Origin of the sequence: Plantibacter sp. ME-Dv--P-095, assembly GCF_030209365.1 — a bacterium.
In the GTDB taxonomy this organism is placed as follows: domain Bacteria; phylum Actinomycetota; class Actinomycetes; order Actinomycetales; family Microbacteriaceae; genus Plantibacter.
In genome coordinates, this window is record NZ_JARVSB010000004.1 from 228,350 (window position 1) to 284,196 (window position 55,847).

The following is a 55,847-nucleotide window of genomic DNA, read 5'->3' on the forward strand; positions in this document are numbered from 1 at the left end:
GGCCGGGCGGGTCACCGAGACGGGTCCTGGCGGCGGATCCCCGAGCTACGACATCACCGACGCGACGACGGTCGCCCGAGCCGTCGCAGCGGTCCGCCGCGCCGCCGTCGCGGTGTGACGGTCGCCGGCCGTCCGCCGGCAGCAGGTTGATCGGTCCGGGTCGTCAGATCGCCACGGCGACGAGTGCTGCGATCAGCACGAGCTGGCCGATCAGCCGCGGCACGAGGGGGACCGCGAGGCGACCGAACCGGGCGGGCTGCCGGGCGGCGGCGGCGTTGGCCGGGAAGACGACGATGAGGAACACGATCAGGCAGCAGACCGCGGCGATCCTCGTCGCCGGGATCAGCAGGCCGAGACCGCCGGCGATCTCGCAGACGCCGGTGAAGAGGACCAGCATCCGTGGGGTGACAGTCGTGCCGCGGAGCCGGTCGGGGATCATCGCGGCCATGGTCCTCCCCGGGCCGGGGAGGAAGTGGAGGAGGCCCATCCCGACGAACATGAGCGCGAGGACGATCGTCAGGATGGACTGCAGGATGGAGAACGGGTTCACCGTGCCATTGTGCTCCGTCGCGGGCCGGCCGTCGCACCTGAGGACGCTTCAGCGACGATAGGCTGGCGGCATGACGGAGCAGCGGGACGACGACGCGCTGAGCTGGGCCGGAGACGACGATCCGACGCTCGACCCTTCAGCGTCAGGCGAGCGAAGCCGAGGAGGAGCGCCCTCGAGTGAGGCGCTCGAGACCCCCGCTCCGGCCGCGCGGCTCGACAAATCGGTCCCCTCGGCCCCCATTCCCTCGGCCTCCGTTCCGGCGACCCCCGTGGAGGCCGAGCAGCAGTCCGAGCCGGACGAGGTGGCTGCAGCCGATCGGGTGCCGGCCGGGCCTGCCGTCGCGGAGCGTGAGCAGATGAGCTCGGTGATGCTCGTGACCCTCGGCATCTTCGGCGGCGTGTTCCTGCTCTACAGCGTCGGCTGGCTCATCTCGGCGTTCCGGCCGGACGCCGCACCCCCGAGCGACGCGGTCGGCCGCTTCATGTTCGACCTCGGGCAGGGTTTGGCGGTCGCCGCCGGACCCGTCTGGATGGCCGCGACCCTCTGGCTGACGCGTGGCGGCAGGCCACTCGTCCGGATCGCCATGCTCCTCCTCGGCGTCCTGCTCATCCTGCCCTGGCCGTTCCTCCGAGGAGTGTGATCGCGATGCCCTCGACCCGTGCGGACACCGCTCCGAAGCCCACCACCCCTCGCCCCTCCTGGCTCAGCTGGTGCATCGCCGTCCTGTTCGGCCTGTTCTTCGCGTACGACGTCTTCGAAGGCGTCGGCAACCTCGTCGGCATCCTCGGAACGGCGGACGGCCTCGGCGTCCCGGTCCTCCCGCTCGGCTGGGTGGTCCTCATCGGTGGCCTCCTCCTCCCGATCGTGGCCTTCGCGATCGCGTACAGGACGGGTCGCGGGCGCTCACTGGGGGAGCAGGCGGTCAGATACCTCGTCGCGCTCTGCGTGGTCGCGGCCGTCTCACTGTCGATCCTCGCGATGTTCGGCGCCCAGCAGCTCATCGACCTCTCCGCCTGAACCACCGGCGGCGGCGTCACACGACGAACCGCCGAGTGCGCCTCCGATAGGCTTGCGACGGCCGCCGGACACCGACGCGCTGCCCACCCCACTGCTACTGCGAAGGAACCGTTCCGTGTCGAAACCGGTCGTACTGATCGCCGAAGAACTCTCACCAGCCACCGTCGACGCCCTCGGGCCCGACTTCGAGGTGCGCTCCGTCGACGGGACGGACCGCCCTGCGCTGCTCGACGCCATCGCCGATGCGGACGCGATCCTCGTGCGTTCCGCCACCAAGGTGGACGAGGAGGCGATCCAGGCGGCGACCCGTCTCAAGGTGATCGCCCGCGCCGGGGTCGGCCTCGACAACGTCGACATCAAGGCCGCGACGACGGCGGGTGTCATGGTCGTCAACGCGCCGACGTCGAACATCATCTCCGCGGCCGAACTCACCGTCGGCCACATCCTGAGCCTCGCTCGCCACATCCCGGCAGCCCACGCCGCGCTCGCCCAGGGGCAGTGGAAGCGTTCCAAGTACACCGGCACGGAGCTGTACGAGAAGACCATCGGCATCATCGGTCTCGGTCGGATCGGCGCGCTCATCACCGCCCGCCTCCAGGCGTTCGGCACGAACGTCATCGCCTACGACCCCTACGTCACGTCGGCGCGTGCGCAGCAGCTCGGCGTGCAGCTCGTCACGTTGGACGAACTGCTCGCTCAGTCCGACTTCATCACGATCCACATGCCGAAGACGCCGGAGACGACGGGCATGATCGCCGGCCCGCAGTTCGCACTCATGAAGCCGACGGCCTACGTGGTGAACGTCGCCCGCGGTGGTCTGATCGACGAGGACGCCCTCTACGAGGCGCTCTCGAACGGTGTGATCGCCGGCGCCGGTCTCGACGTCTTCGTCACCGAGCCGCCCACGGACACGAAGCTGCTCGGCCTCGAGAACGTCATCGTCACGCCGCACCTCGGTGCCTCGACGGACGAAGCACAGGAGAAGGCCGGCGTGTCCGTAGCCAAATCCGTGCGACTCGCCCTCGGTGGCGAACTCGTCCCCGACGCGGTCAACGTCGCCGGTGGCGTCATCGACCCGTACGTCCGTCCCGGTATCCCGCTCGTGGAGAAGCTCGGACAGGTGTTCGCCTCGCTGTCGACCTCGTCGCTGACGAGCGTCGACGTCGAGGTGCACGGCGAGCTCAGTGGCTACGACGTCAGCGTTCTGAAGCTCGCCGCACTCAAGGGGATCTTCACGAACATCGTCAGCGAGACGGTGTCCTACGTGAACGCGCCGCTGTTGGCCGAGCAGCGCGGCGTCGTCGCCCGACTCCTCACCGATGAGGTGAGCGAGGAGTACCGGAACGTCATCACGCTGCGCGGCGCCTTGAGCGACGGATCGCAGATCTCCGTCTCCGGCACCCTGACCGGGACGAAGCAGATCGAGAAGATCGTCGAGATCAACGGGTACGACGTCGAGGTGCCGTTCGCCAAGCACCACATCGTCATGGTCTACACGGACCGTCCCGGAATCGTGGCGGTCTACGGCCAGCGGTTCGGCGAGGCCGGCATCAACATCGCCGGCATGCAGATCGCCCGGCACGAGGCCGGCGGACCGGCGCTCAGCGTGCTGACGGTCGACTCACCCGTCGCCGACGACGTGCTCGAGGTCATCCGCGAGACGATCGACGCCACGCTCCTGCGCGAGATCGACATCACCGAGCAGTAGCACCCATCGACGACGCCCCACCCCGGTCGGTGCCGGGGTGGGGCGTCGTTGTCTCCGGACGGTCAGTGGGAGGGTGTGGGCAGGAGCCGCGCGATGACGGCGAGCAGCCGTTCGATCGACTCGTCACTGCCCTCGTCGGGGTCGCTGACCCCCATGCCGAGTTGTGCGGTGTTGGCGTAGAGGCCGTCCGACATCAGCACGATCGCGCGGGCGGTGTCGGGATCGCCGACGGCGTCCTCCACGGTGCGCAGCCAGCTGCGCCGGATGTGGGACATGGCCTCGCTCGCCTGCGCGTGCTGTCCCTGCGCCAGCCGCGCGACGGCGATGATCGTCCGGTCGAACGGGGTGCCGCAGTCGACGGAGGTCCGCACGAAGTACTCGACGACGCCCTCCGGGGCCGCGAGCATCCGCGCCGTGTCGGCCTCGCTCATCTCCGCGAGTCGCTCGATGAGGCCGTCGACGAGGGCGTCCTTGCTGCCGAAGTGGTAGAGCAGTCCACCTTTGGAGACCCCGGCCGCGGCGGCGACGGCATCGAGGGTCGCAGCGCGTTCGCCCTGTTCGATGAGCAGGTCGGCGAAGGCGTCGAGGACGCGTTCTCGGGCTGCGGTCTGCTTCGCCATGGCTCCATCGTATTCGGCTGGTCGGGTTCGGATTGATACTATACCGGCTGGACGGTATAGTCGAGCAGGCGGCGCCCGACCGGCGCCGTTCTCCACGCTCCGAAAGAGGTCATCGTGTCCACCGCAACCGAACCCACCGCCGTCCTCGCTCCGCGCGCCGGTCGACGAGCCTGGTTCGCGCTCGCCGTCCTCATGCTCCCCGTGCTCCTGGTGTCGGTGGACAACACGGTCCTGAACTTCGCGTTGCCCGCCATCTCGAGCGCACTCACGCCGTCCGGAACCCAGCTGCTCTGGATCGTCGACGTCTACCCGCTCGTCCTCGCCGGCCTGCTCGTGTCGATGGGCAGCCTCGGCGACCGCATCGGTCGCCGTCGGCTCCTCCTCATCGGGTCCATCGGCTTCGGTGTCGTCTCCGTCGCTGCCGCCTTCGCGCCCAGTGCGGAGCTCCTGATCGCGGCCCGGGCTGCCCTCGGGTTCTTCGGCGCGATGCTGATGCCGTCCACGCTCTCGCTCCTGCGGAACATCTTCCTCGACCGCGACCAGCGACGGTTCGCGATCGCCGTGTGGGCCAGTGGGTTCGCCGCCGGCAGTGCGCTCGGACCGATCGTCGGTGGTGTCATCCTCGAGCACTTCGCCTGGGGCGCGGTGTTCCTGCTGGCGGTGCCGGTACTGTTGCCGCTCGTCGTGCTCGCACCGTTCCTCATCCCCGAGTCCAAGGACCCGGATCCGGGTCGCATCGACGTTCCGAGCATCGTGCTCATCCTCGTGACGATGACTCCGCTCGTGTTCGGCGTCAAGCACCTGGCCGAGGCCGGCTTCGACGTCGTCACCGTCGTCTCGATCGTCGTCGGCGTCGCGAGCGGCATCCTGTTCATCCGGCGACAGCTCCGGCTCGAGCACCCGCTGTTGGATCTCAGTCTCTTCCGGCGAGCCTCGTTCAGTGGCGCCGTGGTCATCAACCTGCTCAGCGTGACCGCGCTCGTCGGTGGTCTGTTCTTCGTGTCGCAGCACCTGCAGCTGGTCCTCGGTCTGGCGCCACTCGACGCCGGCCTCGTCCTGCTGCCAGGTCTCATCGTGATGATCGTCGCCGGTCTCGTGATCGTGCCCATCTCGAAGCGGGTCCGTCCGGGGATCGTCGTGCCCGTCGCCCTCGTCGTCTCGGCCGTCGGGTACGCGTCCATTGCGATCACCGGTGGCGACGTCTCGGCCTTCGGGATCGGACTCGCGTTCGTCGCGCTCGGCCTCGGCATCGGATCCGCCGAGACGGTGTCGAACGAACTCGTGATCGCGAGCGCACCGCCGGAGAAGGCCGGTGCCGCGTCCGGCGTGTCCGAGACCGCCTACGAACTCGGTGCGGTCCTCGGCACGGCGACCCTCGGGACGGTGCTCACCGCGTCCTACCGCTCCTCGGTGGTGTTGCCGGACGGGCTCACCGCCGTCCAGCAGCAGGCGGCGGGGGAGACCCTCGGTGGAGCGGCGACCGTCGCGGAGCAGCTCCCGGGCGACCTGGCCGGTGCGCTGATGGAGTCGGCACGGCACGCCTTCGACAGCGGCGTCGGCGTCGCGGCGTGGATCGGGGTCGGCCTCATCGTCGCCGCCATGCTCGTCGCGGCGATCGGTCTGCGCCGCGTCCGGTAAGGCGCTCGTCGGTCGTGCCACCCGGGCTCGGGTGGCACGACCGCGTCGTGGTGCCAGGCGTTAAGCTGGGCGCACACCGTCGTCGCACCCTCAGGAGTCCCATGTCCCGCACCGTCAAGCTCGCAGTCATCCCCGGCGACGGGATCGGTCCCGAGGTCGTGGGCGAGGCGCTCAAGGTGCTGGACGCCGCGATCGAGGGCGGCGAGGCGCGATTCGAGCAGACCCCGTTCTCCCTCGGTGCCGCCCGATTCCTCGAGACGGGCGAGGTGCTGACCGAAGCCGACCTCGCCGCGATCGCCTCGCACGACGCCATCATCCTCGGCGCCGTCGGCGGCGTGCCCGGCGACCCCCGGCTCGCGAACGCGAACATCGAACGCGGCCTGCTCCTGAAGCTCCGCTTCAGCCTCGACCACTACGTCAACCTGCGACCGACCGTCGTGTACCCGGGGGTGCCCAGCCCGCTGCGCGAGCCCGGGGCGGTCGACTTCGTCGTCGTCCGCGAGGGGACCGAGGGGCCCTACGTCGGCAACGGCGGGGCGATCCGCCAAGGAACGCCGCACGAGGTCGCGAACGAGGTCTCGGTGAACACGGCCTACGGCGTGGAGCGCGTGGTCCGTTACGCGTTCGCCGCCGCGGCCGCTCGCCGGGGCAAGCTGACCCTCGTGCACAAGACCAACGTCCTGGTCTTCGCCGGATCGCTCTGGAAGCGCGTCGTCGACGCCGTGTCCGCCGAGTTCCCCGACGTGGCGGTCGACTACCTCCACGTCGACGCCGCCACGATCTTCCTCGTCACCGATCCTGCTAGATTTGACGTCATCGTCACGGACAACCTCTTCGGCGACATCCTCACCGATCTGGCCGGCGCGATCAGCGGCGGCATCGGTCTCGCGGCCTCGGGAAACATCAACCCGGACGGCACGTACCCGAGCATGTTCGAGCCCGTCCACGGATCGGCGCCCGACATCGCCGGGAAGCAGCTGGCCGATCCGACCGCCGCCATCCTCTCCGTCTCCCTGATGCTGTCGCATCTCGGCTTCGCGACCGAGGCGGCACGAGTGGCCACTGCCGTCACCGCCGACATCGCCGCCCGCACGGGCGCAGCGCGTTCGACGACCGAGGTCGGCGATGCGATCGCGGCCCTCGCGGCGAAGCGGTAGACGACGCCCACCTGACACGCAGATCCAGACGGAAGACACCATCATGACGATCAACCTCCCCATGGCACGGCGCGAACTCGCCTTCACCGTGACCCCGAACGAGCAGCCCGTGCCGGCGGCCGAGCGCGACGCGATCCTCGCCGCCCCCGGGTTCGGCCAGCACTTCACCGACCACATGGTCGACATCTGCTGGTCGGAGCACGGCGGTTGGCACCGGCCCCGTGTCCAGCCCTACGGCCCGATCTCACTCGATCCGGCCGCCGCGGTCCTGCACTACGCCCAGGAGATCTTCGAGGGGCTGAAGGCCTACCGCCATGCCGACGGGTCCATCTGGTCGTTCCGGCCGGACGCGAACGGCCGACGCCTGCAGCGCTCGGCCAAGCGACTCGCCTTGCCGGAGCTCCCCGTCGAGTACTTCGTCGAGTCGATCAAGCAGCTCATCGCGGTCGACGGCTCGTGGGTGCCGTCCGCGCCGGAGACCAGCCTGTACCTCCGGCCCTTCATGTTCGCCAAGGAGGCCTTCCTCGGCGTCCGCCCCGCCAAGAAGGTGAACTACTACGTCATCGCCAGCCCGGCCGGCGCCTACTTCACCGGAGGCGTGACGCCCGTGTCGATCTGGCTGTCGACCGACTACAGCCGCGCCGGCAAGGGCGGCACCGGTGCGGCGAAGACGGGTGGGAACTACGCGTCGTCGTTGCTGCCGCAGGCTGAGGCCTACGAACAGGGCTGCGCTCAGGTCCTCTTCCTCGACGCGCAGGAGGCGACCTACATCGAGGAGCTCGGCGGGATGAACGTCGTGCTCGTCAAGAAGGACGGCACCCTCGTCACGCCCGAGTCCGACTCGATCCTCGAAGGAATCACCCGCGACAGCATCCTCCAGCTCGCTGCGGACCGCGGTCACCCGGTCGAGCGTCGTCGGGTCACGATCGACGAATGGCGTGAGGGCGTCGAGAGCGGCGACATCGTCGAGGTGTTCGCCTGTGGCACCGCCGCGGTCGTCACCCCGATCGCGCAGCTGAAGGCACGGGACTTCACCGTCGGAGACGCAGACGCACCCGCCGGAGAACTGACGATGTCCCTGCGGCAGGAGCTGACGGACATCCAGTACGGACGTCTGCCGGACCGCCACGGGTGGATGACCCGACTCGACGCTGAGACGTCCTCGAGCGCCGAATAGGCTCCGAGCACCCTGGGAAGCCCCGCACCTCGTGCGGGGCTTCCGTGTCCTCCGCGTCCCTCGGGATAGGCTGGCCTGGTGAAAATCGCTCGCTTCAGTCACGATCAGGCCATCCGCTACGGCATCATCGACGATGCGGATCTCGTCGTCCTCGACGGCGATCCGCTCTACTCGGGCTTCGAACCGACGGGGGAGCGCGTCCCGCTCGCGGATGCGGTCCTGCTCGCGCCGGTCATCCCTCGTTCCAAGGTCGTCGCCGTCGGCAAGAACTACCGCGACCACGCGGCCGAGATGGGCGGGGAGGCTCCCTCCGAGCCGCTCCTCTTCCTGAAGCCCAACACCTCGGTGGTCGGTCCTGGCGACGCGGTCGTGTTCCCCAAGCAGTCCGAGCGCATCGACTTCGAGGGTGAGCTCGCCATCGTCATCGGCGGCGTCGCGAAGAACGTGAGCGCAGAGCGCGCAGACGAGGTCATCTTCGGCTACACGATCGCCAACGACGTCACGGCACGCGATCTGCAGGAGGCCGACGGCCAGTGGGCACGGGCCAAGGGCTTCGACACGTTCTGCCCGCTCGGCCCGTACATCGAGACGGAGTTCTCCTTCGACGGTGCGACCATCGAGACGCGCGTCGACGGCGAGGTCCGCCAGCACGCGCCGCTGTCGGACATGGTCCACTCGATCGGTGCGATCGTCGAGTACGCCTCGTCCGTCTGGACGCTCCTCCCGGGCGACGTCATCCTGACCGGGACACCGGCCGGCGTCGGAGAGTTCACCGACGGTCAGGTCGTGGAGGTCGAGGTCTCCGGTATCGGGATCCTGCGCAACACCGGTCGCCGCCCTTAGAGCATCCGGGCCGGCCGGGTCTCGAGGACGTCGAGCACCGCAGCGGCGTCGTCGTCGGTGTTCCAGAGATGGAACGCCACCCTGGCCCGACCCGCCCGGCCGGAGGCGGTGATCCCGGCCGACTGCATGGCGCGGAGGTCCTCGCCGTCCGGGTCCAGCCAGGTCACGATGGCCGAGGGGGCACCGGTGAGGAGGGATCGGCGGTCGCCGATGCCCGCCCGGAGTGCCGCTGCCAGCCCGGTGTCGTGGGTGTACACAGCCGACGCGTCGAGCTCCGCGAAGAGGGCGATGGCCGGTGCGGCACCGACCCAGGCCTGCCAGGCGGGGGAGACGTCGAAGCGCCGTGCGCTGTCGGCGAGATGCAGCGACGGGCCGTAACACGAGGACCAGACGTCCTCGCCCGAATACCAGCCGGCCTGACTCGGTCGCAGGCGGTCGAGGACGGCTTCGCGCACCGTCAGGAACGCCACCCCTCGGGGAGCGCAGAGCCATTTGTAGGCGTGGCACACCGTGATGTCGTCGGCGGCGGCGTCGACGGGGAGCCAGCCGGCCGCCTGCGTGAGGTCGTTGAGCGTCAGTGCGCCGTGTGCCCGCGCAGCCGCCCGGATCGCCGTCGCATCCGCGACCGCCCCGGTCGCCGACTGGACCGCGGAGTAGGCGACGAGCCAGGTCGACGCGTCGACGTGGTCGGCGAGCTCGGCGAGGGGCGCGTGACGCACCCTGACGCCTCGGTGTGCCTGCATGAGGAACGGCGCGACGAGCGAGCTGAAATCACCCTCGACACAGAGGACCTCGGCTCCGTCGGGGACGGACGCCGCGATCATCGCGACCATGGCAGAGGTCTGAGACCCGATCGCGACGTCGCGCACGGAGACGCCGACCAGATCCGCGTACGAACGGCGTACGTCCTCGACGACCCGTCCGTAGGACGCGGCGTCCGTTCGGGTCTCCTGCCAGGCCGAGAGGTCGGCGGTCAAGGCGTCGACCGTCCCGATCGTCGGCAGCCCGAGCGTGCATGCGGCCAGATAGCCGGACCCCTCGGGGAAGGAGGTCCGCGCTTCGTCGAAGGTCGTGGGGGCCATGGCTCCAGTGTCTTCGTCGACGATCCATAGGACAAGGACAGGCTCACGATGCGATTCATAACGCTGCATTATGCTTCTTCCATGTCGGCCCTCACCCCCCTCCCCGCCTCGACGTCGCTCGACGCGGGGTCCCTGCTCGTCGTCGGGGCCATCGCAGCGACCGGCTCGATCACTGCCGCCGCCCACCAGCTCGGATCGAGCCAACCGGCCGTGAGTCAGCACCTCAGACGCCTCGAGCAACGTCTCGGCATGCCGGTCGTCGAGCGCGTCGGCCGTGGGGTCCGCCTGACCGACGCGGGCCGGATCCTCGCCGAGCACGCCGAAGCGGTGGACCGCGCGCTCCGGGCGGCCACGGAGGAGGTGGCGGCGCTCGCCGGGCTGCGGAGCGGACGGGTGCGGCTCGTGGCCTTCCCCTCGGCCTCCTCCATGCTCGTCCCGCGGTTGCTCGCGCGCGTGTCGGACGAGGTTCCGGGTTTGGGCGTCTCCTTCGTCGAGGCCGAACCGCCGGAAGCCGTGGCGGCGGTCCGAGCCGGTGAGGCCGACGTGGCGATCACCTTCAGCTATCCGGGCGATCCCGACGATCCGCACCGTGCGAGCGCCGCCGGGCTGCAGGTGCACCGCCTCGGCTCCGATCCGATGCGTCTCGTGCTGCCGATCGACCATCCGCGGGCGGCCGACGAGCAGGTCGACCTCGCGGCGCTCGCCGGCGAGCGGTGGATCGCCGGTTGCCCGCGGTGTCGTGGTCACCTCCTGGGACTCTGTCGGTCCAGCGGCTTCGAGCCGGACATCGCCCACGAGACCGACAACGCGATCGCCGTCACCGCGCTCGTCGCGGCAGGCCTCGGCGTCGCACTCCTCCCGTCGCTCGCACTTTCGGCGGCCCGGCTCCCCGAAGGCGTCGTCGTCCGGCCGACGCGGAACGGAGACGATCGCGCGCTGCACCTCGTGAGCGCGGCGCATGCGGACCGCATCCCGGCGGTCGCGGCACTCCTGCGCATCGCCGCGTCCGTGGGTGGCCCGAGTAGGATGACAGTCGATGTCTGACACGATTACGCACCCCTTCTCCACGGCTTCCGGTTCCGACGTCCGCGTCCGGTTCTGCCCGTCACCGACCGGCACGCCGCACGTCGGCCTCGTCCGCACGGCCCTGTTCAACTGGGCCTACGCCCGCCACACGGGCGGCAAGCTCGTCTTCCGTATCGAGGACACCGACGCGGCCCGCGACAGCGAGGAGAGCTACGAACAGCTCGTCGACGCGCTGACCTGGCTGCGGCTCGACTGGGACGAGGGTGTCGGCGTCGGCGGACCCCACGCGCCGTACCGGCAGTCCGAGCGCAGCGACATCTACGCCGACGTCATCGCGCGACTGACCGCGGCCGGGCACCTCTACGAGAGCTTCTCGACCGCCGAGGAGATCGACGCGCGCAACGAGGCGGCGGGGCGACCGAAGCAGTTCGGCTACGACAACTTCGACCGCGACCTCACCGACGAGCAGCGTGCAGCCTTCCGAGCTGAAGGTCGTGAGCCGGCGCTCCGCCTCCGGGTCCCGGACGACGACCTCAGCTTCGACGACCTCGTCCGCGGCGAGATCACCTTCCCGGCCGGCTCGTTCACCGACTTCGTCCTCGTGCGTCCGAACGGCAAGCCGCTCTACACCCTCGTGAACCCCGTCGACGACGCCATCATGCAGATCACCCACGTGCTCCGCGGCGAGGACCTGCTGCCGTCGACGCCTCGTCAGATCGCGCTGTACCACGCGCTCATCGACATCGGCCTCACCACCTTCGTCCCGAGGTTCGGTCACCTGCCCTACGTGATGGGGGAGGGCAACAAGAAGCTCTCGAAGCGCGATCCCGAGGCGAACCTCTTCCACCACCGGGACCGCGGCTTCGTGCCGGAGGGGCTCATCAACTACCTCGCGCTTCTGGGGTGGTCGCTCAGCGGCGACCGGGACGTGTTCTCGATCGAAGAGATGATCGCGGCCTTCGACGTCGTCGACGTGAATCCGAACCCGGCCCGGTTCGACCTCAAGAAGGCGGAATCGATCAACGGGGACCACATCCGGTTGCTGGAGCCCGCGGACTTCCTCGGCCGCATCGTCCCGTATCTCGTGGATGCCGGCGTGGTGAGCGAGCCCGTTCCCGACGTCCAGCAGGCGATCCTCGAGCAGGCCGCACCGCTCGTGCAGGAGCGCATCGCGCTGTTGGGCGAGGTCCCGGCGCTCCTCGGGTTCCTGTTCGTCGGCGCCGCCGAGCTCGACTACCAGGACGACGCGCTGCGGGGGCTCCCCGCCAACGCGGGTGAGGTCCTCGCGGCCTCCATCGGTGCGCTCGAGCTCATCCCCGAGGCCGAGTGGACCGCGGCCTCGATCCAGGAGGCGCTCGCCGGCGCGCTCATCGAGGGGCTCGGCCTGAAGCCCCGGATCGCCTACGGTCCGCTCCGCGTCGCGGCATCCGGTCGCCGGATCTCGCCGCCGCTCTTCGAATCCCTCGAGATCCTCGGGAAGACGGAATCGATCGCGCGACTGGATCGGCTCTCCGCGCACCTCGCGTCATGAGCGACGCCTACGACGTCGTCGTGATCGGTGGAGGCCCGGCGGGGCTCTCTGCCGCGCTGAACCTCGCTCGGGCGCGGCGTCGAGTCCTCGTGCTCGACGGCAACCGTCCACGCCATGCCGCGACGCTCCGCTCCCACGGCTTCCTCACGCGCGACGGTGTCCCACCGCTCGATCTGCGGCGGCTGGGGCGCGAGGAGGTCGCTGCCTACGGGAACGCCGAGATCCAGTTCGCGGCGGTCCAGACGGTCGAGGCGACTCCTGACGGATTCCGGGTCGTCGCCCAAGGCGTCCGTGGCGAGCCGGACCGCGACGTCGTGACCCGCACCGTCGTCGTGGCCAGCGGGCTCACGGAGACCCTGCCGAAGGTCGGCAACATGCGGGCGTTCTACGGGACGGACCTGCACAGCTGCGTCGAGTGCGACGGGTTCGAGAAGGCTGACGCACCGCTCGCCCTCATCGGCGAGTCGGCGGACCTGGCCGAGTGGGCGATCCTCATCGCGCAGTGGTCGTCCGATCTGATCGTCTTCACCAACGGGTCCGACACCGTCACCGAGCCGGAGGAGGCCGCGCTGGCGTCTGCGGGCATCCGGGTCGAGCGCGGTGCGGTCGCCGAGCTGGCCGGCGGTCGCGACGGGTTCTCCGGGGTGATGCTCGCCGACGGGACGCTCATCGAGCGGTCTGGCGGGTTCGTGCGGCCGGAATGGTCCGCTCCGCTCGAGTACCTGCTGCCGCTCGCGCTCGACCGCGACACCGACGGCTATGTGGTCGTCGATGCTTGGGGCCGCACGACCGTGCCCGGCGTGTACGCCGCCGGCGACATCACACCACCCGGCCCGCAACAGCTCATCGTGGCCGCCGGAAACGGTGCGCGGGTGGCTCGAGCGCTCAACCGGGACCTCGCCGGCGTCCCCAGCTGAACCTGCCGCGACGCGCCCGGAACGCACCGATTTGAGACGATCGGCTCCGTAGGCTAGTGTTGTTCTTCGGTCGGGGCTTCGGTTCAGACAGTGGGGTATGGTGTAATTGGCAACACGACTGATTCTGGTTCAGTTGTTCTTGGTTCGAGTCCAGGTACCCCAGCAAGACAGCAGCATCACGACGAAGGCCCGCGAACATCGCGGGCCTTCGTCGTTGGATCAAGGGTCGCGTCGGACGGGTCAGGCCTCCTCGACCGGCTCCGGGCGTTGCTGCTGATCCACGGACTCCTCATCCGGAGCGCTCGCTCCCGCATCCGACCAGGTCGCGCGGATCGCTCCGGCGAGTCGACGCAGGAACGCTTCGGCATGGCGGTTCATCGCCGCGGGGTCGTGGTCGAGGAGTGCCTGCAGGACCGCTTGCACCGCTGGGATCCCGCCGGCGTCGATGAGGACCACCGGTCGCTGCACCGCGTACCGGACGAGCGCGAGCATCGCCGATGTGATGACCGAGGGGATGAGTTCGAGGTCGTCGAGCAGTCGTTCGCCGAAGCTCAACAGCAGACCCACCGCCCGCGTCGTCTCCTCGACCGGCAGCCGGGCGATCCGCCGCTCGAGGTACTCCGCCTCGAGGAGGGTGTCGTCATCGAGCCGCTCCACGATGCGCCGCACCAGCAGGGGGACGAGGGCGTCGAGCAGGTCGATCACCTCGAACAGCGACTCACTGGCGAGCGGAGCCACCCGCGTGAACCGATTGGGAGCCGTCTGCACGAGGCCGAGGCCGTCGAGTCGGGCCAGGGCTTCCCGGAGCGGTGTCCTCGACACGCCGAGCAGCGCAGTGAGCTCGTCGTCCCGGAGGCGGCGTCCCGGTGCCAGTCGACCGTCGATGATCTCCGCCAGGAGACGCTCGAAGACGTTCTGGCGTAGGAGACGGCGATCCGAGACCGGATCAGTCCGGGCCGACTGGGCATTCATCGGGGATCCCGCTCGGCGAGGTCGGCGGCGGTCCGTTCGAAGGCGACGATGCGCTCCGTCGCCGGCGCGATCTGCCGGGCCATCTCCCGGAAGGCTGCTTCGCCCTGGCCGAAGGGGTCGATGACGTCGTCGTCGGCCGGGTCCGGGATGCGTGCGCTCGTCCGGTTCGCCGCCAGTTCGGGCAGGAGCCGTCGCCACCGCTCCGCGCGGTCCCGGGGGAGCTCGGCGACCTCCACGGTGTCGAGGAGCCGACCGAACTCGCGCAGGGTGAAGGTCCTCCGCAATGCATCGGGCTGGAGGCGGAGAACGGCGCCACGCTGGTCCCTCGTCATCGTCAGAACGGCGTCCTGGCGACGGATCATCTCCGCGGTCAGCTGCGTCGCGACGAACCCGTCGGTCGCAGCGGCGAGTGGTCCGAGGAGGGCCATGCTCGAGGCATCGATCGGTTGTCCGCCCATCGCCCTCGTCCCCGCACTCCGCACCTCGAACCCGGACGCGTCGATGTCGCGAAGCCCGCCGGCCAGCAGGAACCCGGCGTACGGAGAACGACAGATGTTGCCTGTGCAGACCATGAGGATCCGAGTCGGTGTCGGGTCTGGCGTCGCGCTCATACTCGTTCCCGTCGTGATCGACGGCTCGACGAGCTGTCGACCGGGGGCGTCACTCCGGGCAGCTCGCGTTGCGCCTGCTGCTGTTCGGGCGTGCGTCGGAGAGCGGGTGCCGCAGCGGGACGGCGGGTGTCGGGCGCATCCGTGGGCGCGGTCTTCCGACGGGTGCGTCGCTTCGGGGCGGTCGTCCCGGGTTCCGGGATCCGGTCGTAGTAGGAGTACGAGTAGGACTGCCCGCCACGGGAGGCCTCGACACGATTGAGGACGACGCCGAGGAGCTTGGCCTGGACGAAACTCAGGTTCTCGAGGGATTGACGGAGCTGGTCGCGGTGCAGGCGTCCGTCGGCGGAGGCGACGAGCAGGACACCGCTCGCGAGCGTCGACAGTGCGGTGGGGTCCGAGACGTTCACGAGTGGAGGGGTGTCGACAACGACCACGTCGAAGGTGCGCTCCATCTCGGCCAGGGCCCGTTCCATGGCGGCAGACCCGAGGAGTTCGCTGGGGTTGGGTGGCAGCTCCCCGGAGGTGAGGACGGCCAGACGTCCGGCGCCGTTGACGGACTGCGCCGCCTCGTCGAGGCTGATCCGTCCGGTGAGGACCGTCGTCAGCCCGACCGAGCCCTCCAATCCGAACAGCTCGTGCTGGCGGGGGCGTCGCAGATCGGCGTCGACGAGGAGGACCGAGTTCCCCGCCTCGGCGAGGACGAGAGCGAGGTTCGCCGCGGTGGTGGTCTTCCCCTCGCCGGGGATGGAGGACGTGACCATGACGCTTCGGAGCCCGCCGTCGATGGAGGCGAACTGCAGGTGGGTCCGGAGCTGGCGGAAGCTTTCGGCCCGACGGCTGTAACTCTCCGTCGAGCCGAGGATGAGCTGCGGTGTATCAGCGGGCTCGGCCGTGAAGGTGCCCAGGATGCTGGTGTCCGTGAGTTTCTCGATCGCGGCTCGGCCGCGCAGCCGGGTGTCCAGGACCTCGATGAGGAGCGCGGTTCCGACGCCGAGGGCGAGACCGATGAACACGCCGACGGCGAGGTTCTGCAGCGGGTTGGGTGCGACCGGGGACCAGGGCGGTGACGCCTGCTCGACGATCGTGAGTCCGACCGGGGTCGGGCCTCCGGCTGCATCGGTCGACGATGCGGCATCCGTGCTCTCGACGTCGTCGACCAGGTCGACGAGGACCTCGGAGGCGGTGTTGGCGATGCGGGCCGCCGCCACCGGGTCGCTGTCGAGGGCCGAGATGTTGATCAGCACCGACTGGGCGGGGTTTGCGGCGGAGATCGCGCCGACCAGGGTGGCGGGGTCGAGGTCGAGCCGTTCGGCCACCATGGTGCGCACGGTGGAGCCGGTCGCCAGGATGACGTAGGAGGAGACGCGGCTCTGCGCGAAGGTGTTGCCCTGGTTGAGCTCGCCCACGGAGTCGCCGCTCTTGACGGCGACGAACAGCTGGGCCGTCGACTGATAGACGGGCTTGGTGACGAGGGTGTACCCGTGGGCCAGCGCCGCGATGCCGGCCGTGATGGCGACGATGAGCAGCCACCGGTGGCGGAAGATGCGCAGGTAGTCCTTGAGGTCCATTCTGGTATATTAGCATATCGGATGTCTGGCGCGTGGTGGCACGACGTCGAAGGGCCCGGACTCATCGAGTCCGGGCCCTTCACGGGGTGATGGAACGAGTGCTCAGGCCGCCTTGCCGAACCGGTCGGTGCCGCTCGCGCGAGGCCGACGTGGCGCGCGGTTCGTCTGCCGGACGGTCGGTTCCGTCATGACGGGACGTTCTGCGCCGACGAGGGCGCTATCGGCCACCCGGGCATCTCGGTCGACGCTGGCGCCGTGCGCGACGTGCACGTCCGCCCCCAAGCGCGCATCGCTTCCGACCCTGGCGCCGCGACCGATGACGCAGCGCTCGCCGATGTGGACGTTCGCGCCGATGAAGGCGCCCTCACCGATCACTGCGGACCGATCGATCCAGGTCCCGGCACCGATCCAGGCATTGGCGCGGATGTCCGCGTCCGCCTCGACGAACGTCGTCCGTTCGATGAACGCCGTCGGATCGATCAGTGCACGAGCTGCGACCATGCCCTTGCCGTTCGGGTGGTGGCGGTATCGCTCCACCTCACCGGTGCGGCCTTCGATCTCTTCGTACACTCTCGCCATGGGTGACCCCCTTCTGGTCTACTCAACACTGGGGACAACGCCCGGATGCTCCCGGTCATTCCTTCCCCGGCCGTGCCTGGGAATCCCATGAGTCTCGTGTTCTGCTGTAGGAGGAGTTCGGAATCCCACCGGGATGTGGATTGGTCGGAACCGCTCACTGGAAGTCCCGCGAGCGGGTGTTCGCCCCGATCCGGAGAGCCTCGAGGCGATCCGCCACCAGGTTGACGATCCCCTCCGGTGAGCGCTCCAACATGCCCCGGACCACCATGGCCGGGGCCTCCCTCGCCACCCGGCGATACCGGTTCCAGACACCGACGCTGCAGATCACGTTGACGAGCCCGGCTTCGTCCTCGAGGTTCATGAAGGTGATCCCGCTCGCAGTCGCCGGTCGCTGACGATGCGTCACGATGCCCCCCACCTCCACGCGGCGGTCCGTCTGCGCCGTCAGGAGTTCGTCGGATCGCAGGGCACCTCGACGCCGCAGCTCCGTCCGTACATGACGGATGGGATGGTCGTCGGTCGACATCCCGGTCGCCCAGATGTCGGAGATCAGCTGCTCGGCCGGTGTCGGGACCGGTAGCAGTGGCGGTTGCACCGTCGTGAACGTCCCCTCGAGCTGATCTGGTCGGTGTCTGCTCGCCTGGGCGGCACCCCACATCGCCTCGCGACGCGTCAGCCCGAACCCCTCGAAGGCGCCGGCCGCGGACAGCGCCTCCAACTGGGACGAGCTGAGGCCGATCCGCCTCGCCAGATCGGCTTGGCTCGAGAAGAGCCCGCCGCGTTCCCGCTCGGCGACGATGCGCTTCGCCAGTTCCTCACCGATCCCCTGGACGGAGGAGAGCCCCAGTCGGACGGCGAGTCCTCCGTCGCGCCGGTGGCCGGCGGAGTCGTCCGGGAGGTGCGGGTCGAAGTCGCCCGTCGGTCCCTGCTCCTGTTCGAGGCAGCGAGGGCGTCCCCCGGGGGCGATCGGCGTGCCCGGGTCCGCGTCCGGATCGAGCGCCTCGAGGCCGGCCTGAGCCCCCGAGCGGTGCAGGTCGGGGCGGAGCACCGGGACGCCGTGTCGTCGGGCGTCGGCGACCAGGGTCATGGGCGAATAGAACCCCATCGGCTGCGCGCGGAGCAGTGCCGCCAGGAAGGCGCCGGGGTAGTGCAGTCGCAACCACGCGCTCACGTAGACGAGCAGGGCGAAACTCAGGGAGTGGCTCTCCGCGAAGCCGAAGTTCGCGAAGGCCTGGATCTTCGCGTAGACCGCATCGGCGTCCGCGCCGACGATGCCGTTACCGGCCATGCCGAGATAGAGCGTGTCCTTGAGGCTCTCGATCTTCTCCTCGCCGCGCTTGGATCCCATCGCCCGCCGGAGCAGGTCGGCGTCTTCGGCGGAACACCCGCCGACGGCCATCGCCATCTGCATCAGCTGCTCCTGGAACAGGGGGACGCCGAGGGTGCGTTCGAGGACCGGCTCGAGGCTCGGGTGGAGGTAGGTGATGGGTTCCTGGCCGGTCTTCCGTCGCAGGTAGGGGTGCACGGCGCCACCCTGGATCGGGCCCGGGCGGATCATGGCCACCTCGATGACCAGGTCGTAGAACCGTCGGGGGAGAAGCCGGGGGAGCATCCCCATCTGTGCACGGCTCTCCACCTGGAACACGCCGATGGTGTCGGCCCGGCAGAGCTGGTCGTAGACCCCCGCTTCGTCCTTCGGGATGGTCTCCAACGTCCAGCGCTCTCCGGTGTGTTCGGCGACGAGGTCGAAGCAGTACTGGATGGCCGACAACATGCCGAGGCCCAGGAGGTCGAACTTCACGAGTCCCATCCAGGCGCAGTCGTCCTTGTCCCATTGGAGGACCGTACGGCCGTCCATCCGACCGTGTTCGATCGGGCACACCTCGCCGACCGGGCGGTCGGTCAGCACCATGCCGCCGGAGTGGATGCCGAGATGCCGGGGCAGGGTCAGCATCTCCTGAGCGAGGCCGACGACGCGGTCCGGGATGTCGTGGTCGGTGCTCGACATCACACCACCCCAGCGCTCGACCTGCTTGGACCAGGCGTCCTGTTGGCCGGGGCTGTAGCCGAGGGCCTTCGCCGTGTCCCGGACGGCGAACTTCGGCCGGTAACTGATGACGTTGGCGACCTGGGCCGCGTTGCGGCGTCCGTAGGTCTCGTACACGTACTGGATGGCCTCCTCGCGGCGGTCCGAGTCGAAGTCGACGTCGATGTCGGGCTCCTCCTCGCGCATGCTGGAGAGGAACCGCTCGAAGGGCAACTCGTAGAAGATCGAGTCGACGGCGGTGATCCCGAGCAGATAGCAGACGGCCGAGTTCGCGGCCGAGCCGCGGCCCTGACAGAGGATGCCACGGCTGCGGGCGAAGCTCACGATGTCGTGCACGATCAGGAAGTACCCGGGGAAGTCCTTCTGCTCGATGACCTCGAGTTCGCGGTCGATGCGTCGGAGGTGCTCCGGCGTGGCGTTCGGGTACTTCACGGGGACGGCTTCGAGGACGAGGTGCCGCAACCAACTCATCGGGGTGTGCCCCTCCGGGACGCGTTGGCGGGGGAGGTTCGGGCGGACGGCCCGCAGACTGAACGCGAGGTCGTCGGCGAGTTCGACGCTTCGTGCGACCGCCCCGGGGTATCTCGCGAACCGCGCCGCCATCTCGGCACCGCTCCGGAGATGAGCGGCACCGGCGGCAGGCAGCCAACCGTCGAGCTCCTCGAGACTCCGACGGGCTCTGACGGCGGACAACGCGGTCTGCAGCCGATGCTGATCAGGGGTCGCGTAGTGGACGTTCCCGGTCGCCACGACGGTGAGGTCGAGCAGGGCGGCGATCTCGGCGAGCGCGTCGTTCTCCGCCGAGTCCTCCGGATGGCCGTGGTCGCTCAGTTCCACGACGACGTGCTCCGGACCGAACAGCGCGACGAGTCGGTCGATCGCGGCGGCCGCGGCCTCCATACCCTGTTCGCGCAATGCCGTGCGGACGAATCCCTTCCGGCATCCGGTGAGGACGGTCACGAAGCCCGCGACGGACGCGGCGAGTCGCTCGAGGTCGTAGATCGGGTGTCCCTTCTCCGCGCCCTCGGCGAGCTGCGCGTCCGTGATCGCGCCGGCGAGGCGGTGATAGCCCTCGGCCCGACGGGCGAGCAGGAGCAGATGATGCCCGACGGGATCCGGGACGCCGTTCTGCGGCCGGTCGAGTCCGATCGACAGCTCCGCACCGTAGACGGTCCGGAGGTCGGGGAACCGTTCAGCCGCCTCGGCCATGCGGACGACTCCGTAGAACCCGTCGTGATCGGTGAGGGCGAGAGCGTGCAGCCCGAGTGCTGCGGCCTCCTCGACGAGACGTTCCGGGGGGCTCGCACCGTCGAGGAAGCTGAAGCTCGAGTGCGCGTGGAGTTCCGCGTACGGGACCGTCGTCGACGCCGGCCGAGGCTTGGGCGGCTCCGGGGCGTACGGCTCCCGCTTCCGGGACCAGGCCGGGCTGTCGCCGCCGTCCGCCCCCAGCGGGAGGGTGGCCGGCCGGCTCGCGTCGGACAGGCGACGCTCGAACTCCGACCACGACACCGGGGGATTGTTCCATCCCATGGGGTTCCTCTCGTCATGCTGCTGGGGTGCTGGCTGGATGTGGTCAGTCGTACCGTGCTTCGGCTCTCCAGTGCTGCGCCTCCAGGAGGAGCAGCCAGGCGTCGCCTTCGTCGTCCACCACCTGGAGACGGTGGACGTGTCGGTGGGCGTCGTCGTCCCACCACCGTTCGTCGATGCTCCAGGGGCCGGCCCAACCGTCGACGACGTGCCAGTGGGAGAAGGCGGAGAACCGTGCGGGTGGTGCGCTCAGCGTGCCGCGCTCGCCGACCTCCACCGTTCTGCCCGTCGCGTCTACCACCTCGACCGGAACCGCGATGTCGAACACGGTCGTGGGAGCTGCTCCGGGGATGGTACCGGGCCACGGCCGGCTCCGACGTTCGGCCACGGCGGTCCCGCCACCCGGCGGGACACTGCCCCAGGGGACGAGGATGCGGCGGTCGAGGAGGAGACGCCCACCGGACGGCACGGCAGTCAGGACACCGTCGTGACCGAGCATGCTCTGGACCCGGGCGAGCCCGCTGTGGATGCGTTCGTCCGGACCACTGCCCCAGAGACCTTCCTCGTGTTCCGCAGCGTCGTCGAGGGTCTCCGGGACGACCTCGACGAGCTCGACGGGGGAGGCGAGTCCGTGGTCGATGTTCGATGAGCCCTGCAGCTGCCAACGCACCCGGTCGAGGACGTCACCGGCGGTGAACCAACGCGGATGCAACCAGGTCCGGGTGGAGCGCTCGCCACGTTCGCTGCGCATGCTGATCGTGATCGCGGTGGTCACGAGTCCTGCCGCGGTCAATCCGGCGATGAACCGCTCCGCGGACTGCCGGAACCCGAAGGTGAGCTGATCGATGCGGTCGAGCGGAGGTTCGAAGGAGACGGCGACGTTCAGCTCGGTCGGTGGGACGCGGGGGACGACACTCCTGGCGTCCGCGCCGGCGGCGAGACGGTGGGCACGGGCGCCGTCGACGCCGAAACGGTCGCGCACCTCGGTCGCGGGCAACGACCCGAACGCTCCCAGGGTGCTGATCCCGAGTCGATGCAGCAGGGTGCTGAGTTCAGGGCGTCCGAGTGTCGTCAACGGCAGTGGGGCCAGGAAGGCCGAGGACGCTCCCGGTGGGATGACCAGGATCCGGGAGTCGTCCTGCTGGACCACGGTCGACCGCGCCGCCTGTTCTGCGGCGAACGGGCCGTCGGCGATACCGATCCGGGCGTCGGGCACACCGAGGTCGTCGAGGCAGGCGCGGAGGACGTCCGCCGCAGCCGACTCGCCGCCGTAGTAGCGGCTCGGACCTCTGGAGCGGATGGCGCAGAGCCCGGCGCGGTAGGGCTGGACGCCCGGCATGAGTGTTTCGATGCCGAGCAGGATCGGTTCGAACGCCCGGGTGTCGATGACCGGGTCGTAGTCTGCGGTGACCAGCTCCGGACACCGGGCCTCCGCCTCGCGGATGCGCAACCCTCTCCGGACTCCTGCTCGGCGAGCGATCGCGTCGCAGGCGAGGACCTCCCCGTGCTCCACCAGCGCGAGGGGACCGTCGGCGGTGTCCGGAGGCAGGGTGCCGGAGAGTCTCGCCGCCACGATCGGCCAGTCGGGACACCAGAGCACCATCGTGCGCTCGACGAGTTCGGCAGGCGTCTCGATCGTCATCGGTTCACCACCATGGGGAGCCGGGTGACCGTGTCGTCGTCGAGCCTGGTGCGGGAGGGCTGCTCGGCCCGGTCGTCGAGCGGCCCCAGGGGCAGGGTGAGGTGCGCGGTGCGAGGCCTGCCGACCCCACCTTGCCCGAGCATCGAGCTGACCGTGAGTCGTCGACGCAGGAGATGCCCGTGACCCGAGCCGAGGCCGCTCCAGGAGCTCTCGGTCACGCGGAGCGTCGCGTCGCTCTGCGGCCAGGAGCCGAGGACGATGAGTGCCGCCTCGCGTTGGCGGAGCCGGGCGGCGAGCCGTGCTGCGTCGCTCGGCGCGATCCGGCCTGGGGGCGCCGTGATGAGCACCCCGGCGACGTCGGCCATGGCGGCGGTGACCGTGAGCCAGTCGGGCCCGGGCCGGGGGACGAGGACGAGTCGCTCGAGATCGATCCCGGAGGAGGCCGCGGCTTCGATCCCGAACGCTGGAAGGCCGATGACGGCGCACCAGGTGCCGGCCGCGGATGGACCGGCCATGAGGGACATGGCGAGTGCCGTGGAACCGAGGACCGAGTAGCTCCCGCCGGCCTGGAGTGCGCCCCCGGGAAGGAGTCGCGAGAGTTCCGGGGCGGTCGGCAGCGACCTGGTGTCGAGTCGTGTCCCTTGCATCCGCTTGATGCGGCCCTGGAGCTCGTGCAGCTCGGTCGCGGTGTCCGCCCTGACGGGGGAGTCGACGAGTGCGTGGAGGGCCATGGGTCAATATTCGAACATGTCTTCGAACAAGTCAACCGGGTCGACCCGGGTTCACCGACGGATGACGCTCAGTGGGACCATGGTCCCCGAGACCACCGACACGCGGCGTGGTGTGTCATCGGTGGCCGGTACGCTGGGCCCATGTGCGGACGTTTCGTCGTGACCGAATCCACCGAAGAGCTGATCGAGCTCTTCGACATCGACCATGCGGCTGCCGAGCTGCCCGGGCCCTCGTACAACGTGCGCCCGACGGAGCAGATCCCGATCATCCTCGACTCGGCGAAGACGGAGCCGGCGGTCCGGCGTCTCGAATCCGCACGATGGTCGCTCGTGCCGGCGTTCGCCACGGAGCTGAAGAGCCAGTACCCGACCTTCAACGCGCGCTCGGAGGAGATCACCACGAAGCCCACCTTCGCGGATTCGCTCAAGCGACGCCGTGCGCTCATCCCCGCCGCCGGATACTACGAATGGCACACCGAGGGAACGGTGAAGACGCCCTACTACGTACAGACGGCCGGCGGTGAGCCGATCGTCTTCGCCGGACTCTACTCGTGGTGGCGGGACCGCTCGCTCTCGGACGACGATCCGCGGCGATGGGTGCTAAGTGCGACCATCCTCACCCGCCCGGCCGTCGGGTCGTTGCAGGGGCTGCACCCGCGGACGCCCGTGACCCTCCCTCCGGAGTGCTGGGACGAATGGCTCGACCCGCACCATGAGGCGGATCAGGACGAGGTCGACGAGATGGTGCTCGCTGCGACCGACGTCGCGGAGCAACTGGTGTTCCACCGTGTCGCACCGTTGCAGGGTGACGGGCCCGAGCTCATCGTCCCGGTCCAGGACTGACCACTCGCTCGCGACATCGGGCCGTCGGCGCGATCGGGCGACGGCGCGGTCGACATCCGGTCACGTACCCCCCCTGGAAACACAGAACCGCCCCTGACGCGAACGTCAGGGGCGGTTCTCGGTGTCTCAGACGCGAGGGCTGGAAAGACCGGCCACTCGGATCGTCAGCTCCGACTGATCAGAGAATCAGAGGGGGCGGATGTTCTCAGCCTGCAGGCCCTTGGGGCCCTGGTTGGTCTCGAACTCGACCTTCTGGTTCTCCTCGAGCGAGCGGTAGCCGCTCGTCGCGATGGCGGAGAAGTGTGCGAAGACGTCGGCGCTGCCGTCGTCAGGGGTGATGAAGCCGAAGCCCTTTTCGGCGTTGAACCACTTCACAGTTCCAGTTGACATGTATTTCCTCTTTCATGAGTGACCGTTCCCGACTTTCGGGACCGTTCGTCGCGGTGTTCTTTGCTCGCTCCTCAGAAAAGCAGCGTATCCATCGGTGGAAACGCGGCTTGAAATACCTGCGCAACACAACAACTTCGATCCACGTTAGCCCATGAGGGCGCACAAGTGGAACTCAAACAGGTAACGGATTGACGAATTCTGCGACTTTTCCCCGGATCGCCCGTCTCGACGTGGGGAACCTGTGCGGATACCGAGATGTGAGGTGATTCCCCAGCCGTCGACCGTAGGCTGAGGCCATCTGCAGAGCTTCCGCTCGACCGAGCGTCCGCTCATCGCCCCCGGCTGGGAAGTCGACACGATTCCTCCGGAGTGCCCATGTCAACTGAAGCCATCCTCGGCCCGGTTCGTGCCACGAGCCCCCGCAAGCCCGGCGCTGCGAACGTCACCAGCTCATACTCGTCGCTGTTGAAGACGGTTCGTGAAGCGGGACTGCTGCGCCGCCACCGCATGTTCTACATCCTCACGTTCTCGTTCCTCGTCATCGCGCTCCTCGGCTGCGTGACCGGGTTCATCCTGCTGCGCGAGTCCTGGTTCCAGCTCCTCATCGCCGGAGCGCTCGGCATCATCCTGACCCAGTTCGCGTTCCTCGCCCATGAGGCCTCGCACCGTCAGGTGTTCGAGTCCGGTCGTGCGAACGACCGCGCCGGCCGGTTCCTCGCCGCCGGGATCGTCGGCATCAGCTACTCCTGGTGGATGACGAAGCACACGCGTCACCACGCGAACCCGAACCAGGTGACCAAGGACCCCGACATCGAGATCGACACGATCTCCTTCATCGAAGAGGACGCGGCGAAGGCCAAGGGCCTCCAGACGCTCATCACCCGGAAGCAGGGGTACCTCTTCTTCCCGCTCCTCATGCTCGAGGGCATCAACCTGCACGCGCTGTCCTTCAAGACCCTCTTCGGGCCGGGCAAGGTCGACGGCCGGGTCGCGGAGATCAGCATGATCGTCGCTCGCGTCGGCCTGTACCTCGCAGCGATCTTCCTCTTCCTGCCCCTGGGCATGGCGTTCGCGTTCCTCGGTGTCCAGCTCGCCGTCTTCGGCGTCTACATGGGAGCGTCCTTCGCCCCGAACCACAAGGGCATGCCGATCATCCCCGCCGACATGAAGCTCGACTTCCTCCGCAAGCAGGTGTTGACCTCGCGCAACGTCCGCGGATTCGGCATGGCCACCTTCATGGGCGGCCTGAACTACCAGATCGAGCACCACCTGTTCCCGAGCATGCCCCGACCGGCTCTCGCCCGCGCCCGTGTCATCGTGCGGGAGCACTGCGAGACCCAGCAGGTCCCGTACACCGAGACCACGCTGTTGCAGTCCTACGCGATCGTCATCGAGTACTTGAACCGCGTGGGTCTCTCGGCCCGCGACCCGTTCGACTGCCCGGCGGCGGCGAACTTCCGCCGCCGGTAGTCGACGGCGGTCAGATCTCGAGGGTGTCGAGCGGGGCGAGGGCGAAGTAGCTTCCGCCGCCCTGCTCGGTCGCCCATCGCAGGCGATCGTGTGACATGCTCTGCCCCGCGCCGGACAGCACCATCTCATGCGTGCCGAAGGCACGCTTCGGGGCCACGGCCGTGACGAAGTCCATCCCCTCCGAGATCTTCATCCACGGTGCCCCGGCCGGCGCGGCGAGGACGTCGACCTCGACGCCTTCCGGCACGGCGAAGGAGTCCCCGGGGTAGTAGACCCGGTCGTTGATGAGGACGCCGACGTTGTCGATGACGGGGATCGACGGGTGGATGACCGCGTGGGTGCCGCCGAAGAACCGGAGCACGAACGGTCCGACCTCCACCACGTCGCCCGGTGCGACGACGGTGACGTCGTATCCCTCTGCCGCGGCGGCCACACCGGCAGGGCCGTACACGACGGCCCCGGGACTCGCCGCGAGGATGCGGTCCAGGTGCTCCCCGGTCCAGTGGTCGGGGTGGAGGTGCGTGATCAGGACCGCCACGACGTGGTCGACGTCCGCGATCGGTGCCGTGAACGACCCGGGGTCCACGACGAGCTTGGCGCCGTCGGTCTCGAGGAGGAATGCTGCGTGTTCGAACTTCGTCAGTCTCATAGGACGAGTGAATACCGTCCCGGCATCCAAGGCAACCCGGTCCGTCGGGCCTCGCTCGGCCCCGCTCCTGTCAGAATCGGCACGTGACCACGCAGCAACGACGCATCGGCGTCGCCATCAACCCGTCCGCGTCCTTCGGCGCGACCCGAGCGGTCGGCCCGATGGTGCTCGACGCGCTCCACACCGCCGGCCACCGGACGGTCCACCTGCAGGAGGACGACGTCGAGGGACTCCGGGTCTCGGTGCGTGCCGCGATCGACACCGGCCTGGACGCGCTCGTCGTCGTCGGCGGTGACGGGATGGTGAGTCTGGCGGTCGAGGCGGTGCGGGACTCCGGGCTGCCGTTCGGCGTCGTCCCCTCCGGTACGGGGAACGACATCGCCAGAGGCCTCGGCATCCCGTTGGACGACCCCGCGGCGGCCATCGACCTGCTGGTGCGGGCGCTGGATCGGGAGCCGCGCACCATCGATGCGGGCACCGCGAGGGTCGGGGATCGCACGACCTGGTTCGTCGGAGCCGTGTCTGCAGGGTTCGATGCGCTGGTGAACGAGCGGGCGAACCGGATGCGGCGTCCGCGCGGTCGGAGTCGCTACACCATCGCGATCCTCCGAGAACTCATCGCTTTGCGACCCCGCCGGTACGACTTGGTGGTCGACGGTGTGGCCGAGTCGGTGGAGGCGGTGCTCCTCGCCGTGGCGAACAACACCTCGATCGGAGGCGGCATGTTGATCGCCCCGCAGGCCGACCTCGCCGATGGGCGATTCGACCTCTTCGTCGTCGCGCCGGTGTCGCGGTCGCGGTTCCTCCGCCTCTTCCCGAAGGTGTTCTCCGGCGCACACACCGAACTCGACATCGTCCGGCTGTCGCGGGTCCGTTCCGTGTCGATCGGAGCGGCGGACATCTCGGCGTACGCGGACGGGGAACGGATCGGACCCCTGCCGGTCGTGGTCGAGGTGGTGCCGGGGGCGCTCCGAGTCCTCGCCTGAGGCCGCGGCGACACAGCCGGGAGGGGTGCCGACACGCCCGCCGGAGGCCTGTCAGGGCGTCGATTTGTACGGCTCGAAATCGTATGGCATACTCATATCCGTTGCTTACGGCCCCATCGTTTAGCGGCCTAGGACACCGCCCTCTCACGGCGGCAGCACGGGTTCAAATCCCGTTGGGGTCACAACACCGAAAAGAAGCCCCGTTCTCCTGTGTCTACAGGGAGCGGGGCTTTTTCGTCGTGGGGTCGAGGGCCTCTCTCGCGATGCCCGGTTCGCGGCGGTGTCGTCCGACGTTTCGGGGCGATGCGCGGCGACGGCAGGGTTCGCACCGATCTCCTGGGACGTTGCTGCGTGCTAGCTTGGCCGGGTGATCGTGAAGCAGAAGCGCCGCGCTCCGGCGACAGCCGCCGTCCTGATCCTCGCCGCCCTGCTGACGGGATGTTCCATCCCGGTCACGGGGGAGCCCGTCGCGGGTGAGGCCGGCCCCGTCATCGACGTCGCCGGCGGGACGGACGACACCCTGCGCAAGGACTTCGACGCGAGCCCGCAGGAGGTCAACGACTACTGGACCGACGACAAGTTCGGTGGCGCGAAGGCCCCTGACCTCAAGCCGGGCGAGGACACCCTCACGGGCGACCAGGCGACCGGCGTGGTCGTCCACCCGAGCACCGGGGTCGGCCCCGACGTCGACGTCAAGGCCATCGCGCCGACCGCCGCCGGCGATCCCTACCCGGCAACGGGGCTCGCCGCAGCGACGCAGGGGCGCCTCTACTTCTCCATCGGTGGCGCCACCTACGTCTGCTCCGCGAGCGTCGTCAACGCGCCGACCATGGACCTCGTGCTGACCGCGGGCCACTGCGTGTGGGACACCTACGGCAAGCAGCTCGCCGAGAACATCATCTTCATCCCGGCCGACGCGGCCAACGGTCAGACCCAGCCGTACGGCCAGTGGGCGGGTGTCAGCACCTACGTCCCCGACGAGTTCACCAGTGAGGCGACCTCCGACGCCAGCGGCGCGACGAGCGGGAACGGCTGGGCGTACGACTTCGCCTTCATCCGGCTCGCTCCGAACGCGTCGGGTCAGAAGATCCAGGAGGTCACCGGCGGTCAAGGCATCTCCTTCGGAACCCCGCCGGAGGGCATCACCGTGATCGGGTACCCGTCCGCCGCTCCGTTCGACGGCCAGTCGCAGCGGTACTGCGCGAGCCAGGCGGCCACCAAGGGGTACGCGGGCTACCGGGTCGACTGCCTCATGACGCCGGGATGTTCGGGCGGCGGCTGGCTCACCAGACTCGACCCCGCCACCGGCGCCGGGTACGTCACCTCCGTCACCTCCCGCGGCGACGGATCCTGGCTCGAGGGCCCGGTCCTCGGCCAGCGGGCGCTCACGCTCTACAACGACGCTCTGGCGGAGGGATCGTGACCGCCCACCTGCAGACGACGCGGCGCCCTGGGGTGATCCGCCTCCTCGTCATCGCCGGCGGGGCCGCCCTCGCCTTGACCGCGTGCACGACGCCAGGCTCGGCGTTCCCCGACGCCGCCGCCCAACAGAGCTACATGCAGGATCTCGCCGAGGCCAGGTTCGAACTCCTCGCCGCCCAGATCGGGCAGGCGCCGGACGTCATCGGGTCTGCTTACGTGCACGCCGTCTCCGGCGACCTCGAGTCGCACGAGAACGACTCGGTGGTCCTGTTCGGTGACCCGACCGCCTCGTTCAGCCAGGACAAGGGTTCGGCCGACGGCAACACGGTCGACATCTACCACGAGGCAGGCCGCAACTACGACCTGCTCCTCCTGGGTGGCGAGCTCAAAGAACTCGCCCCGACGGAGTGGGTGGCCGTCGATACGCAGTACACGGCGGACGAGGACACGGAGGGTTCGCTCGGGCCCGCGTGCGTCTTCCCCGGGATCTCGATCGCGTGCGACATCTACACGGCGGTCGAAGCGACCCGCAGCTCCGAGCAGGGGGTGCCGAGCAGCGTCGTCGTCTCGATGCGCAACGACGGGTCCTCGCAGATCTCGACGAGCGCGACCCTCGAGAGCGTGCTGGCGGTGGGGACGCTCTTCGACCTGCCGGACGATGTCGTCTCCTCGTTCAGCGAGGATGAGCTGGCGACGCAGTTGCCGGTCACGATCTTCCAGAACGCGGAGGGCGGGCTCGTGAAGATGGAGCTGAGCGGAACGGTCGACGGCGACACGCCGCTGCAGCTGCAAGCCGGCTTCGAGGTGTCGGGGACGTCGACCCTCGAGGACCTGCCGACGTCACCATCAGGATTCGACACGACGGTGATCCCGGCGGCCGATCAGGCCGCGTTCTGGGATCGGATCGAGGAGTTGCGGAAATGACCGACGACCAGAAGCCCGAGAACCTCGGAAGACCCCCGGTCGGCGGACCGCTGCGACCGGACCAGCAGCCACCCGGGTTCCCCGACCCGAACGCACCGCGCCTGGAGTTCGGACCGGGAAGCCCGCAGCTGCAGACGCCGCCGACGAACGGCACCGCGCAGAACAGCCAGCACGGTCCGTCCCAGGCCGGACCCACGCAGAACGGTCAGGGCGGTCCGTCCCAGGGCGGCCCCGCCCAGAACGGCACGCCCGGGAACAGCTCGGCGTCCGGACCGCCGTCGTACCCGAACGGGCGGCCGAACGGCGCCCCGGGGCAGCAGCCCACCGGCTCTTCGCAGACGAACCAGGGTCAGCAGGCCGCACCCGACGCGGCCGGGCGGCCGTGGCCTCAGCAGGGGCCGCCGTCGGGCGCGCCCGCTGGTCGGCCGCCGGCTCAGGGACAGCAGCAGGGCCCGGACGGATTCCGTCCTCCGGCGCACTACGGTCAGTCCGGCCAGGGCCAGCAGCCGCCGCAGCCCAACCAGCCTCACGGAGGACCTCAGGCTCGTCCGACGGGCGCGCCGAACGGCCAGCCGGGCAACCAGTCGTTCGGTCAGGGGCGTCCTCCCGGACCCCAGCCCTTCGGGCCGGGACAGGCCCAGCACCCGGGCGCTCCGTTCACGGGAGGTCAGCCACAGGGTCCGCAGCAGCAGGGGCCGTCTCAGCGACCCGGGCAGCAGCAGCCCGGTCCATCCACGGGCCCGTTCCGTCCGGGCCCCGAGTACGGCGGCCCGGCCCAGCAGTCCGCCTCGACGCCGAAAGCGCCGCGCAAGCCGCTCGGCCGCAAACTCTGGACCGGTGTCGTCATCGGTGCCGTGGCCGCGTCGCTCATCGCGGTTCCGCTCACCCTGCTGTCGGTCGGCCGCCTGTTCACCCCGATGCTCGACCGCGGGGCGGTGCAGACCGGCGTGGCCGAGGTGCTCAAGCAGGACTTCGGGTTGGCCGACGTCGAGAAGGTGGAGTGCCCGAGCGACCAGCCGGCCACGACCGGGACGCAGTTCGAGTGCACCTTCTCCTACAACGCGAAGAGCTACCCGGTGGCCGTCGAGGTCATCAACGATCAGGGGCAGTACCGCGTCGGGGTCGACGCGCCGAAGTAGGGGATCGGGGCGTCGGTGGCCCGGCTCCAGGGCCAGGCCGGGCGTGTGCAGGGTGGTACGCTGGGCCCATGCTGTCCGGGCTGCTCCTCCTTCCGTGCCGCGACGAGGCCTAGACCCAGGCTCCCTCGTCGCGGAGGTCGCTGACGCCTGTCCACTCATCGTTTGAAGGAATTCCACGACATGTCGCAGCTGAACGCCGATCCGTCCATCCCGAGCATCCCCGAGCACCCGCGGACGCTGGCCGAGAAGGTCTGGGACGACCATCTCGTCGTCAAGGGCGAGGACGGCACGCCCGACCTCATCTACATCGACCTGCACCTCGTCCACGAGGTGACGAGCCCGCAGGCGTTCGACGGGCTGCGCCTGGCCGATCGCCCGCTCCGCCGCGTGGACCTCACGATCGCGACCGAAGACCACAACACCCCGACGCTCGCGATCGACAAGCCGATCGCCGACCTCACGAGCCGCACGCAGATCGAGACGCTGCGGCGGAACGCTGCAGAGTTCGGCGTCCGCATCCACTCGCTCGGCGACCTCGATCAGGGCATCGTGCACGTCGTCGGCCCGCAGCTCGGCCTCACCATGCCGGGGATCACGGTCGTCTGCGGCGATTCGCACACCTCGACGCACGGCGCGTTCGGCGCGATGGCCTTCGGTATCGGCACGAGCGAGGTCGAGCACGTCATGGCGACCCAGACCCTTCCGCTGAAGCCGTTCAAGACCATGGCGATCACCGTCGAGGGCACCTTGCGTCCGGGCGTCACCGCGAAGGACATCATCCTCGCCGTGATCGCGAAGATCGGCACCGGCGGCGGGCAGGGGTACGTGCTCGAGTACCGCGGTTCCGCGATCCGTGCGCTCTCGATGGAGGGGCGCATGACGATCTGCAACATGTCGATCGAAGCTGGAGCACGTGCCGGCATGGTCGCCCCCGACCAGACCACCTACGACTACCTGCAGGGTCGCCCGCATGCGCCGACCGGAGCCGACTGGGACGAGGCCGTCGCGTACTGGGACACCCTCGCGACCGACGAGGGTGCCGCCTTCGACGCCGAGGTCTTCCTCGACGCCGACACCCTCGAGCCGTTCGTCACCTGGGGCACCAACCCCGGACAGGGCGTCTCGCTGAGCGAGAACGTGCCGGACCCCGCCGCCATCGCGGACCCGAACGAACGGTCGGCCGCCGAGCGCGCCCTGGAGTACATGGCCCTCGAAGCCGGCACGCCGATGAAGGACATCCCGGTCGACGCCGTCTTCATGGGTTCCTGCACGAACAGCCGCATCGAAGACCTCCGGGCCTTCGCGTCCATCATCGAAGGCCGCACGAAGGCCGAGGGCGTGCGGGTCATGGTGGTCCCCGGGTCAGCCCGGGTGCGGATCGAGGCGGAGGCCGAGGGCCTCGACAAGATCATCACCGATTTCGGTGCGGAATGGCGCTTCGCCGGGTGCTCCATGTGCCTCGGCATGAACCCCGATCAACTCGCCCCGGGCGAACGCTGTGCGTCCACCTCCAACCGCAACTTCGAGGGTCGTCAGGGCAAGGGCGGTCGGACGCACCTCGTCTCGCCGCTCGTCGCCGCCGCCACCGCCATCCGCGGAACGCTCTCCAGCCCCGCCGACCTGGAGGTCGGCCTCGGCAGACACGCGGCGACCGAGCAGGAAGGCGTGCACGCCTGATGGACAAGTTCACGACCGTCACCGGCATCGCAGCACCGTTGCGCCGCTCCAACGTCGACACCGACCAGATCATCCCCGCCGTCTACCTGAAGCGCGTCACCAAGACGGGCTTCGAGGACGCGCTCTTCGCCGGGTGGCGACAGGACCCGGACTTCGTGCTCAACCAGCCGGCCTACCAGGGCGCGAGCATCCTCGTCGCCGGGCACGACTTCGGGACGGGCTCGTCGCGCGAGCACGCCGTGTGGGCGCTCCGCGACTTCGGGTTCACCGTCGTCGTGTCGTCGCGCTTCGGCGACATCTTCCGCGGCAACTCGGGGAAGCAGGGGCTGCTGGCGGCCCAGGTCACCGAGGAGGAGCTGGAACAGCTCTGGGCGGCGATCGAGGCGTCCCCGGGCGCTGACTCGGTGGTGAACCTCATCGACCGCACCATCACGGTCGGCGATCTCACGGTTTCGTTCGAGGTCGACGATTACACTCGGTGGCGGCTCATCGAAGGACTCGATGACATCGGGCTGACGCTCCGCAGCGAGGAGCAGATCACCGCATTCGAAGCCCGGCGGCCCAACTGGCTGCCCCGCACCATTCCCGTCAAGTAGCAAGGCAGTAGGTACCGGTTTGAATTCACTCGTCCAGGCGTCACAGGCGGCAGGCTCGTCGGTCGGACTCGATGTCGACCGCATCACGATCAACGGCGGCATCCCGCTCACCGGCCGGATCGAGGTCAAGGGTGCCAAGAACCTCGTGACCAAGGCCATGGTGGCGTCGCTGCTCGGGGAGAACGTCAGCGTCCTGCGCAACGTGCCGAACATCAGCGACGTCCGGGTCGTCCGGTCGCTGCTCGAGATCCACGGCGTCGACGTCACCGAGGGGGAGAACCCCAACGAGCTCCGCCTCGACCCGACGAACGTCGAGTCCGCGCACATGGAGGAGATCGACGCACACGCCGGCTTCTCGCGGATCCCGATCCTGTTCTGCGGCCCGCTGCTGCACCGCCTCGGAGCAGCCTTCATCCCGGACCTCGGCGGCTGCCGCATCGGCGACCGTCCGATCGACTTCCACCTCGACGCGCTCCGGAAGTTCGGCGCGGTCGTCGAGAAGCTCCCGCAGGGCATCCGGCTCTCGGCTCCGAACGGTCTCCACGGGACGACGGTGCACCTGCCGTACCCGAGCGTCGGCGCGACGGAGCAGGTGCTCCTCACCGCGGTCCGTGCGAAGGGCACGACGGAGCTCAAGGGCGCCGCGATCGAACCCGAGATCATGGATCTCATCGCGGTCCTCCAGAAGATGGGCGCGATCATCTCCTACGAGCCCAACCGCGTCATCCTCATCGAGGGCGTGGACAAGCTCGAGGGCTACGACCACACGGCGATCGGCGACCGCAACGAGGCCGCCAGCTGGGCCTCGGCGGCACTGGCCACCGACGGCGACGTGTTCGTCGGCGGCGCGAAGCAGCAGGACATGATGACGTTCCTGAACATCTTCCGGAAGGCGGGCGGCGGATTCGACATCACCGACGACGGCATCCGCTTCTACCGCAAGGAGGAGCTCAAGCCCGTCGTCATCGAGACCGACGTGCACCCCGGATTCATGACGGACTGGCAGCAGCCGTTGATCGTGGCGCTCACGCAGGCGAAGGGTGAGTCCATCGTCCACGAGACCGTGTACGAGAACCGCTTCGGTTTCACGGACGCGCTCAACACGATGGGCGCGAACATCGTCGTGCACCCGAACGGACTGTCCGGCACGCCTCGTCGGGTGCCTCGTCGCAACCTCGAGCAGGCCGCCGTCATCAACGGACCGACGCCGCTGCACGGCGCCGACATCGAGGTCCCCGACCTCCGCGGTGGCTTCAGCCACCTCATCGCGGCGCTGACGGCCGAGGGGAAGTCCACGGTCAGCAACGTCGGCATCATCAGCCGCGGGTACGAGAACTTCATCGTCAAGCTCCAGCAGCTCGGTGCTGACTTCGTCCTCGAAACGAAGTAGTCCGCTGTGGGGGTGGAGCGGTCGAGACCGTCGATCTACTGGCTGTTGTCGTCGATAGCGATCCCGCCGTTCAGCGCCCTCGTCAAGCTGCGGATCCGGCACGGTGAACGACTGCCACAGGAGGGTGCCTTCATCCTGTCGCCCAACCACGACAGCGAGTTCGACCCGTTGATCATGGGCGCCGCCGTCTGGCGGCTCGGCAGGCAACCTCGCTTCATGGCCAAGGGCAGCCTGTTCCGCGTGCCGGTCGTCGGGTGGCTCCTGAGCCGGTCGGGGCAGATCCCGGTGCAGCGCGAGGGTTCGGCCAGGGGCATGGATCCGGTGAGCGCCGCGGCGCACCTCGCCCGTCGCGGTCAAGGCGTCATCGTGTACCCGGAGGGGTCGCTCACCCGTGACCCGGGGCTGTGGCCCATGCGCGGACGCACGGGCGCGGCGCGGATCGCCCTCACCCACGGCCTGCCTATCATCCCCGCAGCGCACTGGGGTACGCAGGAGGTCATGCCGCGGTACGGGAAGCTGCGGGTGTTCCCGCTGCGGAAGCGCGTCGACGTCGCCATCGGTGAGCCGGTCGACCTCTCGGCCTTCGCGGGTCGGCCGCTAGACTCGAAGACGCTGAACGAGGCGACCGAGGTCGTCATGCAGGCCATCACCGCCCTCTGCGAGGAACTCCGCGGTGCCCAGGCTCCCACGGAGCGTTGGGACCCCTCGAAACACCAGCAGAAGGAGACGGGCCGCTTTGAGTCCTAGGAACGTTCCGGCATCACCGGCCGCCACGAGGGTCGCCGTGCTCGGAGCGGGCAGCTGGGGCACGACGTTCGGCAAGATCCTCGCGGACGGTGGGTCCGACGTGGTCATGTGGGCCAGACGACCCGAGCTCGCCCGTGAGATCACCGAGGCGAAGCGCAACAGCGACTACTTGCCGGGCATCAACCTGCCGATGCGCATGACGGCCACGGCGAGCATGGTCGACGCCGTGCGCGGGGCTGCGGTGGTGTTCCTGTCGGTTCCGAGCCAGTCCCTGCGCGACAACCTCATCGCGCTCCGCCCGCACCTCGAGGAGGGCACCATCGTGGTGTCGCTCATGAAGGGTGTGGAGCGACGCAGCGGCTCGCGCATGAGCGAGGTCATCCGGGAGACGCTCGACATCGACCCCTCGCGCATCGCCGTCGCCTCCGGTCCGAACCTCGCCCTCGAGATCGCCCGTGAGCAGCCGACCGCGGCGGTCATCTCCTCGGAGAGCCTCGAGACCGCGCAGACGGTCGCGCTGTTGGCGCGCAACCGCTACTTCCGCAGCTTCGTCAACACCGACGTGATCGGGACCGAGTTCGGTGGGGTCCTGAAGAACCTCATCGCCGTGGCGATCGGCATCGTCGACGGCGTCGGCTACGGCGAGAACACGAAGGCGTCCATCATCACGCGAGGGCTGGTCGAGATGACCGACTTCGCGGTCGCCCACGGCGCCCAGCCCGAGACCCTGTCGGGCCTGGCCGGGCTCGGCGACCTCATCGCCACCTGCCAGTCCCCGTTGTCCCGCAACAACACGGCGGGCCGACTGCTCGGGCAGGGGTATCAGTTCGACGATGTCGTCAAGCAGATGCAGCAGACGGCCGAGGGGCTCGCCTCCGTCGCTCCGGTCCTCGAACTGGCCCGCGCGAAGGGTGTCGCGATGCCCATCGTCGAACAGGTCAAGCAGGTGCTCGACGGCACGCTCGACCCGAAGGACATCGCACCACACTTGACGACCGACGACGACGAACCCCAGGGGGAGAGAAGCAACGATGACGCACAAGACCGGAGTGGTGGTGCTCTTTGGAGGCCGTTCAAGCGAGCACTCGATCAGCTGCGCAACGGCGGGCGGCGTCCTCGCGGCGATCGACCGTGAACGATACGACGTCTACCCGGTCGGCATAGCCCACGACGGGTCCTACGTCCTCGAGGTCGACGACCCGAGCCGGTACGCGCTCGATCCTGAGCACCTTCCGGAGGTCGACGCCTCGCGTCCCGCCGTGCGGTGGCCTGATCGGATCGGCTCCCGGGAGTTGACCGTGGTCGGCCCCGACGGTGTCGAGTCGACGCTCGGACCGATCGACATCGTGTTCCCGATCCTCCACGGCCGGTTCGGCGAGGACGGGACCGTGCAGGGGATGCTGGAGCTCGTCGACCTGCCGTACGTCGGGTCGGGGGTGTTGGCGTCGTCGCTCGGGATGGACAAGCACTTCACGAAGACCGTGCTCGAAGCCGCAGGGATCGCCGTCGCCCCCTGGGTCCGGTTCTCCGCCTACGAGTGGGCGTCCGCACCGGAGCAGGTCCTGTCGTCACTCGGTTCCCTGGGGCTCCCGGCCTTCGTGAAGCCGGCTCGCGCCGGATCGAGTGTCGGTGTCTCGAAGGTGTCCTCGCCCGAGGCGTTCGCCGCCGCGATCGAGGTCGCCCTCGCCGAGGACTCGACGGTGCTCGTCGAGACCGGCCTCGTCGGGCGCGAGGTCGAGTGCGCCGTCCTCGAGTCGCTGCCCGGCACTGCTCCGCGGGTGTCCGTGGCCGGCGAGGTCGTCGTCACCGGACGCGACTTCTACGACTTCGCGGCCAAGTATCTGGACGCCCCCGGCATCGAGCTGGTCTGCCCTGCCGACATCCCCGACGCGCAGCTCGCCGACATGCAGGACCTCGCGAGGCGGTCGTTCGACGCCCTCGGATGCGCCGGGCTCGCGCGGGTCGACTTCTTCCTGACCGCCGACGGCTTCGTCGTCAACGAGGTGAACACCATGCCCGGCTTCACGCCGATCTCGATGTTCCCGAGTTGCTGGCTCGCCTCGGGGCTCAGCTATCCGGAACTCATCACCGAATTGATCGAGGTCGCGCGCGCCCGGTCGTGACCAGACGGGTGCCCTCGGGCGTCAGCCGTCGGTGTCAGCCGTCAGTGGGGATCGGCAGCTCGGCGTCGCCGAGGGCGGTGCACTTGCCCGTGATGGGCAGGACCGAGACGGCCGGCGCGAGGTCGGCGAGCACGGTGCTGCTGGCGACGGCGTCACCGTCGAGCACGATCTCGACCGCGGGGGTGCGGCCGAAGGTCGTGAAGCGGTAGCGCGGCGCGTCGCTGTCGTCGATGATCCAGTCGACCCCGTTCACGGACTGGCACTGCTGGGTGGTGGGGCCGGGGATGGCGACGCCGCAGTGCAGGAGGACGGCTGACGGGTCGCCCCAGGCGCCGGTGGCCTGCGCGTCGGTCGTGCGTTCCGGCAGCTCGGCCACCACGTCGGGGAGGCGCACCGTCACCTCGGCGCACTGTGGGTTGTTCGCGTCGTCGGCTGGTTCGAGTGCGACGGCGGGGGCACAGCCGGCGAGGGCGAGGGCGGCGACCGCAGCGAGGGCGGTGGCCAGGAGGGCGCGGGTCGGGGACATCGCACACCAGGCTACCGTTGATCCCATGAACGAGTCTGGGAGTGCCTCCGGCGGTGGTGCGATGCACGGGACGTCCGTCGGCGACCTGGCCGAGGGGGAGCTGCTGGAACGGATCTTCCCCCGTCTGCCGCACGCGGAGGCCGAACTCCTCGGGCCAGGCGATGACGCAGCGGTCGTGCAGGCGCCGGACGGTCGGTTCGTCGTGACGACGGACACGATGATCCACGGCCCGGACTTCCGGCTCGCGTGGTCGACCGGACACGATCTGGGCTGGAAGGCCGCGGCCAGCAACCTCGCCGATGTCGCCGCCATGGGTGCCAGGCCGACGGCCCTCGTGGTGGCGTTGGCGATGCCGAAGCACCTGCCGGTCGCCGTCCTCGACGGGTTCGCCGAGGGCCTCCGCGACGCCTGCTCCGCCCTCGCGCCGGGGTGTGGCGTCGTCGGTGGTGATCTGGCCGTCTCGGACGTGTTCATGATCGCGGTGACGGCGTTCGGGGACCTGGAGGGGAGAGCTCCTGTCCGTCGGGATGGCGCGCAGGTCGGTGACACCGTCGCGGTCGCCGGTGAGCTGGGAGCGGCGGCGGCCGGCCTCCGGCTGCTGTTCGACCGAGGGGTCGACGAGGCGGGGGTCCCGTCGGCCGAGGCGGCGGCCGCGCTACGGGTGGAGCATCGGGCCCTGGTCGAGGCGCAGTTGGCCCCGCGCCCACCGATCGGTGCCGGCGTCGTCGCGGCCGTCGGGGGAGCCACGGCGATGCTCGACCTCTCCGACGGCCTCGCGCTGGACGCCGGGCGTCTCGCTCGGGCGAGTGGTGTCGCGATCGACCTCCGGGGCGACGCGCTGGGCGCCGACGCCGTGCTCGCCCTCTCCGGTGGAGAGGACCACGCGCTGCTGGCGACGTTCCCCGCGGCGGGCGGTGTCCCCGACGGGTTCCGCGCCATCGGCACGGTGCGGTCGGGAGCCGGTGTCCTCGTGGACGGCAGGCTCTACGACGGCGACGCGGGGTGGGACCCGTACCGAGACTGGGACGACGCCGCCGGCTGACGTGCGGCGTCGACGGCCTCGGTGGGACGGATCAGGCCGGAGCGATCCACCAGATGAGGGTCTCGCCGTAGGTGCTCTTCCGCAACACCTCGAGCTCGGCGGGGAGCGTGGGTTCCGGCGACCGGGAGCTGCGTTCCACGAGGATCAGGCCGTCATCCGCCACGAGGCCGACGAGCGCCGCCAGGTTGGCGGTGAGCTCGGCCTCGGGCAGGTCGTAGGGCGGATCGATGAACACGAGGTCGGACGGGACCGTCGCCCCCGCGAGATAGGCGCCGACCGCCTTGGCCTGCACCGTGATCCGGGGCGCCGCGCCACGAGGGGCCGCCGCCGTCACGATCCTGGCGTTGTCGCGGCACAGCTTCGCGGCCTCGGACGACCGGTCGACCAAGGTCACCACGGTCGCGCCCCGACTCGCGCACTCGAGTCCGAGGGAGCCTGATCCGGCGTAGAGGTCGAGCACCTCGGCCCCGGCGATGACGTCGCGGGCCTCCAGTGCTGAGAAGAGCGCTTCGCGGACACGATCACTCGTGGGTCGTGTCCCGCTGCCCGGAACCCGGATCGTGCGTGATCCGGCGAAACCCGAGATGATCCTGATGCCGGCCATGGCTCCATCCTCGCAGGCCGCACGGGACGAGGCGAACCGTCGGTGTCCGAGGTGCCGAATAGAATCGAGGGCATGACGGGGATCGAGCTGGGCACGAAGCTCGGGGGCGTCCTCGGTGGGCGCACGGCCACGGCACTGCAGAAGGCGTTCGGCGTCGAGACCGTCGGCGACCTGCTCGAGCACTACCCCCGTCGCTACGCGAGACGCGGCGAGCTGACGGCCATCGGGCAGCTGCCGCTCGGCGAGGACGTCACGATCGTCGCCGACGTGGTCGAGGTCCGCGACCGGGAGATGAAGCAGCGCAAGGGCTCCATCCTCGAGGTGGTCATCTCCGACGGCCAGGGCCGACTCAACCTCACCTTCTTCAACCAGAAGTGGCGGGCGAACGAGCTCCGACCGGGACTCCGTGGCATCTTCGCCGGCAAGGTCGGCGACTACCGCGGCAGCTACCAACTCGCACATCCGCAATACCAGCTCTTCCCCGACGACGCCGAAGCACCGGCGCTCGCCGATGCGCAGGCGAAGGCGTGGTCCGAGGCGCCCATCCCGATCTATCCGGCGACGAGCACCATCACGAGCTGGAACCTCAAACAGTCCGTCGAGCTCGTCCTCGACGCGTTGCCGCCCCAGGAGGATCCCGTTCCGCGGTCCGTCCGCTCGGCGAGGAGCGAGCTGTCCTTCGATGCCGCCATCCGCGCGGTGCACCGGCCTGCCGTGGACCGCGACTGGCAGCGGGGGCGCCGCAGCCTCCGCTACCAGGAGGCGTATCTGCTGCAGACGGCGCTCCTCCAACAGCGCGCGGCGACCAGAGCCCTCGCGGCCGAGCCGCGCACACCCCGAGCCGGCGGGTATCTGACCCGGCTCGACGCGGCGCTGCCGTTCGAGCTGACCGGCGACCAGCAGACGGTCGGAGCGGAGATCGCCGCCGACCTCGCGCAGCGCCATCCCATGAACCGCCTCGTCCAGGGCGAGGTGGGCTCGGGGAAGACCCTGGTCGCGCTGCGGGCCATGGCGGCGGTGGCCGACAGCGGAGGACAATCCGTGCTCCTGGCGCCCACGGAGGTCCTGGCGGCCCAGCACCTGCGGTCGATCGTCCGATCCCTCGGCCCGGACCTCGCGGCGGAACTCATGCCGACCCTGCTCACCGGGCAGCTGCCGACGGCCGAACGCAAACGCGCGCTGCTCCGCATCGTCGCCGGCCAGGCTCGCATCGTGATCGGGACGCACGCGCTGCTGGGTGATGCCGTCAGCTTCGCCGACCTGGGCTTGGTGGTCGTCGACGAGCAGCACCGATTCGGCGTGGAGCAACGCGATCAGCTCCGCCAGAAGGGGCGTACCCCGCCGCACGTGCTCGTGCTGACGGCGACGCCGATCCCACGCACGGTCGCCATGACCGTCTTCGGTGATCTCGACGTCAGCATGATCAAGGAGCTGCCGCAGGGGCGCCAGGGCATCGAGAGCTTCGTGGTGGCCCTCGCGGACCACCCACGCTGGATCTCGCGCGTGTGGGAGCGGCTGGCGGAGGAACTCGCCCAGGGGCGGCAGGGGTTCGTGGTGTGTCCGGCGATCGACGCCAAGGAGGTCGAACCGGGGGAGTCCCTCGAGGAGGACGTCGATCCGGCACGCCCGGTCGCCTCCGTCCTGACGACGGTCGAGGAGCTCCGGCGGCACCCGCTGCTCGCCGCCCGACGGATCGAGGTCCTGCACGGTCGTATGAGCGCCGAGGAGAAGGACCGGACGATGCGCGCCTTCGCGGCGGGCGACATCGACGTCCTGGTGGCGACCACCGTCATCGAGGTCGGTGTCGACGTCCCGAACGCCTCGACGATGGTCGTCCTCGACGCGGACCGCTTCGGCGTCTCACAGTTGCACCAGCTGCGCGGGCGGGTGGGGCGAGGTGGTGTGCCGGGCCTCTGTCTGCTCGTCACCGCGGCCGAGATGGAGAGCACCGCCCGCGAGCGGGTCGACGCCGTGGCGGCGACGCTCGACGGCTTCGACCTCGCGCAGGTCGACCTCGAACTGCGGCGCGAGGGCGACGTCCTCGGCAGCACGCAGTCCGGTGGTCGGTCATCCCTCAAGCTGCTGCGGGTGGTGCACGACAGTGAGGTCATCATCGAGGCTCGGGCTGATGCGGCCGAGCTCCTCGCCTCGGATCCCGACCTCGCCGAGCACCCCGCCCTGGCGGAGGCCCTGCGCCGTCGCCTCGACGAATCCGACCGCGCCGCCCTCGCCAAGAACTGAGCACGGCTAGGCTGGCTCCATGAAGCGGATCGCCGTCGTCCCCGGATCGTTCGACCCCGTCACCCTGGGGCACCTGGATGTCATCGAGCGGGCGGCGCGGATCTTCGACGAACTCCACGTCCTCGTCGTGCACAACCCCGACAAGTCCGCACTGCTGCCGATGCCGCAGCGCGTGTCGCTCCTCGAACGCTCCATCATGGACGGCGGCCTGCCGGACAACATCGTGGTGGCGCAGTGGAACGTCGGTCTGCTGGTGGACTACTGCACCGACGTCGGCGCGAGCGTGCTCGTCAAGGGCATCCGTTCACAGGTCGACGTCGCCTACGAGACGCCCATGGCCATCATGAACCGCAGCCTCGCCGGCGTGGAGACGGTCTTCCTCCTCCCGGACCCGGCGCACGCCCACGTCTCGAGCTCGCTGGTCAGGCAGGTCGCCGCACTCGGTGGCGACGTCAGCCCGTACGTTCCGCCGGTCGTGGCCTCCTTCCTGCAGGAGGGCTAGGGCGGCTCCTCGGTCGCGTTCGGCGTAGAATCGTCGATCGTGGCTAGAAAGAGAACCAACAACTCCCCGTTCAGCGTCAACGTGCGCGATCTGGTGAACCGTCCTGGGGAGATGCGTGAGCACGACCTCGAGGTCGTGCTCGCCGAGCGATGGGGCGAGGGTCTCGTCGCCGTCCAGGAGGGCACGACGCTCTCCGAGGAGGTCCGTCTCGAGTCCGTGCACGAGGGCATCCTCGTCACCGTGGACGTCGATGCGACGGCGACCGGCGAGTGCGGTCGGTGCCTCCGCGACATCGAACTGCCCGTCGAAGTCGAGATTCAGGAACTTTTCGCGTATCCTGATTCGGAAGCGTCTGACTTCGAGGTTCACGACGACCACGTGGATCTTGAACCTCTGGTCAGAGATGCGGTAGTTCTCGCATTGCCGTTTCAGCCGGTGTGCCAGCCGGATTGCCCCGGACTCGATCCCGAGACCGGTGAGCGGCTGGCCGAACGTCCGGAACGACACCCCCAAGACGTCGCAGATCCTCGCTGGTCTGCGCTCGCGGGCTTGTCCTCAGACTCCGAACTTGACACAGACGCCAGCAGCGCCCCGGGCGCGGCTGCAGACACAGAAGAGAGATAGATCATGGCTGGAAACCCCCCGAAGCGGAAGGTCTCGCGCTCGAACACCCGCTCGCGTCGCTCGCAGTGGAAGGCCGCCGTGCCGACGCTCGTGAAGACGGTGGAGAACGGCCGCGTCACGTACAGCCTGCCGCACCGCGCCAAGGTCGTCGAGGACTCGCAGGGCACCGCCCTCTACCTCGAGTACAAGGGCCGCAAGGTCGCAGACGTCTGATCGCTCTGTTGAACGTCCGCGTTCGAACAGCGTGAACACGAACCATTCCGACCACACCGGGGTCGGCTCCTTCTCGGAGCCCGACCCCGGTGTCGTCGCTTGTGCCCGGCAGCTGGATGTCGATGTCTCCTATGAGCTCCTCGACCTCGCGCTGACACACCGCTCGTACGCGTACGAGCACGGTGGGCTCCCGCACAACGAGCGCCTGGAGTTCCTCGGCGACTCCATCCTCGGGCAGGCCGTCACGGTGATGCTCTACCGTGACTTCCCGCACCTCGACGAAGGCCAGCTCGCGAAGCGACGGGCCAGTCTCGTGTCGACGATCGCGCTCGCCGAGGTCGCCCGCTCGATCGGCCTGGGCGAGCGCATCAAGCTCGGCAAGGGCGAGGACCAGACCGGGGGCCGAGACAAGGCGTCCATCCTGGCCGACACGATGGAGGCCGTCATCGGCGCGACCTACCTGTCCGCCGGTCCTGACGCGGCCACGGCGCTCGTCCTGCGCCTGGTGACGCCGTTGCTCGAGAACCCTGAACGCTTCGGGGCCGCGATGGACCCGAAGACGAGCCTGCAGGAGGCCGCCGCCGCGATCGGTGCTCCGGCACCCGTGTACGAGATCGCCAGCTCCGGTCCCGACCACAACCGTCGGTTCGTCGCGACGGTCACGGTCGGCACCGCCGTCACCGCGACGGGCTCCGGCACGAGCAAGAAGCACGCCGAGATGGCGGCCGCCCTGGAAGCCTGGTCGAGGATCAGTGCCGGAACTCCCTGAGGTCGAGGTCGTCCGCGCCGGCCTCGAGCCCGCCGTCAGTGGGTCGACCGTCGCCGGCGTCGAGGTCTTCGACGAACGCTCCCTGCGCCGCCACGCGAGCGGTGTCGCTGACTTCACGGCACGGTTGACGGGGCGGACGATCCGCTCGGCGGTCCGACGCGGGAAGTTCCTGTGGTTCCCGCTCGACGACCAGGAGGCGATCGTCGGCCACCTGGGGATGAGCGGACAGATGCTGCTGCGGTCGCCGGGCGACGACGCCGACCGACTCCTGCGGATCCGACTGCAGCTGGAGCATCCCGAACACGGGGAACTCTGGCTCCACTTCGTCGATCAGCGGATCTTCGGGTCCATGGCCGTGACGGCGCTCGTCCCCACGTCGGACGGTGCTGCCGGAGGGTTCGGAGACGACGTCGCACTGGTGCCGGATCAGGTCTCGCACATCGCCCGCGACCCGATGGACCCCGCCTTCGACGACGCCGTCTTCCTCCGACGGCTGCGCGAGAAACGGACCGGGGTGAAGCGAGCACTCCTCGACCAGACCCTCGTCAGCGGGATCGGCAACATCTACGCGGACGAGTCGCTCTGGGCGGCGCGCATCCATCCCGAGCAGGAGACCGCCCGCTTGAGCCGTCCGCGCGCTGCGCGCCTGCTCGACGAGGTGCGGCAGGTCCTCGCGAAGGCGCTGGCGGAGGGCGGCACGAGCTTCGACGCCCAGTACGTGAACGTCAACGGGCAGGCCGGGTACTTCGCCCACAGCCTCAACGCCTACGGCCGGCAGGGGAAGCCGTGCGCGCGCTGTGGGACGTTCATCGTGCGCGAACAGTTCATGAACCGCGGATCACACCGCTGTCCGGTCTGCCAACGCCGGACGTGACGCTCAGGCGTCGCGGGGGAGCCGGCGCTGCCATTGGCCCGAGTAGCCGATGATGCGGAACCCGAGTCGGTCGTTGATCGCGAGCATGTGTTCGTTCTCATCGGCGTTCCAGGTGTAGATCCTCGACCGCTCCGGTGCCCGCTCCGCGAGTGCGAGGAGGTTCGCCGCTTTCATCCAGAGCCCGAGGCCGTGCCCTCGGTGGGCGGCGAGGACGAGCGTGTCCCACTGCTCCGCGTGCACCTTGCCCTCGCCGAGGACGAGCTCGGTGTACCCGGCGACCGCGCCGCTGTCGCGGTGGACGGCGGCGACGACGATCGCGTGGTCGCCCGACGCCGCCAGCTGATCCTCGCGGGCGCGGACGCGATCGGGCGTCCAGACCTCGGGGTCGAGTTCCAGATCGGCGGCCGGGATGTCGGTCGCCATGTGTTCGCGGGCAGTCGCGAGCGAGCTGAGCAGCTCGTCGGGGGTGCGGTCCACCCAGTGCACGAGGCGGTACGCGTGTCCGGCTCGCGCGGTCGATGTCGCGACGATGTCCGGCAGCTCCCCGAGCGTCGTGGCGAGGTCGCAGCGGTTGGTCCGCTCGACCTGAGCGAGGGCGTATCCACGATCGAGCATGAACCGGCTGGCCGCGGCGTTCGCGGGGATCGCCTGTTCGCCGACGCTCGCGCCGAGGAGCGGTTCGTCGGACGGGATGTCGTCGACGGCGTGCTGCGTGAACGCGGTCACCGTCTGGCGACCGGCGGCGAGGGCCCGCCGCTCGAGGTCCAGCTGGAGAGCCGTGCCGATCCCTCGACGACGCGCCTCGGGAAGGACGCCGACGTCCAGGGAGGCGGTCGCCGCGTCGCCCTCGGTGCCGTACCCGAGCCAGCCGCGACCGACCACACGGCCGTCGAGGACGGCGGCGAGCAGGACGCGTCGTTGGAACCGCTGGTCGCGGTACTCGGGAAGGGTCATGGTGGAGGTCAGGGAGAAGTCGTCGGTGGACCAGATCTCCGCTTCGAGCGTGTTCGCGACCTCCTGGACCGCATCGAACACGGCCGAGCTCCCGGATGCCGGGATCTCCACGTCGTCGATCGTGACGCGCATCGTCGCCTCCCTCCCACGCCAGACCGTCTTGGGTGATGCGGTCTATGCTACGACCGCCCCGGACGGCCCGCACCGCGTGGTGTCCCTCGCCCGTCGGCGGATTCGCTACCGTAGTCCACAGCATCCGCGACGCGGGAGAGGAGGTGCGCGTGTACCTGAAGAGCCTGACGCTCAAAGGGTTCAAGTCCTTCGCGCACCCCACCACCTTCGCGTTCGAGCAAGGCGTCACCTGCGTCGTCGGCCCGAACGGTTCCGGCAAGTCGAACGTCGTCGACGCACTCGCCTGGGTCATGGGGGAGCAGGGGGTGAAGACCCTCCGCGGCGGCAAGATGGAGGACGTCATCTTCGCCGGCACGTCCACGAGGGGACCGCTCGGACGAGCCGAGGTCACGCTCACCATCGACAATAGCGACGGTGCGCTGCCCATCGAGTACACCGAGGTGACGATCAGCCGGACCCTGTTCCGGAACGGCGGCAGCGAGTACGCCATCAACGGCGACACCTGCCGGTTGCTGGACGTCCAAGAGCTGCTCAGCGACTCCGGCCTGGGTCGCGAGATGCACGTCATCGTCGGCCAGGGACAGCTCGACGCCGTCCTCCGCGCGACGCCCGAGGAGCGGCGCGGCTTCATCGAGGAGGCCGCTGGGATCCTCAAGCATCGTCGCCGCAAGGAGAAGACCCTCCGGAAGCTCGAGGCGATGCAGACCAACCTCACCCGGTTGAGCGACCTCGCAGGGGAGATCCGGCGGCAGCTGAAGCCGCTCGGACGCCAAGCGGAGATCGCACGGGAGGCACAGACGATCGCGGCGGTCGTGCGCGACGCCCGCGCCAGGATCCTCGCCGACGACGTCGTCGGGCTCCGGCGCTCGCTCGACGAGCACAATCGGTCGGAGAGCGAACGGCACAGCGAGCGCCTCGTGCTCCAGGAGCAGTTGGAGCAGGCGGAGTCGCGGATCCGCCGGATCGAGCAGACGCAACTGGGCGATGCGGTCGACGACGCGCGACGGATCACCTTCGAGCTCGAGAGCGTGCAGGAACGGCTCCGGAACCTCTACACGCTCGCCAATCAGCGGCTCGCGCTGCTCGGACCCGCGACCGACGAGGTCGCTGCCGAACCACGGATCACGAGACAGATGGTCGCCGACGCCACCGCGGAGATCGACGGGCTTCGCGCGGCGGTCATCGAAGCGGAGCTCGCCCTGCGACAGGCGCAGGCGACCACCGCCGAGCAGCGCGCCGCGCTCGACGCGGTGGACGTCGAGATCGCCGCGCAGAGCGCCCTCGTGTCACGACACGACCTGGAGTTGTCGAAACTCGCCGGTGCCGTGGACGCCGCCTCGTCCAAGTTGGCCGCGGTCCGCGGCGAGGCCCTGCGTCAGCAGAACGCCATCGATGCGGCGGTCCTCCGTCTGGACGCCGCCCGGCTGGAGGTCGAAGCGCTCGGAGACGACCCGACCCTCGCCGACGCCGCCGACTCCGGCCTCGACGACGCCTACGAGGCGGCTCAGCGCGGTGCGACCGCCGCAGAGGGCGAGATCGAGCGCCTGCGCGAGCAGCTGCATGCGCTCGAACGCGAACGCGATTCGCTCGGTGCCAAGACGAGCGCGCTCTCCCGCGCACTCGACCTCAAGACCGGGTCGGCCGAACTCGCCGGCAGCGGCCTCGACGGGATCGACGGGATCGTCGCGGACCGCGTGCAGGTCCGGCCCGGCCACGAGGCGGCCGTGGCCGCAGCGCTCGGCACGCTCGCCGAGGCGGCGGTCGCGATCGATCGACAGGCTGCCCGTCGGGCGCTCGACCACGCCGCGGACCGGGAGCTGGGCCGGGTCGAGATCGTCATCGCGGACGGCACCCGCGAGGTGCCGGACGCTCCGGCCGGGTTCACCTCGGCGGCCGAACTGGTGGACGCGCCTCCCGGTGTCCTCGGGATCCTCGCGACGGTCCTCGTCGTCGACTCCCTCGACGAGGCGATCGACGCGTACGACCGCCTCGGCTCAGCCCTGACGGCGTTCACGATCGTGACCAGGGACGGCGCCGTCGTCACCGACAGCATCGTGCGTGGGGGGAGCGGCGGCGCGCAGAGTCGCATCGAACTCCTGGCCGAACGCGATGCGGCCGCCGACCGACACGGCGAGGTCGAGTCGCTCATCGAACGGGCACGCTTCGCCCTGGGTGAGCAGCGGACGATCCTGCAGGAGGCGAAGCAGACGGCGCAGGCCGCGCTCAACGCCTTGCGCGAGTTCGACGCCAACCGCGCCTCGCAAGCCGAACGGGTCAACCGGGTGACCGTCCGGTACGAATCAGCCCAGGCGGAACACGACCGTCTCCTCGCGGCTGCGGCGAACGCCGCCGCCGCCGTCGCCGATGCCGTCGTGGCAGCCGACCGCGCGAAGCAGGAACACGACACCGCCCGGGCGCGTCCACGCCCGCTGCTCGACGTGACGGTCCGCGACGCGCTCTCCGCCGAACTCGACGCGGCCCGAGAGGCCGAGGTGCAGCACCGCCTGCTCCTCGAGACCGCACGTGAACGCGTCCGGGCGGAGGAGCTCGCGGTCGCGAACCTCGAACGGCAGCGGCAGGCCGACGAGGCAGCCGCGGAGGAGGCCGCACGGCGGGCCGTCATCCGGGCGCGGCAGGCGGCGGCGGCCACCGCCGTCACCGAGGCGCTGCCACCCGTCCTCGACTCGGTCGACCGCTCGGTCACCGAGGCGCGGGTCGCCCTGGCGGAAGCCGAGGCGACGAGATCCAGCCGGAACGCCGAGCTCGTGCGCCTGCGTGGAGAGGAGCACACGCTCCGGCAACGGTTGCAGGTCGTCACGGAGAGCGTCCACGGGCTCGAGCTCCAGATCTACGAGAAGAAGCTGCACCTGTCCGGGCTCCTCGAGCGGGCCGGATCGGAGCTGGGACTCGTCGAGGACATCCTCGTCGCCGAGTACGGGCCGGACGTCCCCGTGCCGGTCGACCCGCCGACGCCGCGAGCCACCGCCCGGACGGCTCCGGAACCCGAGGACGCCGGTGCCGCCGACGCCTCCGGCGAGGCGACGGACGCTCCTGCGGACGCGGCTGCCGAGGCGAGCCCCGCCGGCGAGACGTCGGAGCTCGACGCGCCAGAGGTGCCGACGACCCCGTACGTCCGCGCCGAGCAGCAGAAACGACTCGCCGCCGCCGAGCGCACCTACGCGCAGCTCGGCCGGGTCAACCCGCTCGCCCTGGAGGAGTTCGCCGCGCTCGAACAACGGCACCGCTTCCTCACCGAACAGCTCGCCGACCTCACCAGCACCCGCGCCGACCTGCTGTCGATCATCGAGGACATCGACGGGAAGATGGAGGTGATCTTCGCCTCGGCGTTCGCCGACACCGAAGCCGCGTTCACCGAGGTGTTCCCGATCCTGTTCCCAGGCGGCACCGGCAGCATCTCGCTCACGGACCCCGACCACATGCTCACCACGGGCATCGAGGTGTCGGTGAAGCCCGCCGGCAAGAAGATCGAGCGCCTGTCGCTCCTGTCCGGTGGGGAGCGCTCGCTCGCCGCGGTGGCCCTGCTCATCGCCATCTTCAAAGCCCGACCGAGCCCGTTCTACATCATGGACGAGGTCGAGGCGGCCCTCGACGATGCGAACCTCGGGCGGCTCCTCACCATCTTCGAGGACCTCCGACAGACGAGTCAGCTCATCGTGATCACGCACCAGAAGCGCACGATGGAGATCGCCGACGCCCTCTACGGCGTCTCGATGCGTCAGGACGGCGTTTCGGCCGTGGTCGGTCAACGTGTCGCCGAGGAACGGGCCGGCTGATCGTTCCCCGTCCCGCGACGGGACCGCCCCGCCGACGGCTACGCTGAGACCATGGCTGCACGCACACCCTGGTCGCTCTCCGGTGCCCTCAAAGGCATGTTCCAACGTCCGACGATCGACGAGACGACGTGGGAGGACCTCGAGGACGCGCTCATCGGCGCCGACTTCGGCCCTGACGTCACCGAGTCGATCGTCACCGGTCTGCACGCCTCCGTCGACCGCTACCGCACGACCGATCCGCGCGACCTGCAGCGGATGCTCCGCGAGGAGGTCGAGGAGCGGCTGTCGAAGTTCGACACGACCCTGAAGCTCAGCGAGCGTCCGGCGGTGGTCCTCGTCGTCGGCGTCAACGGGGTCGGCAAGACCACGACCATCGGCAAGTTCGCGAAATTCCTCCGCAACTACGACCGCAGTGTCGTCGTCGGGGCGGCGGACACCTTCCGTGCCGCGGCGGTCGAACAGCTCGCGACCTGGGCGGAGCGCGCCGGCGCACAGATCGTGCGGCCCCAGCAGCAGGGTCAGGATCCGGCCTCGGTCGCGTTCCAGACGATCGAATACGCGAAGCGGACGGGGACCGAGATCGTCATCATCGACACCGCTGGCCGGCTGCAGACCAAGGGCGGACTGATGGACGAGCTGTCGAAGATCCGGCGCGTCGTCGAGAAGCAGGCGCCCATCTCGGAGGTGCTCCTCGTCCTCGACGCGACGACCGGGCAGAACGGCCTGTCGCAGGCGCAGGCGTTCATCGAGCACGCCGGCGTGACGGGGCTCGTCCTGACGAAGCTCGACGGCTCCGCGAAGGGCGGGTTCGTCCTCGCCGTCCAGGAGAAGACGGGCATCCCGATCAAACTCGTCGGACAGGGTGAGGGGATCGGGGACCTCACCGGGTTCACGCCCCACGTCTTCGCGCAGAACCTGGTGGGCAACTGATGGCGATCGAGCACGACTACTTCGGCATCATCGCGACCGAGCCGGGCGGCGGCGTGTACTGGTCGGACAACATCGACGTGGGCGAGCAGTCCGTGTCCATCTCGCTCAGCGCGCCCGAGGAGGACGAGATCCCCGCCGACGCGCTCGACCTCGCGGCCGCGATGATCCTGGCCCTCGAGGGCTTCGACCTGCGCTCCCGCGAGGCGATGCTGAGCGAGGTCGACGACCGCACCTCGGAGGTCACGGAGTACATCATCCAGGCCGTCGAGGAGCTGGGCGAGTCCTTGCCGGACGTCCTCGTCGACGAGTCCGGCGACCGCGACGTCGACGTCATCCGATCGATGACCCTGCTGAGTGTCGGGTTCGCGCCGCATCAGCACAACGGCGACGAAGCGTTCGCGATCTTCGAGTACTCACTCGACGCCGACCAGCTCGACGGCGTGCTCATGGTGGCCTACAGCTCCGACGGCGAGGTCACCGGGGTCACGAGCGAGGACTGAGTCCCGGGGCCTCGGCCCCGGGACGGAGCCCCGGCGTTCAGACCGCCTGGGCGAACCCGAGCGAGGAGTCCGCGAGATGGCGCAGGCCCTCGGGGACCGGCAGTCCCTTCGCCGTCATGGACTGCGCCCAGAGGCGACCGGCCCGGTAGGAGGAGCGGACGAGCGGACCGGCCAGCACGCCGAGGAACCCGATCTCCTCGGCCTCCTCCTTGATCTCGAGGAACTCCTGCGGTTTCACCCATCGGTCGACGGGGAGATGCCGAGGCGTCGGGCGCAGGTACTGCGTGACGGTGATGATGTCCGTGCCCGCCTCGTGCAGGTCCTCGAGCGCCTGGCTGATCTCGCTCCGGTCCTCGCCCATGCCCAGGATGAGGTTGGACTTCGTGATGAGCCCGGCGGCCCTGGCCTGGGTGAGGACGTCGAGCGACCGCTCGTACCGGAACGCGGGCCTGATCCGCTTGAAGATGCGCGGGACCGTCTCCACGTTGTGCGCGAACACCTCGGGACGTGAGGCGAACACCTCGCCGAGGAGGTCGGGGTTGCCGGAGAAGTCGGTCGCGAGGATCTCAACACCCGTGCCGGGGTTGGTCTCGTGGATGCGGCGGACGGTCTCGGCGTGCAACCACGCGCCCTCGTCGGGAAGGTCGTCGCGGGCCACACCCGTCACGGTCGCGTAGCGGAGCCGCATGCGCTGCACGGAGTCGGCGACCCGGCGCGGCTCGTCGCGGTCGTAGTCGGCGGGTTTGCCGGTGTCGATCTGGCAGAAGTCGCACCGCCTGGTGCACTGCGAGCCGCCGATGAGGAAGGTCGCCTCGCGGTCCTCCCAGCACTCGAAGATGTTCGGGCACCCGGCCTCCTGGCACACCGTGTGCAGCCCCTCCTCCTGCACGAGGGTCTGGAGCTGCCGGTACTCGGGGCCCATCGTCGCGCGGGTCTTGATCCAGTCGGGCTTCCGCTCGATGGGCGTCTGCGCGTTGCGGACCTCGAGCCGCAGCAGTTTGCGACCGCCGGTGTCCGCCGCGGCATCGGGTGCCGGTGCACCACAGGCGCTCACGCGACCGCTCCGACCGCAGGGGCGGAGGTGAACCGCCAACCGTGTTGGAGGTCTGCGAACCGTTCCGCCACGCGATGAGCCACGTCACCCGGCGTGACCGTGCGGCCGAGCTCCTTGCTGATCGTGGTGACACCGGCGTCGGCGATGCCGCACGCGACGATGTGCTCGAACGGCTCGAGCGAGTTGCTGCAGTTGAGGGCGAAGCCGTGGATCGCGACCCCGGCTTGGATGCGCACGCCGACGGCGCCGATCTTCGCCGCGGTGCCGCCGTCCGCCGGATCCACCCAGACGCCGGATCGTCCGTCGATCCGCCGCCCGGCGACACCGAGCTCGGCGATCGTCCGCAGCATGACCTCCTCGAGCAGACGCACGTGGGCGACGACGTCCACGGGCTCCGGCAGGCGGACGATGGGGTAGCCGGTGAGCTGTCCGGGGCCGTGCCAGGTGATCCGCCCACCACGGTCCACGGCGACGACCGGAGTCCCGTCGTCCGGACGTTCGTCGGCGCGCGTCAGCTTGCCTGCCGTGTACACCGGCTCGTGTTCGCAGAGGATCAACTGTTCGGGGCCGGTGCCGGCGACCACGGCCGCGTGCACCCGGCGCTGCAGCGCCCAGCCGTCGAGGTAGGGGACGAACGCCGGGGCGAGTCCGGCGAGGAGGAGCTCTGTCATGGCGGCCACGATAGCATTCTTGGACGCCGTCCAAATACTCATCTCCGGCGGTTCCGATCGATCGACGGGACCAGGACGCCGACTGCCCTAAACTGGAGGGATCATGGCAACGTTCGGTACCCTCTCTGACCGCCTCGCGGACACGTTCAAGAACCTCCGCACCAAGGGCAAGCTCTCCGCTGCCGATGTCGACGGCACTGTCCGCGAGATCCGCCGCGCACTCCTCGACGCGGACGTCGCACTCGACGTCGTCAAGGACTTCACCGGTCGCGTCCGCGAACGCGCACTCGGGGACGAGGTCAGCAAGGCGCTGAACCCGGCGCAGCAGGTCGTGCAGATCGTCAACGACGAGCTCATCACGATCCTCGGCGGCCAGCAGCGCCGGCTCGAGTTCGCGAAGAAGCCACCGACCGTCATCATGCTCGCCGGCCTCCAGGGTGCCGGAAAGACGACGCTCGCGGGCAAGCTCGCCAAGTGGCTCAAGAAGGACGGCCACACGCCGTTGCTCATCGCCTCGGACCTCCAGCGGCCGAACGCGGTCACGCAGCTCCAGGTCGTCGGTGAACAGGCGGGTGTCCCCGTCTACGCGCCCGAGCCGGGCAACGGCGTCGGCGACCCCGTGAAGGTCGCGCGCGACGGCGTCAAGTTCGCCGAGCAGAAGCTCTACGACACGGTCATCGTCGACACCGCCGGTCGACTCGGTGTCGACGCCGAGCTCATGAAGCAGGCTTCGAACATCCGCAAGGCGGTGGACCCCGACGAGGTGCTCTTCGTCATCGACGCGATGATCGGACAGGACGCGGTCGCGACGGCCAAGGCCTTCCTCGACGGCGTCGACTTCACCGGTGTCGTGCTGTCGAAGCTCGACGGCGACGCCCGCGGTGGAGCCGCCCTCTCGATCGCCTCGGTCACGGGCCGTCCCATCATGTTCGCGTCGACCGGCGAGGGCCTCGACGACTTCGAGCCCTTCCACCCCGACCGCATGGCCAGCCGGATCCTCGACCTCGGTGACATCCTCACCCTCATCGAGCAGGCGCAGCAGAACTTCGACGAGGACGAGGCGCGCAAGGTCGCCGAGAAGTTCGCGACCGACTCGTTCACCCTCGACGACTTCCTCAAGCAGATGCAGCAGCTGCGGGGGATGGGTTCCATCAAGAAGATGATGGGCATGCTCCCTGGCATGGGCCAGATGAAGGAGCAGCTCCAGAACTTCGACGAGCGCGAGATCGTGCGCACCGAGGCGATCATCCAGTCGATGACGACCGCCGAGCGCACCAACCCGAAGATCCTGAACGGCTCGCGCCGGCTGCGGATCGCCAAGGGTTCCGGCATGACGGTGACCGAGGTCAACGCCTTGGTGAACCGGTTCGAGCAAGCTGCCAAGATGATGAAGACGGTCGCCAAGGGCGGCGTTCCGAACATCCCCGGCATGGGCCCGGTCCCCGGCGCACGGACGAACCGTCCGAAGCCTCAGGCGAAGAAGAAGGGTTCCCGATCAGGGAACCCGGCCAAGCGGGCAGCGGAGAACGCCGGTGTCGTCGAGGCGCAGGCCCCGGCAACCGGTGCGGGCTTCGGGCTCGGTGGCGGCGCGTCGGCGGGCACGAAGGCGCCGACCGAGGCTGAACTCGCCGAACTCCAGAAGTTCCTGGGTCGCTGACACCGGCGGTGGCGGGATGCGTGCGCTGAGGGTGCCGGCGACGGCCATCGGCGTCGTCCTCGTGGCCGCGCTGCTCGCCGCTTGCTCCACCGGTGGCGTCGGAGAGCGCGTCGTCGGAACGTGGGGCGACGGTAGCGGCGCAGCGGAGCCCCACCTGGTCTTCGCCGACGACGGTCGGGTCACCGGTTCCGACGGGTGCAACAGCCTCTCCGGCTCCTGGCGTGTCGCAGACGACTCGGTCGCGGTCTCCGATGTCGCGGGCACGCTCATGGCATGCCCCGGCGTCGACACGTGGCTCCGGGGGATCGCCGAGGTCGCCCTGTCGGACGACGGTGAGCGCTTGGTCGTGACCGACGACGCCGGCGCGCGGATCGGAACGCTCGACCGCGACGAATGACTCCGCCTCGTCAGGCGGTCGGCTGGACCCCGTGTCGCAGCTCCTTCGCGAGCGCGCTCACGACGGCCTGCAGGCTACCGCCGTTCGCGTGGGCGACCGCGAGCTGACGCTGGTAGCTCGCACCGTGGTCGATGATCGAGGCGATACTCGCCAGCTCCTCCGAGCAGCCGAGCCGCCGCGCGATCGGCGCGAGGGTGTCGAGCAGGTCGTGCAGGTCGTCCGTCACCAACCGTTCGTGACCGGAGGAGTCGAGGATGATCTCCGCGTCGAGCCCGTACCGCGCCGCGCGCCACTTGTTCTCCCGGACGTACCAGGGTTGCAGGGTCTGCAGCCGCTCGCCGTCGTCCAGGCGATCGGAGAGGTGCTCGGTGAGGCAGTGGATGAGGGAGGCGAGTGCGGCGAACTCGCCCACGGTCGACGCGCCGTCGCAGGCGCGCATCTCGACGGTGCCCCACTGCGGTGAGGGTCGCACGTCCCAGCGGACCTCGGTGTGGTCCTCGATGATGCCCGTGACCGTCAGGTCGTCCACGTACGCCTCGAACTGCTCCCAGTCGGAGAGCTGATAGGGGAGGCCCGCGGTCGGGAGCTGCTGGAACATGAGCGCGCGGTTCGACGCGTACCCGGTGTCGACACCGCCCCAGTAGGGGCTCGACGCGGACAGTGCCTGGAGATGCGGGAGGTAGGTCAACAGCCCGTTCATGATCGGCAGGACCTTGTCGACCGTCTCGACGCCGACGTGGGCGTGGACGCCCCAGATCATCATGTTCCGGCCCCACCACTGCGTGCGGTCGATGAGCTTGTGGTAGCGCGGCTTGTCGGTCACCTGCTGGTCGTACCACTGCCCGAACGGGTGGGAGCCGCTGCAGATGAGCTCCACGCCCATGGGATCGGTGATGGCGCGCACCTCGGCCAGTTGCCCCTCGAGGTCGGCGATCGCCTCCGGCACGGTGTGGTGCACCCCGGAGACGAGCTCGAGCGTGTTGAGCAGCAGTTCGTTCGTGATCTGCGCGTGCTCGGAACCGTCGTCGCCGCGGAGTTCCGAGAGCACGGTGTCGGCGGAGGCG

General features: G+C 69.5%; 53 protein-coding genes and 2 tRNA genes (2 of these 55 running past the window's edge). 37 read left to right on the forward strand and 18 right to left on the reverse strand.

From position 1 onward, the window contains the following. Positions 1–118: the 3' end of a copper homeostasis protein CutC gene (locus tag QRN26_RS06200; RefSeq protein ID WP_285035891.1), read on the forward strand. It extends 638 nt beyond the left edge of the window; only the last 118 of its 756 coding nucleotides appear in the window; its start codon lies beyond the left edge, outside the window; its stop codon occupies positions 116–118. A gap of 45 nt (positions 119–163) precedes the next feature. Here QRN26_RS06200 and QRN26_RS06205 read toward each other — a convergent pair whose 3' ends face one another. Then, entirely contained in the window at positions 164–550 is a 387-nt protein-coding gene (locus QRN26_RS06205) for a DoxX family protein (protein ID WP_285035892.1), read from the reverse strand. Between the two features lie 70 nt (positions 551–620). Between QRN26_RS06205 and QRN26_RS06210 the strand changes: the two genes are divergently transcribed. The 3 genes from QRN26_RS06210 (at position 621) to serA (ending at position 3,275) form a co-directional block, all read left to right on the forward strand. Next, the gene (locus QRN26_RS06210) at positions 621–1,190 is read left to right on the forward strand and encodes a hypothetical protein (RefSeq protein ID WP_056007042.1); all 570 of its coding nucleotides are present in this window, start codon (positions 621–623) and stop codon (positions 1,188–1,190) included. A 5-nt stretch (positions 1,191–1,195) separates the two neighbouring features. Next, a complete protein-coding gene (locus QRN26_RS06215; RefSeq protein ID WP_157580189.1) occupies positions 1,196–1,567 on the forward strand; it encodes a hypothetical protein in 372 nt (123 codons plus the stop codon). A 115-nt stretch (positions 1,568–1,682) separates the two neighbouring features. Next, positions 1,683–3,275, forward strand: coding sequence for a phosphoglycerate dehydrogenase (gene serA, locus QRN26_RS06220; protein WP_056007036.1), 1,593 nt, complete (start codon positions 1,683–1,685; stop codon positions 3,273–3,275). Positions 3,276–3,337: 62 nt separating this feature from the next. Here serA and QRN26_RS06225 read toward each other — a convergent pair whose 3' ends face one another. Further along, positions 3,338–3,895, reverse strand: a complete 558-nt coding sequence (locus tag QRN26_RS06225) for a TetR/AcrR family transcriptional regulator (RefSeq protein WP_056778166.1) — start codon at positions 3,893–3,895, stop codon at positions 3,338–3,340. Between the two features lie 114 nt (positions 3,896–4,009). Between QRN26_RS06225 and QRN26_RS06230 the strand changes: the two genes are divergently transcribed. From QRN26_RS06230 to QRN26_RS06245, 4 genes are all read left to right on the forward strand, one after another. Next, positions 4,010–5,533, forward strand: coding sequence for an MFS transporter (locus QRN26_RS06230; RefSeq protein WP_235522554.1), 1,524 nt, complete (start codon positions 4,010–4,012; stop codon positions 5,531–5,533). A 101-nt stretch (positions 5,534–5,634) separates the two neighbouring features. Next, a complete protein-coding gene (locus QRN26_RS06235) occupies positions 5,635–6,690 on the forward strand; it encodes a 3-isopropylmalate dehydrogenase (RefSeq protein ID WP_285035895.1) in 1,056 nt (351 codons plus the stop codon). A gap of 43 nt (positions 6,691–6,733) precedes the next feature. Continuing rightward, a complete protein-coding gene (locus QRN26_RS06240; RefSeq protein ID WP_082455848.1) occupies positions 6,734–7,867 on the forward strand; it encodes a branched-chain amino acid aminotransferase in 1,134 nt (377 codons plus the stop codon). A 78-nt stretch (positions 7,868–7,945) separates the two neighbouring features. After that, the gene (locus QRN26_RS06245) at positions 7,946–8,710 is read left to right on the forward strand and encodes a fumarylacetoacetate hydrolase family protein (RefSeq protein WP_056007024.1); all 765 of its coding nucleotides are present in this window, start codon (positions 7,946–7,948) and stop codon (positions 8,708–8,710) included. Here QRN26_RS06245 and QRN26_RS06250 read toward each other — a convergent pair. Further along, on the reverse strand, positions 8,707–9,792 hold the full coding sequence (locus QRN26_RS06250; protein ID WP_285035896.1) for an aminotransferase class V-fold PLP-dependent enzyme: 1,086 nt from the start codon (positions 9,790–9,792) through the stop codon (positions 8,707–8,709). The two genes, QRN26_RS06245 and QRN26_RS06250, sit on opposite strands and share 4 nt — an antisense overlap. Before the next feature lie 81 nt (positions 9,793–9,873). Here QRN26_RS06250 and QRN26_RS06255 point away from each other — a divergent pair, with 81 nt between their 5' ends. The 4 genes from QRN26_RS06255 (at position 9,874) to QRN26_RS06270 (ending at position 13,429) form a co-directional block, all read left to right on the forward strand. Continuing rightward, positions 9,874–10,836, forward strand: a complete 963-nt coding sequence (locus QRN26_RS06255) for a LysR family transcriptional regulator (protein ID WP_285035897.1) — start codon at positions 9,874–9,876, stop codon at positions 10,834–10,836. Then, positions 10,829–12,349, forward strand: a complete 1,521-nt coding sequence (gltX, locus tag QRN26_RS06260) for a glutamate--tRNA ligase (protein WP_285035898.1) — start codon at positions 10,829–10,831, stop codon at positions 12,347–12,349. Before QRN26_RS06255 ends, gltX begins: the two co-directional genes overlap by 8 nt. Next, positions 12,346–13,266 (forward strand): NAD(P)/FAD-dependent oxidoreductase, encoded by a 921-nt coding sequence (locus QRN26_RS06265; protein WP_285035899.1) that lies wholly within the window; start codon positions 12,346–12,348, stop codon positions 13,264–13,266. The genes gltX and QRN26_RS06265 overlap by 4 nt, the downstream gene beginning before the upstream one ends. 91 nt (positions 13,267–13,357) lie before the next feature. Further along, a tRNA-Gln gene (locus QRN26_RS06270) sits at positions 13,358–13,429 on the forward strand. Positions 13,430–13,506: 77 nt separating this feature from the next. On the opposite strand, the gene QRN26_RS06275 is transcribed toward QRN26_RS06270, so the two are convergent. From QRN26_RS06275 to imuA', 7 genes are all read right to left on the reverse strand, one after another. Further along, complete coding sequence (locus QRN26_RS06275) at positions 13,507–14,238, reverse strand: GntR family transcriptional regulator (RefSeq protein ID WP_285035900.1); 732 nt, start codon at positions 14,236–14,238, stop codon at positions 13,507–13,509. Beyond that, complete coding sequence (locus tag QRN26_RS06280; RefSeq protein ID WP_285035901.1) at positions 14,235–14,849, reverse strand: arsenate reductase/protein-tyrosine-phosphatase family protein; 615 nt, start codon at positions 14,847–14,849, stop codon at positions 14,235–14,237. The genes QRN26_RS06275 and QRN26_RS06280 overlap by 4 nt, the downstream gene beginning before the upstream one ends. Continuing rightward, positions 14,846–16,417: a tyrosine-protein kinase domain-containing protein gene (locus QRN26_RS06285; RefSeq protein ID WP_056007003.1), complete on the reverse strand. Its 1,572-nt coding sequence runs from the start codon at positions 16,415–16,417 to the stop codon at positions 14,846–14,848. Before QRN26_RS06285 ends, QRN26_RS06280 begins: the two co-directional genes overlap by 4 nt. Before the next feature lie 102 nt (positions 16,418–16,519). Beyond that, the gene (locus QRN26_RS06290) at positions 16,520–16,996 is read right to left on the reverse strand and encodes a DapH/DapD/GlmU-related protein (RefSeq protein WP_082455846.1); all 477 of its coding nucleotides are present in this window, start codon (positions 16,994–16,996) and stop codon (positions 16,520–16,522) included. Between the two features lie 154 nt (positions 16,997–17,150). Continuing rightward, entirely contained in the window at positions 17,151–20,573 is a 3,423-nt protein-coding gene (locus tag QRN26_RS06295; protein ID WP_285035903.1) for an error-prone DNA polymerase, read from the reverse strand. A gap of 43 nt (positions 20,574–20,616) precedes the next feature. Then, positions 20,617–22,212, reverse strand: a complete 1,596-nt coding sequence (locus QRN26_RS06300; RefSeq protein ID WP_285035905.1) for a DNA polymerase Y family protein — start codon at positions 22,210–22,212, stop codon at positions 20,617–20,619. Continuing rightward, positions 22,209–22,943 carry a DnaE2-dependent mutagenesis accessory factor ImuA' gene (gene imuA', locus QRN26_RS06305; protein ID WP_056006991.1) on the reverse strand — a complete coding sequence of 245 codons (735 nt, stop codon included), beginning with the start codon at positions 22,941–22,943 and terminating at the stop codon, positions 22,209–22,211. The genes QRN26_RS06300 and imuA' overlap by 4 nt, the downstream gene beginning before the upstream one ends. Before the next feature lie 141 nt (positions 22,944–23,084). On the opposite strand from imuA', the gene QRN26_RS06310 reads away from it, so the two are divergent. After that, a complete protein-coding gene (locus tag QRN26_RS06310) occupies positions 23,085–23,786 on the forward strand; it encodes an SOS response-associated peptidase (protein WP_056006988.1) in 702 nt (233 codons plus the stop codon). 186 nt (positions 23,787–23,972) lie between these two features. Here QRN26_RS06310 and QRN26_RS06315 read toward each other — a convergent pair whose 3' ends face one another. Continuing rightward, complete coding sequence (locus tag QRN26_RS06315) at positions 23,973–24,176, reverse strand: cold-shock protein (protein ID WP_056006986.1); 204 nt, start codon at positions 24,174–24,176, stop codon at positions 23,973–23,975. Between the two features lie 375 nt (positions 24,177–24,551). Here QRN26_RS06315 and QRN26_RS06320 point away from each other — a divergent pair, with 375 nt between their 5' ends. Next, positions 24,552–25,646, forward strand: coding sequence for a fatty acid desaturase family protein (locus QRN26_RS06320; protein ID WP_285035909.1), 1,095 nt, complete (start codon positions 24,552–24,554; stop codon positions 25,644–25,646). Positions 25,647–25,656: 10 nt separating this feature from the next. Here QRN26_RS06320 and QRN26_RS06325 read toward each other — a convergent pair whose 3' ends face one another. Further along, positions 25,657–26,295, reverse strand: a complete 639-nt coding sequence (locus QRN26_RS06325; RefSeq protein WP_056006980.1) for an MBL fold metallo-hydrolase — start codon at positions 26,293–26,295, stop codon at positions 25,657–25,659. An 83-nt stretch (positions 26,296–26,378) separates the two neighbouring features. On the opposite strand from QRN26_RS06325, the gene QRN26_RS06330 reads away from it, so the two are divergent. From QRN26_RS06330 to QRN26_RS06380, 11 genes are all read left to right on the forward strand, one after another. Next, complete coding sequence (locus QRN26_RS06330; RefSeq protein ID WP_285035910.1) at positions 26,379–27,281, forward strand: diacylglycerol/lipid kinase family protein; 903 nt, start codon at positions 26,379–26,381, stop codon at positions 27,279–27,281. Positions 27,282–27,390: 109 nt separating this feature from the next. Beyond that, a tRNA-Glu gene (locus QRN26_RS06335) sits at positions 27,391–27,463 on the forward strand. 185 nt (positions 27,464–27,648) lie between these two features. Then, positions 27,649–28,704, forward strand: coding sequence for a trypsin-like serine peptidase (locus QRN26_RS06340; RefSeq protein ID WP_056006974.1), 1,056 nt, complete (start codon positions 27,649–27,651; stop codon positions 28,702–28,704). Further along, the gene (locus QRN26_RS06345) at positions 28,701–29,627 is read left to right on the forward strand and encodes a hypothetical protein (protein WP_056006971.1); all 927 of its coding nucleotides are present in this window, start codon (positions 28,701–28,703) and stop codon (positions 29,625–29,627) included. Before QRN26_RS06340 ends, QRN26_RS06345 begins: the two co-directional genes overlap by 4 nt. Continuing rightward, entirely contained in the window at positions 29,624–30,766 is a 1,143-nt protein-coding gene (locus tag QRN26_RS06350) for a DUF4333 domain-containing protein (protein WP_285035911.1), read from the forward strand. Before QRN26_RS06345 ends, QRN26_RS06350 begins: the two co-directional genes overlap by 4 nt. Positions 30,767–30,946: 180 nt before the next feature. Beyond that, complete coding sequence (gene leuC, locus QRN26_RS06355) at positions 30,947–32,443, forward strand: 3-isopropylmalate dehydratase large subunit (protein WP_285035912.1); 1,497 nt, start codon at positions 30,947–30,949, stop codon at positions 32,441–32,443. Further along, positions 32,443–33,039 (forward strand): 3-isopropylmalate dehydratase small subunit, encoded by a 597-nt coding sequence (gene leuD / locus QRN26_RS06360; RefSeq protein WP_056006962.1) that lies wholly within the window; start codon positions 32,443–32,445, stop codon positions 33,037–33,039. Before leuC ends, leuD begins: the two co-directional genes overlap by 1 nt. A gap of 19 nt (positions 33,040–33,058) precedes the next feature. Next, positions 33,059–34,429 carry a UDP-N-acetylglucosamine 1-carboxyvinyltransferase gene (gene murA / locus QRN26_RS06365; RefSeq protein WP_056006959.1) on the forward strand — a complete coding sequence of 457 codons (1,371 nt, stop codon included), beginning with the start codon at positions 33,059–33,061 and terminating at the stop codon, positions 34,427–34,429. A 6-nt stretch (positions 34,430–34,435) separates the two neighbouring features. Beyond that, positions 34,436–35,176: a lysophospholipid acyltransferase family protein gene (locus tag QRN26_RS06370; RefSeq protein WP_056006958.1), complete on the forward strand. Its 741-nt coding sequence runs from the start codon at positions 34,436–34,438 to the stop codon at positions 35,174–35,176. Then, positions 35,166–36,311, forward strand: coding sequence for an NAD(P)H-dependent glycerol-3-phosphate dehydrogenase (locus QRN26_RS06375; RefSeq protein ID WP_056006955.1), 1,146 nt, complete (start codon positions 35,166–35,168; stop codon positions 36,309–36,311). Before QRN26_RS06370 ends, QRN26_RS06375 begins: the two co-directional genes overlap by 11 nt. Beyond that, positions 36,208–37,299 (forward strand): D-alanine--D-alanine ligase family protein, encoded by a 1,092-nt coding sequence (locus QRN26_RS06380; protein ID WP_285035913.1) that lies wholly within the window; start codon positions 36,208–36,210, stop codon positions 37,297–37,299. Before QRN26_RS06375 ends, QRN26_RS06380 begins: the two co-directional genes overlap by 104 nt. A 34-nt stretch (positions 37,300–37,333) precedes the next feature. Here QRN26_RS06380 and QRN26_RS06385 read toward each other — a convergent pair whose 3' ends face one another. Next, complete coding sequence (locus tag QRN26_RS06385; protein WP_056006950.1) at positions 37,334–37,825, reverse strand: DUF3515 family protein; 492 nt, start codon at positions 37,823–37,825, stop codon at positions 37,334–37,336. A 25-nt stretch (positions 37,826–37,850) separates the two neighbouring features. Here QRN26_RS06385 and thiL point away from each other — a divergent pair, with 25 nt between their 5' ends. After that, positions 37,851–38,867 (forward strand): thiamine-phosphate kinase, encoded by a 1,017-nt coding sequence (gene thiL / locus QRN26_RS06390; RefSeq protein WP_056778110.1) that lies wholly within the window; start codon positions 37,851–37,853, stop codon positions 38,865–38,867. A 31-nt stretch (positions 38,868–38,898) separates the two neighbouring features. Here the strand turns inward: thiL and rsmD are convergent, their stop codons facing one another. After that, positions 38,899–39,471: a 16S rRNA (guanine(966)-N(2))-methyltransferase RsmD gene (gene rsmD / locus QRN26_RS06395; RefSeq protein WP_056778106.1), complete on the reverse strand. Its 573-nt coding sequence runs from the start codon at positions 39,469–39,471 to the stop codon at positions 38,899–38,901. 72 nt (positions 39,472–39,543) lie between these two features. On the opposite strand from rsmD, the gene QRN26_RS06400 reads away from it, so the two are divergent. The 6 genes from QRN26_RS06400 (at position 39,544) to mutM (ending at position 44,694) form a co-directional block, all read left to right on the forward strand. Further along, a complete protein-coding gene (locus QRN26_RS06400) occupies positions 39,544–41,712 on the forward strand; it encodes an ATP-dependent DNA helicase RecG (protein WP_285035915.1) in 2,169 nt (722 codons plus the stop codon). 19 nt (positions 41,713–41,731) lie between these two features. Further along, positions 41,732–42,214, forward strand: coding sequence for a pantetheine-phosphate adenylyltransferase (coaD, locus tag QRN26_RS06405; protein ID WP_285035916.1), 483 nt, complete (start codon positions 41,732–41,734; stop codon positions 42,212–42,214). Between the two features lie 111 nt (positions 42,215–42,325). Further along, a complete protein-coding gene (locus QRN26_RS06410) occupies positions 42,326–42,838 on the forward strand; it encodes a YceD family protein (RefSeq protein WP_285036073.1) in 513 nt (170 codons plus the stop codon). A gap of 3 nt (positions 42,839–42,841) precedes the next feature. Then, positions 42,842–43,051, forward strand: coding sequence for a 50S ribosomal protein L32 (gene rpmF, locus QRN26_RS06415; protein WP_056006932.1), 210 nt, complete (start codon positions 42,842–42,844; stop codon positions 43,049–43,051). A 112-nt stretch (positions 43,052–43,163) separates the two neighbouring features. Then, complete coding sequence (gene rnc, locus QRN26_RS06420) at positions 43,164–43,820, forward strand: ribonuclease III (protein WP_056011317.1); 657 nt, start codon at positions 43,164–43,166, stop codon at positions 43,818–43,820. Next, complete coding sequence (gene mutM, locus QRN26_RS06425; protein ID WP_285035918.1) at positions 43,804–44,694, forward strand: bifunctional DNA-formamidopyrimidine glycosylase/DNA-(apurinic or apyrimidinic site) lyase; 891 nt, start codon at positions 43,804–43,806, stop codon at positions 44,692–44,694. The genes rnc and mutM overlap by 17 nt, the downstream gene beginning before the upstream one ends. Before the next feature lie 3 nt (positions 44,695–44,697). On the opposite strand, the gene QRN26_RS06430 is transcribed toward mutM, so the two are convergent. After that, positions 44,698–45,780 carry a GNAT family N-acetyltransferase gene (locus QRN26_RS06430; RefSeq protein WP_285035919.1) on the reverse strand — a complete coding sequence of 361 codons (1,083 nt, stop codon included), beginning with the start codon at positions 45,778–45,780 and terminating at the stop codon, positions 44,698–44,700. A 149-nt stretch (positions 45,781–45,929) separates the two neighbouring features. Between QRN26_RS06430 and QRN26_RS06435 the strand changes: the two genes are divergently transcribed. Genes QRN26_RS06435 through QRN26_RS06445 form a run of 3 tightly spaced genes read left to right on the forward strand, consistent with a single transcriptional unit; the run spans position 45,930 to position 51,004 of the window. Continuing rightward, a complete protein-coding gene (locus tag QRN26_RS06435) occupies positions 45,930–49,574 on the forward strand; it encodes a chromosome segregation SMC family protein (RefSeq protein ID WP_285035920.1) in 3,645 nt (1,214 codons plus the stop codon). A 51-nt stretch (positions 49,575–49,625) separates the two neighbouring features. Continuing rightward, positions 49,626–50,504, forward strand: coding sequence for a signal recognition particle-docking protein FtsY (ftsY, locus tag QRN26_RS06440; RefSeq protein ID WP_056006913.1), 879 nt, complete (start codon positions 49,626–49,628; stop codon positions 50,502–50,504). Further along, entirely contained in the window at positions 50,504–51,004 is a 501-nt protein-coding gene (locus QRN26_RS06445; RefSeq protein ID WP_056006910.1) for a DUF2004 domain-containing protein, read from the forward strand. The genes ftsY and QRN26_RS06445 overlap by 1 nt, the downstream gene beginning before the upstream one ends. A gap of 37 nt (positions 51,005–51,041) precedes the next feature. Here QRN26_RS06445 and lipA read toward each other — a convergent pair whose 3' ends face one another. Both lipA and lipB read right to left on the reverse strand, forming a co-directional pair. After that, on the reverse strand, positions 51,042–52,058 hold the full coding sequence (gene lipA, locus QRN26_RS06450) for a lipoyl synthase (RefSeq protein WP_235522553.1): 1,017 nt from the start codon (positions 52,056–52,058) through the stop codon (positions 51,042–51,044). Next, on the reverse strand, positions 52,055–52,729 hold the full coding sequence (gene lipB / locus QRN26_RS06455; protein WP_285035921.1) for a lipoyl(octanoyl) transferase LipB: 675 nt from the start codon (positions 52,727–52,729) through the stop codon (positions 52,055–52,057). The genes lipA and lipB overlap by 4 nt, the downstream gene beginning before the upstream one ends. 103 nt (positions 52,730–52,832) lie before the next feature. On the opposite strand from lipB, the gene ffh reads away from it, so the two are divergent. Continuing rightward, positions 52,833–54,386 carry a signal recognition particle protein gene (gene ffh, locus QRN26_RS06460; RefSeq protein WP_056006905.1) on the forward strand — a complete coding sequence of 518 codons (1,554 nt, stop codon included), beginning with the start codon at positions 52,833–52,835 and terminating at the stop codon, positions 54,384–54,386. Between the two features lie 16 nt (positions 54,387–54,402). Then, a complete protein-coding gene (locus QRN26_RS06465) occupies positions 54,403–54,783 on the forward strand; it encodes an META domain-containing protein (protein ID WP_285035922.1) in 381 nt (126 codons plus the stop codon). A 10-nt stretch (positions 54,784–54,793) separates the two neighbouring features. Here QRN26_RS06465 and QRN26_RS06470 read toward each other — a convergent pair whose 3' ends face one another. After that, positions 54,794–55,847, reverse strand: partial view of a glutamate--cysteine ligase gene (locus QRN26_RS06470; RefSeq protein WP_056778085.1) — the 3' portion only. Its footprint extends 89 nt past the window's final position; the window shows 1,054 of its 1,143 coding nt (coding positions 90–1,143); its start codon lies off the right edge, out of view; the stop codon is at positions 54,794–54,796.

What these genes read in the sequence shown, in the direction of transcription:
- QRN26_RS06255 (WP_285035897.1), top strand. Translation starts at nt 9,874, where the DNA reads ATGTCGGCCCTCACCCCCCTCCCCGCCTCGACGTCGCTCGACGCGGGG.
- imuA' (WP_056006991.1), bottom strand. Translation starts at nt 22,943, where the DNA reads ATGGCCCTCCACGCACTCGTCGACTCCCCCGTCAGGGCGGACACCGCG.
- QRN26_RS06210 (WP_056007042.1), top strand. Translation starts at nt 621, where the DNA reads ATGACGGAGCAGCGGGACGACGACGCGCTGAGCTGGGCCGGAGACGAC.
- coaD (WP_285035916.1), top strand. Translation starts at nt 41,732, where the DNA reads ATGAAGCGGATCGCCGTCGTCCCCGGATCGTTCGACCCCGTCACCCTG.
- leuC (WP_285035912.1), top strand. Translation starts at nt 30,947, where the DNA reads ATGTCGCAGCTGAACGCCGATCCGTCCATCCCGAGCATCCCCGAGCAC.
- QRN26_RS06350 (WP_285035911.1), top strand. Translation starts at nt 29,624, where the DNA reads ATGACCGACGACCAGAAGCCCGAGAACCTCGGAAGACCCCCGGTCGGC.
- rpmF (WP_056006932.1), top strand. Translation starts at nt 42,842, where the DNA reads ATGGCTGGAAACCCCCCGAAGCGGAAGGTCTCGCGCTCGAACACCCGC.
- QRN26_RS06430 (WP_285035919.1), bottom strand. Translation starts at nt 45,780, where the DNA reads ATGCGCGTCACGATCGACGACGTGGAGATCCCGGCATCCGGGAGCTCG.
- ftsY (WP_056006913.1), top strand. Translation starts at nt 49,626, where the DNA reads ATGGCTGCACGCACACCCTGGTCGCTCTCCGGTGCCCTCAAAGGCATG.
- QRN26_RS06265 (WP_285035899.1), top strand. Translation starts at nt 12,346, where the DNA reads ATGAGCGACGCCTACGACGTCGTCGTGATCGGTGGAGGCCCGGCGGGG.
- QRN26_RS06410 (WP_285036073.1), top strand. Translation starts at nt 42,326, where the DNA reads ATGCGTGAGCACGACCTCGAGGTCGTGCTCGCCGAGCGATGGGGCGAG.
- QRN26_RS06275 (WP_285035900.1), bottom strand. Translation starts at nt 14,238, where the DNA reads ATGAATGCCCAGTCGGCCCGGACTGATCCGGTCTCGGATCGCCGTCTC.
- QRN26_RS06280 (WP_285035901.1), bottom strand. Translation starts at nt 14,849, where the DNA reads ATGAGCGCGACGCCAGACCCGACACCGACTCGGATCCTCATGGTCTGC.
- ffh (WP_056006905.1), top strand. Translation starts at nt 52,833, where the DNA reads ATGGCAACGTTCGGTACCCTCTCTGACCGCCTCGCGGACACGTTCAAG.
- QRN26_RS06380 (WP_285035913.1), top strand. Translation starts at nt 36,208, where the DNA reads ATGACGCACAAGACCGGAGTGGTGGTGCTCTTTGGAGGCCGTTCAAGC.
- QRN26_RS06325 (WP_056006980.1), bottom strand. Translation starts at nt 26,295, where the DNA reads ATGAGACTGACGAAGTTCGAACACGCAGCATTCCTCCTCGAGACCGAC.
- QRN26_RS06385 (WP_056006950.1), bottom strand. Translation starts at nt 37,825, where the DNA reads ATGTCCCCGACCCGCGCCCTCCTGGCCACCGCCCTCGCTGCGGTCGCC.
- QRN26_RS06285 (WP_056007003.1), bottom strand. Translation starts at nt 16,417, where the DNA reads ATGGACCTCAAGGACTACCTGCGCATCTTCCGCCACCGGTGGCTGCTC.
- thiL (WP_056778110.1), top strand. Translation starts at nt 37,851, where the DNA reads ATGAACGAGTCTGGGAGTGCCTCCGGCGGTGGTGCGATGCACGGGACG.
- QRN26_RS06290 (WP_082455846.1), bottom strand. Translation starts at nt 16,996, where the DNA reads ATGGCGAGAGTGTACGAAGAGATCGAAGGCCGCACCGGTGAGGTGGAG.
- QRN26_RS06400 (WP_285035915.1), top strand. Translation starts at nt 39,544, where the DNA reads ATGACGGGGATCGAGCTGGGCACGAAGCTCGGGGGCGTCCTCGGTGGG.
- leuD (WP_056006962.1), top strand. Translation starts at nt 32,443, where the DNA reads ATGGACAAGTTCACGACCGTCACCGGCATCGCAGCACCGTTGCGCCGC.
- QRN26_RS06315 (WP_056006986.1), bottom strand. Translation starts at nt 24,176, where the DNA reads ATGTCAACTGGAACTGTGAAGTGGTTCAACGCCGAAAAGGGCTTCGGC.
- lipB (WP_285035921.1), bottom strand. Translation starts at nt 52,729, where the DNA reads ATGACAGAGCTCCTCCTCGCCGGACTCGCCCCGGCGTTCGTCCCCTAC.
- QRN26_RS06300 (WP_285035905.1), bottom strand. Translation starts at nt 22,212, where the DNA reads ATGACGATCGAGACGCCTGCCGAACTCGTCGAGCGCACGATGGTGCTC.
- QRN26_RS06320 (WP_285035909.1), top strand. Translation starts at nt 24,552, where the DNA reads ATGTCAACTGAAGCCATCCTCGGCCCGGTTCGTGCCACGAGCCCCCGC.
- QRN26_RS06215 (WP_157580189.1), top strand. Translation starts at nt 1,196, where the DNA reads ATGCCCTCGACCCGTGCGGACACCGCTCCGAAGCCCACCACCCCTCGC.
- QRN26_RS06240 (WP_082455848.1), top strand. Translation starts at nt 6,734, where the DNA reads ATGACGATCAACCTCCCCATGGCACGGCGCGAACTCGCCTTCACCGTG.
- rsmD (WP_056778106.1), bottom strand. Translation starts at nt 39,471, where the DNA reads ATGGCCGGCATCAGGATCATCTCGGGTTTCGCCGGATCACGCACGATC.
- QRN26_RS06225 (WP_056778166.1), bottom strand. Translation starts at nt 3,895, where the DNA reads ATGGCGAAGCAGACCGCAGCCCGAGAACGCGTCCTCGACGCCTTCGCC.
- QRN26_RS06295 (WP_285035903.1), bottom strand. Translation starts at nt 20,573, where the DNA reads ATGGGATGGAACAATCCCCCGGTGTCGTGGTCGGAGTTCGAGCGTCGC.
- QRN26_RS06445 (WP_056006910.1), top strand. Translation starts at nt 50,504, where the DNA reads ATGGCGATCGAGCACGACTACTTCGGCATCATCGCGACCGAGCCGGGC.
- gltX (WP_285035898.1), top strand. Translation starts at nt 10,829, where the DNA reads ATGTCTGACACGATTACGCACCCCTTCTCCACGGCTTCCGGTTCCGAC.
- QRN26_RS06310 (WP_056006988.1), top strand. Translation starts at nt 23,085, where the DNA reads ATGTGCGGACGTTTCGTCGTGACCGAATCCACCGAAGAGCTGATCGAG.
- QRN26_RS06235 (WP_285035895.1), top strand. Translation starts at nt 5,635, where the DNA reads ATGTCCCGCACCGTCAAGCTCGCAGTCATCCCCGGCGACGGGATCGGT.
- QRN26_RS06465 (WP_285035922.1), top strand. Translation starts at nt 54,403, where the DNA reads ATGCGTGCGCTGAGGGTGCCGGCGACGGCCATCGGCGTCGTCCTCGTG.
- QRN26_RS06250 (WP_285035896.1), bottom strand. Translation starts at nt 9,792, where the DNA reads ATGGCCCCCACGACCTTCGACGAAGCGCGGACCTCCTTCCCCGAGGGG.